The organism is Paenibacillus jamilae, from assembly GCF_050482105.1.
GTDB classification, from domain to species: domain Bacteria; phylum Bacillota; class Bacilli; order Paenibacillales; family Paenibacillaceae; genus Paenibacillus; species Paenibacillus jamilae_B.
Map to the genome: position 1 here is coordinate 1 of NZ_JBCNHI010000002.1, position 57671 is coordinate 57671.

Genomic DNA, 57671 nt, shown 5'->3' on the forward strand with positions numbered 1-57671 from the left:
AGTAGGACGTTGCCAAGCAAAAACAAAGAACACAGTCATTATGACTGTGTTCTTTTTGTATAACCGATTCATTTATTGCTCACATGAAAAGCTCATGCCATGTTTTCGGTTAAAAGGACTACGATATCCCGGTTGTCCTTTGTATAGTGCTGCCTGAAGCGTTGTTTTCAACTGAGATACAGTATGAATTGTGCAATGTTAATCTATTTCAACCTGTTCTGCCTGAAGGGCACTTAAGGCTTGAAGTTTACGGGTAATTTCCTTTTGCCACTTTGTATCTCCGACTTGTACGGCAAGATTGAGAAGATCCAAATAATCATCGATATGCAGGGAGGTTTTACTAAAAGTTTCTTTCACTGCGGTCCTGCCTCCTTTAAAGTCTATGTGTATTTATCATATCATTTAATAATGATAATCATTATCAAATAAAGATTATATTCATATTATGCCTGTCTTCTTGATAAATTGCAAGATATGATATGAATGAATTTTGAAGCACGCAAATGAGGGCTTAAAAAAACAAACCCTTCTCCTTAAGTTCACGCATTGTTCACGTCTTTTCTATGGAACATAATGAAAAGAACAAGCGGGCATTGAGTGTCCACCGACCAGGAGGATAAATTGCGCAATGCTTCAACCAGAGGAGGAAAAGGAACATGAGCAGAGCAAAAATGAAAGCGTTTGCCGTTTTGACGGCGAGCGCCTTGGCATTGACGCTGGCAGCTTGTAATAGCGGACAGAGCGCAAGTCCGGGAAATTCAGGAGGACAGAACGGAGGCAATGTAACGAAGGATGTGACGATCACCTTTCAAAACATCAATCCTGATCCGAGCACCCCTTCATACAAAATGATTAAGCAGATTGTCAGTCAATACGAGCAGGATCATCCTCATGTCAAAATTGAATTGGATTCGCTAAATACAGATCAGCAAAAGCTCAAACTGAAAACTCAAGCAGCAGCGAAGGAAGTACCGGATATCACGATTGTAAACCCGGCTGCACAGATGAAGCCATTCGTAGATGCCGGGCTACTGGCACCATTAAATGATGTAGCTGATAAAGAGGGGTTAAAGGACACGTTTCAGGATGGCCTTCTTAATTACTATAGCTTCAATGATAAGCTTTATGCTTTTCCAGATGGTAACAATATAGAAGTGGTGTTTTACAATAAAGAACTGTTCGAGCAGGCGGGAATTCAAAAGTTGCCGACCACCTTTGATGAACTGATTTCGGCGGTCAAAACGTTGAAAGCGAAGGGAATTACTCCAATTGCTATTGGGGAAAAGGATTCATGGACCGGTTCCCTCCTTTTTATGAATATTCTGTTGCGTACGAATGAAGGACCAAACTTCCTCAATGATGTGTTGGATGGCAAAAAGACGTTTAACGACCCGGCTTTTGTGGAGGCTGTGGATGCATTTCAGGAATTGGTGCAGGCTGGGGCTTTCCCGGATGGAGCCACATCGATTGACTATAACGCAGGCGGTAATATTTTTAAAACAGGAAAAGCTGCAATGTATATTATGGGCACTTGGGAAACAGGTTCTATTGACGCTTCCCCAGTAGCGGGTAAGGTAGGGGCGTTTCAATTCCCTACGGTGAATGGCAAAGGGAATGTGAATGAGTATGTCATTGCGCCAGGCAGCGCGTTTGCGGTATCTGCGAATAGTGAACATTTACAGGAAACGAAGGACTTTCTGCACTATTTCATTACAGAGATGCCCAAGATTCAGTTTGATCTGAAAAATGCAATTGGTAGCGGGCAGAAAATGAAAGGCGATCTGAAGGAAGCGGGTTATTCCGAGCTAGCGATTAGTCTCAATGAGCTGTTCAAAAATGTAAAAGGAGGAGACCTCGCTTTTGATAATACGATGAATCCGGCTATTGCGCAGGCGCATCTTAGTAGCATTCAAAATCTGTTTGTGCAACAAGAAGACTCTGCACAAGTTGCGAAGGAACATCAGAACACTTTTGAAGCGAACAAATAAGTGAGGATTTTGGAAAATTGCAATAAGCGATTTCCAATGAACAATGTATAGACCGAAATGGGGCCTAGTTCGTCCAGATATTGCACTTTGGAGCGACTGGAATGGAATTTCGCAAAATTCTGATATAGCAGACTCTAGGGGAGGAAGCGACAGTGCCCTTCCCTGATTCAGAATCACATATGGCTAATAATTTCCAGAGGATGCTCCGAATCAACACAAAGGAGATTAGAGCATGAATGTACTGAAGGTGCCGGCACGCACGATTGCCGTTTTCGTGCTACCCTGCCTGTTGCTGTATACCTGTATGGTATTTGTTCCGATTCTGGTATCTGTGTATTGCGGGTTGTTGGACTGGAACGGAATTGCTGAAGCAAAATTTGTGGGGCTGGCTAATTTTAAACGTATTTTTACAGCCGATCCAGTATTCTGGCCGTCCGTGAAGCGGACGATGATGTTCGCTGTATTTTCTATGCTGGAAATCCCGCTTTGTCTGCTGTTGGCCATTTTGCTCAATCGTTATGTGCGTAGGGCGAATACATTGGTAACGATGTATTTTTTGCCGGTCATTCTATCGGTGGTTATTATCGGACAGTTATGGAAGACGATCTATAATCCGGCCTCAATGGGTGGGATGCTGAACGGTATTTTGACGGCAGTCGGACTGGAAGGCTGGACACGCTCTTGGCTGACGGAACCGCAGATAGCGATGTATGCTCTATATTTTGTATCGTTGTGGCAATATTTTGGCTACCATTTGCTTATCCAGTTTACCGGGGTACAAAATATACCCAATGAGCTGTATGAAGCAGCTAAAATTGATGGAGCAGAAGGCTTCAAAGCTGATCGTTACATTACAATGCCGCTCATTGTGCCTATTTTCAAAATATCTATTGTATTAGCCTTCATCGGGTCCTTGCAATCGTTTGATTTGATCTGGGTGATGACGGGGGGTGGACCGGCCCATGCGACGGATACAGTATCCACATATATGTACAATATGTCCTTTTTATCTATGAAATACGGGTATGGCAGTGCATTGGCCTTGTTTCTCGTAGTAATCTGCTTGTCATTTACAATTGTGATAAATTTTGTTTTCAAACGAATCGAAAATAAGGTAAGCTAAAGGGGATGGGACTGTTGAACGCCTTGAAGAAAATGGGGGTTTTCTCCCTGTTGGCCGTCTTAGTGGTCACGCAGTTGTATCCACTTTTTTGGCTGCTGACCTATTCGTTGAAGACGAATGAAGAGATATTAAGTTCAAGCTTCTTTGCACTCCCTCAAGTGCCTCAATGGCACAACTATCAGGAAGCCTATGAATCAGGGAGCTACTTGCGTTATTTAGGAAACAGTGTGCTGGTGACTGGGGTTACGATGATTTTCGTCATTGTATTAAGCTCGATGACTGCTTATGCAATTGCACGTTTTCGCTGGCGTTTTGGGGCTGTTGTGCTGACGCTGTTTTTGGTCGGAATGATGATCCCCATGCAAGCTACACTGCTACCGCTGATGGTGATGTTTAAAAACGTCCATATTCTGAATACGTATTTCTCGCTGATTTTACCCTATATTGCTTTTCAGACACCGATTGCGGTCTTCATCCTATCCGGCTTTATGCGGTCCATTCCCCACGAAATTGAAGAATCCGCCTACATTGACGGAGCGAGCATTTATCGTATCTTCCGCAGTGTAATCTTACCCATCTCGATTCCGCCTATCATGACCGTGTGTATTTTAACCTTCATTAATATCTGGAATGAATACATTATGGCTGCCACCTTTATCTCGTCCGAAAAGCTAAAGACCCTCCCTTTCGGCGTATATACGTTCGTCAGCCAGTATTCTGTGAACTACGGCAATATTGGTGCTTTTCTAGTTATGGGAGTCTTACCAGTCATTGTTATTTATTTTGTCCTGTCCGAAAAAATCACCAAGGGCATGGTTGCGGGAGCAGTTAAAGGATAGGCGGCCGATGCGAAAGGAGCGCACGGAGGTATGATGCGCCGTTTTCAATCCATTCAATACCGCTTGTTTGTTCTGTTCCTGTTGAGCATGTCCAGCATTGTGCTGGCGGTCAGTCTGTTATTTTACAACCGTACTACGGTGCAGTTCCATGATAAGATCAGCGAGCTTGCACGTAAAAATGTATCCCAGACGGCAGGCCTGTTCGAATTGCTGCTCGACAGCTATAACAGTCTTTCCAAGTCGATCAGCAACAATATGGATTTGGTTCGTCTGCTGACGACAGATCATAGTGATTTACCTGCTGTCAATTACATCAACGAACGCACGATTACGAATATTCTTGGAGCCATCTACTATTCACGGAAGGATCTAATTGGCATTCATGTTATCACAGACACAGGCAAGGTATACAATTACGGAAATTATATGAACGTCATTGACACCCAATACGAGCATACGGAATGGTACAGGGAAATTCGAAGGTCGGCAGGCAAAATTGCATGGCTGGGTGTTTATCCTCACTCTGTCATCGATCAAGTGGAAACCAGGCCTGTGTTTGCATTTGGACGGCAGCTCTATGATCTGGATGAACACAAGCCGATCGGTATTGTTTTGTTTGAGGCTGAACCACGTTCAGTATTGTCCGCTCTCCACAATTTACGGCTGAGCACTAATAGTCAGGTCTATCTGTTGGGTCATGAAAATCGAATTGTGTCGGCTACTTCTTCTGATCCGCCGCCAGATTTGCAAAATCTAGAGCAGCAGGTCCCGGAAGAGGATGTAATTGTAGATCGGAATAATGAGAAAGTTGTAATCGCTTCCAAGCTTCCGTTTGCCGATTGGTCGGTGATTAGTGTGACACCCAGTGAGGATCTGAACGTGGAACTGGCGCAAAATCAAAGATATTTATTTATCGTGGCACCTATACTCATTATGGTGTCGGCGCTAATTGCGTCCATCGTCTCCAGGGGAATCTCTCTGCCGCTCAAACGAGTTATTCGGGAAATGAAACGGGTAGAGACAGGCAATTTCCGCCACACGGTAAACATCACATCCTATGAAGAAATCAACCAGTTGGCGACCTCTTTTAACCATATGGTAAGGCAGATTGCAGAGCTGATCGAACTGGTACGTATATCATCGGTCAGTGAAAAAAATGCAGAACTGCACGCCCTACAGACGCAGGTTAATCCACATTTTCTGTACAATACGCTGGATATGATCTACTGGATGCTGGATGAAAAGGGACAGGATCAGCTTGGTGAAGTGGTTCTCTCCTTATCTCACATGTTCCGTTACAGCAGTCACTGGGAAGAGGGGGCCGACGTAAGCCTTCGGGAAGAAGTAGAGCAGGTCGGCCATTACCTCACCATTATCCAGGCTCGGCTGGAGGGCAGGGTATCTGTTGACGTCCACATTGAAGAACGGTGGCTGGATATCCGTTTACCCAAAATGACCTTACAGCCATTGATTGAAAATGCGGTGAAACACGGACTGGAGCCTCTTCATGCAGATACAGGTGGCAAGTTGCTTGTCAGAGCAGAGGAGTATGGAGGTGTATTGAGTCTACATATTATCGACAACGGTGTAGGAATGGAGTATGAACGATGGGAGGTGGTCCAGGTCGCTTTGGCAGAACCCGGCAAACAGGCGGGCAGCGGGCAGGCGGGAGGCATCGGCCTGCAAAACCTAAATTTAAGGCTACGGCACATGTTCGGAGAAGAGTACGGCCTACGGATCTCCAGCGCACCAGGGGCCGGAACGACAGTCACTGTAAGTGTGCCTCTGCCACAGAAGGAGGAGAAACATGAATATTCTGATAGCTGACGATGAAAATATGATTCGACAGGGGATTCGGCGTACTATTGGCCAAGCTCTACCAACCTGCGGCATTCATCTCGCTGCTTCCACCGAGGAAGCAGCAGGCATTCTGGCGGAGCATCCTGTAGATATTGTGTTAACTGATATCCTGATGCCCGGTATGGATGGTCTGGAATTCATGCGTATTTCCAAGCGAAAGCATCCTCATCTGCAGTGGGTTGTCATTTCGGCCCATTCCGACTTCCAATATGCGCAAAGAGCAGTAAAGCTGGGTGCCAAAGACTACCTGTTAAAGCCAATCGGTAAAAAGAAGCTACTGGAATGCATTGAAGTGTTAGCAGCCGAAGCCCTTGTGGCCTCACAACAGGCGAACGAGGGCAGGCTTCTTAAATCCAATATGGTCTATTTGCGTGAAGCTGTTTTCCAGCGTTATGCACTTGGATTGGATACAGGTAAGCTGGATATACAGCCCTTCGTCGAAAATTATCCAGAATTCCATCTTTTTATGGTTCGCATGGAACCTGACCACAAGCAGACGCATTTGGAGCATTTTATGATTGAAAATGTGCTGTCCGAGCTTATTGAGGCTGGAGGTAGCGGCTTTGTCGTCAGTCTAGACCGCCATAGTCTGCTGGGAATAGCAAGGCTTAGGGACGAAGCAGAGGCTGCACGGCTAGAGACGCTGCTTGAATCCCATTTGAAGCGTTATGTGAAAGTACCTCTGCAAATTACACGTTCGGGTGTTCACCACAATTTTGCATCCATACCTGAAGAGGTAGCGCGATTAAGGAGAACGCCAGAGGAGATTGCAGCCGCAGCAGCGGACACAGGAGAATGTCTCCGCAGGGGCATGCATACAGTTGATGTAGCATTACAATATATTCGAGCTCACTTTACAGAGGAGCTGTCACTGGAAAAAGTGGCCTCAATCGTATTTTTAAATCCAGTGTATTTCAGTCAGTTATTCAAGCAAAAGACGGGACAAGGCTATAAGGATTACGTCATTTCCTTGCGTATGGAAGAGGCAAAGCGGCTGCTAAGTGATCCTCATTTGCGGCTGGCTGATATTTCCGAACGGATCGGCTATCAAGATATGAGGCATTTTACTCAGGTATTCCGACGCAAATGTGGAATGACTCCGACCGAATATCGGCATCAGGGAGTCAAGTGAGGTACGCAAAACCTGGATGCGGTTTACTGAGTGATACAAGACTGTTCTGGAGTAGAGCTTCTACTCTAGAGCAGTTTTTTGTGTTACTTTGAAGTCATAGACTAATATAAAGGGGATTTGGTATTTCATGCAGACGCAAAGGATCGGCCAGGAACTGTTCACGCTGCTGAACGGCCAGGGGTTAGAGCACAAGCAACATGAAGCAATGATGCTGTTGACGGTTACGGAAGATCAGTGGCCGCACATAGCGATGATTAGTGTGGGTGAGATTGTAGCGCTGGATGAGGAAAATTTGCGTCTGGCATTGTGGCCAGGTACGACCACGACAGGTAACATGATCCGTACGGGGAAGGCGACGCTCGTGGTGTTCACCGGGGGAAAGGCGCATTATGTGCGGTTGTCGCTGGAACATCTGCCCGCTTTGCGTGAAGCCAAGCATGTGCGTGAGCGATTTGCGGCGCGGGTTTTCGCAGCTAGAGAAGATTCGGCTCAATATGCGGATATCTTGACAGGTGTCACAATTCGCCTGAAGGAGCCGGAATCGGTGATCAATCGCTGGAAAGAGACGGTGGCAGAGTTGTTGGTATAAAGCTATCTAATTATGACAAATCATCTTTGTAATTGCCCAGTTTACCGTTAAAATAAATGCAAGGAAATAAGCGCTTACAAGGAATCAGGTTCAGCCTGTTGGAACAGGAATTAGAATGTAAGGGGAAGCTTGTTTCTTTTGAAGGGAAAATAGGAGGGATGAATATGTCTCGTTTTGACAAAGTAGATCAGCTATTGCAACGGTTTTTAGCGAATGGACCAGCAGGATGTGGTTGTGCCATTGCACAAAACGGTCAAGTATTGTATGAAGGGTACCATGGATATGCTGATGTGGAAACTCAGAGACCGATTACTGAAGATACCGTGTATCGCTTGTTTTCCATGACCAAGGTTATTGTATGTGCGGCTGCCCTTATGCTGTACGAACGCGGTCAATTTTTATTGAATGAGCCTTTGTATGAGTATTTACCTGAGTATCGTAATTCGTATGTATTCAAAACTGCTCCTAACGGATACACCTACGTTGATAAGGCGGATAATCCTATTTTAATTAAGCATATATTCAATATGAGTGCAGGCATTCCTTATGCTTCCGAGTTTTCAGGCACAGGAAAAGCTATGCAGAAGGTCATTGCAGCATTAAAGGAAAAGCAGGGAACGTATGACCTGCGTACGGAGATTAAGGCGCTTTCTAAAGTTCCGCTCGCATTTGAACCGGGAACACGATGGTTATATGGATATGGGCACGATCTTGTTGCGGGTCTTATTGAAGTGATTTCGGGTAAATCAGTAGGACAATTTTTGAAGGATGAAATCTTTGATCCACTTGGAATGAACAATACAGGTTATCGTTATCACGGAGATATTGAATCGCGGATGGCCTCCATGTATCGACGGACAGACGCAGGAAAACTTGAAAAAATTAAGGGTTATTTGGATGAATATCTTCAGCCAGATGCTATATATGAAGGTGGGGGCTCAGGTTTATATTCGACCGTCAAAGATTACCTCACATTTTCACAAATGCTGTCAAATGGCGGCATGGTAGACGGTGTGAGGGTATTGGGGAGAAAAACCATTGATTTAATGCGCACAAATCATCTGGATACAGCCCAGCTATCGGATTTTACCAATTCATACCATACAGGTTATGGCTATGGACTGGGTGTGCGCACGTTAATGGATAAAGCGGCTGGGCACGCCAACAGCTCGATTGGGGAGTTTGGCTGGACGGGAATGGCGGGTACTTGGGTTTCTATAGATCCGAGCGAACAGTTCTCCGTCGTATATATGCATCAGCTCGATCCCAATATGGAAGAGTATCACCATTTGAGAGTTCGTGCGGCAGCTTATAGCTGTTTGTAAAAGTACCGATTCTAGTTAATAAGGACCAAATTTCCTTTAAAGTCTAAACTATTCTTTTCCATATGACGACATAAAACGTAGGTGTAGGGATTTTGCGAAATCCTTAATTTTTAGCAATGAAATGGGAGGGAATTAGATTTTGAAGAATAGATGGTCCGGTTTTCTGGCGTTGGTCATCCTGATTTCAAGCTTTACATCATATGCAGGGTTTGCATCTGCAGCAGATGCAGTGCTTTCCAAGATTGTTCTTTCCTCTAACGAGGTAACTTTGCAGCAGGGAGATACGGCTGCATTGACGGCAACGGCTGTTTATAGCGACGGAACGACCTCAAATGTAACCGTAAGCACGGATTGGAAAAGCGATAATACAACTATCGCTACGGTGTATAACGGTACGGTTTCAGCCAAGGCTGAAGGGGAAGCAACCGTGGTAGCGACCTATAAGGAGAAAGTCCAATCGGTTCAGGTGCATGTCACGAAAAAGGTTAAGGCACTGACATCCAATGTACAAAGCCTGAATTTGCGTTCAAGCGGCACAGGACAGGTTGATTTGACAGCGACTTACAGTGATAATACAACAGCTCAGGTTTCGGGTGAGGCTACTTGGACCTCGGATAACCAAAAGGTAGCGACTGTAGTCAACGGTTTGGTTACCGCTCAGGGAGCAGGTACAGCTAATATTAAGGCCGTATATGGACAACAGACTGTTACGATTGCTGTACAGGTGGAGCAGGTTAAACGTCTCGATGTCAGCTCATCAGAGGTTTCTCTTTTGTTGAAGGATACAGAGAAGGTTAAATTGACAGCAACGTTCCCAGATGGATCGGTTCAGGATGTTACAGAGTCTGCTGAATGGAGTTCCAGCAATACAGCTGTGGCAGATGTTCTGAAAGGCACTATTACCGGCTATAGCGCAGGTAAGGCGACAATTACAGGTAAATATGGCACGATGTCCGCTACGATTGCGGTGGATGTGGATCAGACGAATAAACTGAAAGCCAGCGAATCCAATATTTTTCTCCGCTTGGATGAATCAAAAAAAATACAGGTATCTGCTGTTTACCCAGATGGAACGGTAACAGATATCACAGATAAAGCTACTTGGGCATCAAGCGATGAAAAAGTTGCAACGGTGAATAAAGGAACGATTATGGCCATCGGAGCGGGTTCGGCTACGGTGACTGCTAAGTATGGAGATAAGACAGTTTCGATCAAGACAGATGTCGAGACCTCTAGATTTCTGGATTTGAGCGAGGACAAGCTGAGCTTGAATGCTAAGGAATCCAAAAAGCTCAAGCTGACAGCAACGTACGTAACAGGGACGGAAGAAGATATCACAAGTAAGGCAGAGTGGAAGTCCAGCAATGAAGATATCGCTTTTGTCAGCGCGGGAGAAGTCACAGGTTATAAAACAGGTGAGGCTACGATCACAGCTTCTTATGGCGGCAAAACAGCTACAGCTACGGTATCCGTAAATGTGCCTGGTGATCTGTCTTTGTCTTCCAAAACTGCAACGATTGATATTAATGAGGATTATACTGCGACTCTGACGGCTACTTATGGGGATGGGCGTAAGGAAGATGTGACACAGGATGCGGAGTGGGCTTCAAGTGCGGAAGATATTGCTTCTGTGTCCAAAGGAACGATTACGGGGAAGGCAGCCGGTAAAGCGGTTATTACAGCGACCTATAATGGCAAAAAACTGACGATTAACGTGCAGGTAGGCCTTGTGGACCGTTTGGAAACAGACTCGCGTGTAATTGCCCTCGGTGCTCAGGAAACGAAGCAGTTGAAAGTATCGGGAGTTAAGAGTGGCGGTACAAAAACAGACGTAACCAAGGACGCCACTTGGACTACTAGCAATGTAAAGGTAGTTGAAGTTAGCGAAGGTTTGATTAAAGCGAATGCAAGCGGTAAGGCAACGGTCACTGCTTCATACGGCAAGCAAACCATTACGTTTACGGTAGAAGTGGACGTAGCGCAAAAGATTGAAGCGGATGCAATTGCGTTATCACTGAAATCCGGGGATCAAAAAACGATCGCAATCGTGGTTAAATCCAGTGATGGCAAAGAAAAGGATGTTACAACCCAAGCTGAATGGAAAACGTCCAACTATAAGGTAGCCACCGTCAAAAAGGGTCAGGTTACCGCGGTCAGCTACGGTAAGGCTAACATTCAGGCGAAGTTTGGCGGTAAGGTGATCAGCGTGCCTGTTGATGTTGATACGCTTAAATACCTGCAAACGGACGAAGTCGCCTTGACTTTGAAGGCAGGGCAGTTGGCTAAGGTGACAGCTACCGCCACGTATAAGGATGAGTCGGAGAAGGATGTTTCCAAGCCGGCTGTCTGGTCCTCGTCCAGAATTGTTGTTGCAACCGTCAAAGACGGCAACATTAAGGCACAGGGCAAGGGTAAAGCTGTAATCACAGTGAAATACGCAGGTAAAATGACGAAGATACAAGTAACCGTTCAGTAATCTGTAAGATTGAAAAGAAAAAGAGCAAGCATACGTCTAGGGACGACATGCTTGCTCTTTTATTTTTAAGGGGTGGACTCGCTTCTTTATACAAGGAGGTTACCGCTTGTAAATTATCACTTCCCCTTTCTGACCGATGTGTTGCGTGTAAGTGATTCGGTCAAACGCTTGCCAGTGGGTGTCTGGGCCAAGCCGCCTTTGGCGGTCTCGCGGTGCTTCGACGGCATTGCGCTGCCGACTTCAAGCATCACGTCAATGACTTCGTCAGACGGAATGGCGCTGCGCACACCCGCCAAAGCCATATCTGCTGCGGCAAGTGCGGTCACGGCTCCCAGCCCGTTGCGCACGATGCATGGAATCTCGACCAGTCCGGCGACGGGGTCGCAAATCAGACCGAGCGTGTTCTTGAGCGCTAGTCCTACGGCGTGAACGGCCTGCTCAGGTGTGCCGCCGCGTAGCTCGACCATCGCGCCAGCAGCCATCCCGATGGCTGAACCAATCTCAGCCTGACAGCCTCCTTCCGCGCCGGAAATGAAGGAATTGTTGGCGATGACGTAGCCAATGGCTCCAGCTGCGAACAAGCCGTGCACCATATGCTCATCATCCCAGCCGAACCGCTCCTGTGCACTAATGAACACGCCGGGGATGACGCCACAAGAGCCAGCAGTGGGCGTAGCCACAATACGCCCCATGGACGCATTAACCTCCGACACGGAGAGCGCATAAGCCATGGCGAGCGCGGAGGCATCGCCGGAGCAGGTTTCCCCTGCCCGCAAATACTCGGCCAGACGCTTGCCGTCCCCGCCCGTCAATCCACTGCGGGATACGGTGTCTTGCGTCTGACCACGATGAACGGCCTCCTTCATGACTTCATAATATTCAGACATTTGGCGGAAGATTTCTTCTTCCGTTGTATTCGTCTCCTGTACCTGCTCTTGAATCATCAGGCGGCCAATCGTGGTGGATTCCTTCGCGCATATGGCGCTGATTTCATGCAGATGGCTAAATCGCATCAGATTCAGCTCCTTTTTTCAAATTAATCATTTTAATTTCATACATATGTGGTAAGGATCGTAGTTTTGCGATCAGTTCAGCCGTAGGAGGACTGTCCGTTTCGATGGCGGTAAGTGCTTCACCATCTCGGCCTTTGCGATCCACATGCATATAAGCAATGTTAATGTCGGCAGCGCCGAGCGCTGAAGTCACCGCACCTAATGTGCCGGGCTTATCCGAGTGAAGAAGCACCAATGTAGACAGCTCCCCAGTAAGGTTGACTCGGAATTCGTTGAGCTGCTGGACATGGATGCTGCCGCCGCCGATGGAGGAGCCTAGTAATGTCCGCTGGTCCTCACCCTTCCACAGTTCAAAACGGACGGTATTCGGATGGGGCGCGGGTAGTCCGCTGACGGCAAATTCCACGGCCATCCCGGCCTGCTCTGCCCATTGCTCGGCATCTGGAATTCGGTGGTCGTCCGTATCGTAATTGAGCAGTCCTGCGATGAGCGCCAGGTCTGTACCGTGCCCTTTGTAGGTGTCGGCGAAGGAGCCGTACAGTGTCATGCGGGCACGGTCAGGCTGCGTCCCAAGCCAGTGCCGGGCAACGCGTGCAAGCCGCACCGCGCCGGCGGTGTGTGAGCTGGAAGGTCCGGTCATGGCCGGACCGATAATGGAAAATACATCTTTGAAACGCATGGTGTGGCCCCCTGTATGTTCTAGTACCATAGTATATGGTATTTCCGCGTTTGTGCGCGGGTATGACGGTTCCTAATGCTGACGTACAATGTGAGCACAAAAAAGGACAGGATAAGGAAGTTTCCCTTATCTCTGTCCTCGTTACCTGAGAGTTTCGTGCGGTGCCCTTACCGCCTTACCCCTTGGGTGGCTTGCGCTCTCTCCAGAGTTGCGTCAGATGACGATACATGGACCTGAGAGATTATCCGCCAGCCGGGTGCTGGCGTCTTGCTCCTTCGGTGCCGCCAGCGTGTAAATCCCTGGACAGACTCTCCCGTCATCTTCATTCGCGTATACCGTTCTACATATCTTTCTTAGCGTAATGTATGCCGTGCTCGGTGTCAATCGCAGGGTTTAATTTTTACATAAACAGGCGAGTTTCCGATAAAAAAGATTAAAATTTACATAATTATGGATGAAACCAGGAAGGAATTAGAAGATTGACAGCTAATCTGATATAGGACAAGTACATTTATGGAATTATAGGAGGGATATTGAAGTATGGTACAAGGCTTGCGGTTCACAGGTTCACGCATGAAAGGGATGCTGCATTTGGCAGCGATTGTATCGCTGCTGATTGGGATCTTCGTTCCATTCGGTCAGGTCAAAGCGGAGGGAGCATTGACAGTAGCTGAAGCACTTCAGCGCCAGGGTAGTGGAGGCACAGCGACGGTGGAAGGTTACATCGTTGGACATGCTACCGGATCGAAAACGGCTAATTTTTCTTCTCCGTTTGCAAATGATTTTAACGTACTGATTGCCGACCAGGCCAACGAACGTGGCACATCAAATCTATTGAATGTGCAGCTGACATCAGCGTACAGAGGACAATTTGGGCTAACAGGCCATCCTGAGCTGATCGGCAATAAAATTCGTGTGACAGGTACGCTTGGCGCCTACAATAATTTTGGCGGAGTAAAAAGCCCGAGCGCTGTAGAACTGGTGAGTGGAAGCGAGCCGGGGGGTCCCGTTGATCCGGGCAATCCTGATCCAGGCACCCCGGGTCAACCTGGTACGACGTTGCCGGACGGCAAAGGTAAAAAAGTGCTGTTCGATAATACGCACGCACAGACGGCTGGAGCAGCAGATTGGGTCATTGACGGCGCCTTCTCTGATTTTGCCAATGGATTGCGTAATGTAGGCTTTACTGTGGACCAATTGAATCGCCCTATTCCTTTTACGTTTGGGGAACAAGCTATAACCTATGACAAGCTGCGCCAATATGATGTGTTCATCATCGGTGAAGCGAACGTTGCCTTTAAGGCATCCGAGCAGGCTGCCCTGCTGCAATACGTCAATAACGGGGGAAGTGTCTTCTTCATCTCCGACCACTATAATGCGGACCGTAACAAAAACCGGTGGGATTCCTCTGAGGTTATGAATGGCTACCGTCGTGGAGCCTATACTAATCCGGCAAAAGGCATGACGGCAGAAGAAGCAGCATCACCAGCCATGCAAGGGCTAACTAGCTCTGATTGGCTGGCAAACAACTTTGGTGTTCGTTTCCGTTATAATGCGCTTGGCGACGTGAATGCTACGGACATTGTAGCTGCAGATCAATCCTTTGGCATTACCAAGGGGGTACGCTCGATTGCCATGCATGCGGGATCTACGCTGGCTATTATTGATCCTACCAAAGCGAAAGGAATTGCCTATATTCCGACAGGTACGAAAAAATGGGGCAATGCTGTAGACCAAGGTGTCTATAACGGCGGAGGCCGTGCGGAAGGACCGTTTGCAGCGATCTCCAAGGTAGGTCAAGGCAAGGCAGCATTTATCGGTGACTCTTCCCCTGTAGAAGATGCTACACCGAAATATGTGCGTGAGGAAAACGGACAGTCGAAGAAGACATATGATGGCTTCAAGGAAGTGGACGATGCTACCTTCCTGGTACAAACGGTTCAATGGCTTGCATGGAAGCAGGACTACACCACATTATCCGATGTGGCAGGCTTAACGCTGGATCAACCGACGAAGCTACTGCCGTTTGAGGAGCCAGCGGCTTCTACGGAACCACAACCTGAGCCTTGGTCTGCTCCAGCAGCAGGCTACAAATGGTACGATCCAAAAACGTTCAAGTCGGGCTCCTATGGAGCGGCTTCGTAATAAACGTATAAAATTCAATGTAAGCTGACGGGTACTAGTTAGCCGTTTGATCCTCTATAAGGGGGTCAAATGGCTTTTTGTGATGAAAATTAACCTGTGGTTGGTTATTTTATTACATTTCGTGCTAGGAAGGTCGCGCTACTGCTGGACCATTGATTTTTTAAATGATGTTGATAGCATAATCTTAATTGATATATCCATATACTGGTGATAGGATGTATTCAAATTATTCCGACAAAAACAGTATGTAATGTTTGTGGAAGGTTTTAACATCAAACATGGTGAGAATAAGCGGGACAAGGCCATGGAGAATGGAGGAAGTGCGCATTGAATGTCGAGCCTGTGTTGGAGATTAAAGAATTATCCGTATCTTTTCGTATCAACGATCAATACCACCCGGCAGTCGATCATCTGAATCTGACGGTCAACCCCAATGAAGTCCTGGCTGTAGTCGGAGAATCCGGTTGTGGCAAAAGCGCGCTGGCGCTTTCCATCCCGCAACTGCATGACATGGAGCGGACACGTGTCGAAGGAGAAGTTCTTTTTAAAGGCACCAATCTGATTCGTCTCTCCTCAGGGCAAATGAATAAAATCCGCGGTGCGGGCATTGGCATGATCTTTCAGGACCCGCTGACAGCACTGAACCCGTTAATGAGCATTGGTAAGCAGATCGAGGAAAATCTAGATTATCATACGTCCCTATCTACGAAACAAAAAAGGGAACGTGTACTGGAACTGCTGGAAAGCGTAGATATACCCAATCCCGTACGTGTGTATGAACAGTATCCACATGAACTTTCAGGAGGGATGCGCCAGCGTGTGATGATCGCGATTGCCATAGCTTGCCGTCCCTCTCTTATTATTGCAGATGAGCCGACTACGGCGCTCGATGTAACCATTCAATCGCAAATTCTCGACTTGCTCAAACAGCTTCAACAGGAGACCGGAAGCGGAATTATTCTGATTACACACGATCTTGGCGTTGTGGCCGAGATCGCCGACCGTGTGGTGGTCATGTATGCCGGAGAAATCGTGGAAAGCGCTGATGTTTTTGAATTATTCCGGCATCCACAGCATCCGTATACGCGCTCCTTGCTGGCCTCCATGCCGGGATCGCATACCAAGGGAGAATCGCTGCATGTCATTGGTGGCATTGTTCCCTCGTTGCAAGATATTCCCCGCCATAGCTGTCGCTTTGCTTCGCGTATTCCCTGGATTCAGCAGAGAATGCATGAAGACCATCCCCGATTAAAAGAAATTTCCCCCGGCCATTGGGTCCGTTGTACATGTTACCAGCATTTTCATTTTGAAGACGAAACCAAGGGAGAGGCTGCTCATGGCACTACTGGAGCTAAATGATTTGAAGGTGCATTACCCGGTGCGCGGTGGCTTTTTCCAACGTATCGTTGACCAGGTAAAAGCAGTAGATGGCGTGTCAATCAGCATAGAGGCAGGCCAAACATATGGGCTGGTAGGAGAATCCGGCTGCGGAAAAACGACGACAGGCAGGACGATTATCGGCCTGAATAAGCTGACGAGCGGACAGATTCTTTTTAATGGAAAGGACCTTGCGGCTTTGAGTCGGAATAACCGCCATCCGCTGCGTAGAGACATTCAGATGATTTTTCAGGACCCCTATTCTTCGCTTAACCCGCGCAAGCGTGTGTTGGATGTCATTGCTGAACCGCTGCGGAACTTTGAAAGGCTGAGTAATAAGGAAGAGCGGCGAAAAGTACAGACGCTACTGGAAAAGGTCGGCTTGAACGCTGATGCGGCCTACAAATATCCGCATGAATTTTCCGGGGGCCAGCGACAGCGGATCGGGATTGCGCGCGCGCTGACATTAAATCCAAAACTGATTATTGCTGATGAACCGGTATCGGCGCTTGACGTTTCTGTGCAGGCACAGGTGCTTAATTTTATGAAGGATGTGCAGCGAGAGTTCCAATTGACGTATTTGTTCATTAGTCATGACCTGGGGATTATCCGCCATATGTGTGACCAAATCGGCATCATGTACCGAGGTCGCTTAGTGGAACAGGGGAGCGAACAGGACATTTATGAGCGTCCACAGCATTTGTATACCCAGCGGCTTATTGCCACCATTCCTAGTATCGATCCTGCGAAGCGGCTGGAAAATACTCAAAAAAGGCAGAAGCTTTTATCCTCTTACAAGTCAGAGCTGCCAAAACATCTAGACGCGAGTGGAAAGCCGTTTGCACTAAAATCAGTAAGTCCATCCCATCAAGTCGCGCTACCCTAAGGGAGGTACAGAATATGTGGAAATTTACAATGCGCCGGCTGCTGGTTATGATTCCTCAACTTTTTGCACTGAGTGTGCTTATATTTTTCCTAGCTAAGGCTATGCCAGGGGATGCTCTGACAGGGCTCATCACTTCAACACCCAATCTGAATCCGGCTGTACTGGAAGAGCAGCGGCAAAAACTGGGACTCAATGACCCGGTGTGGGTGCAATATGGGAACTGGCTCGTCCAGCTTGCTCATGGGGATCTGGGCAAATCTTATGTACATAAAATTAGCGTTACCGATTTGATTGGCAGCCGTTTGGGGAACACATTTTTTCTGGGCGTAGTGATTCTGGTTCTGACGTATCTGATCGCTATCCCGCTGGGAGTGCTCAGCGGTCGTTATCAGCATAGTCTGCTGGATAAAACCGTGGTGGGGTACACCTATCTCAGCTTTGCGACACCTCTATTTATACTCGCGTTGTTACTGCTGTACGTGTTCGGATTCAGGCTTGGCTGGTTTCCAACCAGCGGCAGTGTAGATGTAGGTGTGGAGCCTGGCACATGGTCATATTACGTGAATAAGTCGTATCACCTCATTCTACCGGCGGTTACAGGCGCATTGCTCAGTACGACGGCTACAATTCAGTACTTGCGCAATGAGGTCATTGACACACGCCTAAAGGATTTTGTGAAAACAGCACGTTCCAAGGGGGTACCCGAAGGAAAGATCTATTCCCGCCATATTTTCAAAAACTCTTTATTACCCATTGCTGCTTTCTTGGGCTATGACCTGACGGGTGTGATTGCGGGCAACATCTTCCTGGAGTCTATTTTCGGTTATCCGGGGTTGGGCCAGTTGTTTCTTCAGTCCATCACCCAACGGGACTTTTCAGTCGTGAATGCGCTGGTTATGATCTCCGGTTTCTTGGCGTTATTAGGAACTCTTTTATCTGATGTCATCCTAAGTAAGGTCGATCCCCGCATTCGAATTGAATAGTGAACAAGTCTAGAGAAAAGGAGGGATTATGGTGTCTATGCAGGTGGAGGAGATCTTCTCGCCGGAAATCATTCGTAAATCACCATCCAGTTGGTCTGTACTGCGACGTGAGCTGGTACGTGACAAGATGGCCCTAATTTCCATTGGATTTGTGGCTCTGTTCTTGATTTTTATATATGCCTCTGTCCTGTTTGTCAATCAGGATGTAGTCACGACGGTTGATTTGGGCGCAATCCGCGAAGCTCCCGGCTCAGTGCACTGGCTGGGTACGGACCGAGCGGGTAGAGATATATTTGGTCAGCTGGTCATTGGAGCCCGCAATTCCTTTACCATTGGCTTTACGATTACTTTGTTATCCGCCGCCATTGGCTTGACGCTGGGCTTACTGGCTGGGTTTTACGGAGGAATGGTCGATAACATCATCATGCGAATCATTGACTTTATCCTGGTGCTTCCATTCTTGATGCTGGTTATCGTATTTGTCAGCATTGTGCCTAAAAGCGGTATAGGGTCTTTTATTTTCATCATGACCGCCTTTTTATGGATTGGAAAGGCGCGCCTGATCCGGGCCAAGGTGCTGTCGGAGCGGGAACTGGACTACGTACAGGCTTCCAAAACCCTTGGCACACCCAATTGGAAAATCATCTGGTTGGGTGTGCTGCCTAATCTCAGCTCTGTTGTGATTGTCAATCTGACGCTCAGTCTTGCGGGAAATATCGGGATTGAGACCGGGCTTTCTTATCTTGGTTTTGGCTTGCCGGAATCTACCCCAAGCTTGGGGACACTGGTGAGTTATGCGAATGACCCGGATGTATTGCAGAACAGCTGGTGGATGTGGCTGCCTGCCTCATTGCTTATATTAGTGCTGATGCTGGCGATTAACTTTATTGGTCAGGCACTCAAACGTGCTACCGATGCCAGACAACGATTGGGTTAAACCGAAGTACAAGGATAAGGACAACGACGAGGAGGGGTTTATCATGGTTAAAAGCTGGAAAAAAGGAATTTTGCCTGTTCTATCTGCCGTGTTGGTGCTTTCTTTGGCCGCATGCAGCGGCTCGCCTTCTGCTTCAAATGGAGGAAAATCGTCTGACGGTACAGGTGGGTCAGGGGCCGACAGTAAGCAAGTGAATACGACTGCGCTGGCAAAGGCGGTCAAGAACGATAAACCCCCGATTAAGGGCGGCATCATTAATTATGCACTCGTGTCCGATACCCCTTTTGAAGGGATTCTGAATCCTGTATTTTATGATGGAAATCCGGATTTTGAAGTCTTCCAGTTTTTCTACCCTTCCATGTTTTCGATCGATTCCAATCTGAATATTGATAATAAAGGGGCGGCGACGATTTCCTTTTCCGAAGATAATAAGGCGGTGACTGTCAAAATTGATCCCAAATTGAACTGGACAGACGGCAATCCTGTTACGGCGGAGGACTATGCCTTTTCCTATGAAGTGATCGGCCACAAAGATTATGAAGGTCCGCGTTATGATAGTTTTATGACCAATATTGTGGGGATGGAAGATTATCACGCGGGTAAGGCCAAAACGATTTCAGGCATCAAGGTACTGAATGAGAAAGAGGTTACCATTCATTTTAAGGAACCTAATCCTTCGGTTAAGTCGGGACTTTGGTCCACACCACTGGAGAAAAAGGTATTTCAAAACATTCCTGTGAAAGACATGGCTGGATCTGATCCTGTCCGTAAACATCCGATTGGCTATGGGCCGTTCAAAATTAAATCTATGGTTACAGGTGAATCTGTGGAATTCGTCAAAAATGAAGATTATTTCCGTGGTGCGCCCAAACTGGATGGCCTACATCTGAAGGTGGTGAACCCGAATGTCATTACCGAGGCGTTAAAAAGCGGAGAAATTGACTGGGCCAGCTATCCAACCACCCGTTATGATGAGGCGAGCAATCCGAAAAATGTACAGTTTCTCGGTCAGGAGGAATTGTCTTATAGCTATGTAGGCTTTAAGCTGGGCAAATTCGACCAGGCTAAGAGTCTAAATATTATGGACTCGAACGATAAGCTGGCAAACAAGTCATTGCGTCAGGCCCTTGGCTACGCGCTGAATAATGAGCAGGTTGGCAAGCAGCTCTATCATGGGCTTCGGACTCCTGCGACATCCCTGATCCCGCCAGCCTTCAAGGGATACCATGATGTGAATGCGAAGGGCATTGCGTATGATCCAGACAAGGCGAAAAAGCTGCTGAACGAGGCTGGATATGTGGATACCAATGGAGATGGATACCGTGAGGACCCTAAAGGTAAGGAACTGGTGCTCCATTACGCAGCAATGAGTGGGGATGCGACAGCCGAATCGCTGGCGAAGTTTTATTTGCAAAATTGGAAGGATGTCGGGCTTCATGTCGAGCTGGTGGACGGTCGTCTGCTTGAGTTCAATTCTTTCTATGACCGTGTGCAGAAGGATGACCCCGGTATTGATATTTTTGGTGGCGCATGGAGTACAGGTACAGATGTAGACCCTAGTGGACTGTATGGACGCGGAGCCAACTTTAACTACACGCGTTTTACGAGTGAAGAGAATGATAAGCTGTTGCAGGAAGGGGTGTCTGTGAAAGCCTTTGACGACAATTATCGTAAAGATATATACAATCAGTGGCAGGCGTATATGAGCGAGGAGGCGCCTATTGTACCGACGTTATTCCGTTATTCGCTGGAGGCTGTGAATAATCGGGTAGCCAATTACGATATTACCCGTGGCAAGGAGTACGATGCAGACACGTTTGCGAATATTACATTAACTTCGGAAAAAGCAGAAGTAGATCAATAATCTAAAAAGCGCCTTAACTTGATGAAGAATGATGAAGAAGCGCGAACCGGAATGATCCGATCTCGCGTTTCTTTTGATCTTTAATGCCAACATTTCTGGGGATGCTCGAAGGGAGAGAAGGAAGACGGAAATACGTCAGCTTCAATACTTCATAGCCGTATGCGAGGAACTGCATTTTACGAAGGCTTCGGAAAAGATCGGTATCTCTCAACCCACGCTTAGCTTGCAAATTAAGGCGCTGGAGGAGGAGCTGGGCATGATGCTTTTTGACCGCGCAGGCAAGAAAATTAAAATGACAGATGCCGGGAAACTGCTGCTGCAACACAGTGCCCATGCGCTCAAGGGATTACAGCAAGCAAAGGCTTCTATTGAGGAGTTGCGTACTGAGCAGCGCGGGAGTTTACGGATTGGTATTGCATTACCGGAGCTGGAGGAGCCATTGCAAGAGATGCTTGTCCATTTTCATCGCACATTTCCTAAAATTAGCCTGCACATCTGTCCATCATTAGATGTAACAGAACAGCTGCTGGATAACCGCGTGGACGTTGGCATTACCCTACACTCGGGCACAGATGAAAGGCTTTTCCAGCTTCCTCTTCGCACAGAGAGCTATTGCCTTGTTGTCCCCGTAAATCATGCATTTTCCAATCGTTCTTCCCTTACGTTGGACGAATTGAGGCATGTACCTTGGGCGATGCAGCCAGAGTGCCATCCCGGTAGGAGGCTGATTGAGAAATGCTTTCGTGATCGCGGGTATCCCTTTGTAACCGTGTTGGAAACAAATTCTATAGCTTCAATTTTGCGCTGGGTGCAGGAGGGACTTGCCGTAACCCTACAGACGAAGTCCCTTGCGGCAGAGCTGGATCGTTCGCATTTTTGCACGGTACCTATTTTGCGTGGTGCGCCTCAAGGTCAGCTAGAGTTGATTTATCGATCTGACCGATACCAGGGAGAAGCAGTGAAACGATTGATAGATAAAATACAAGCTGTGCTGGCTGAGCGCTCCAACTAATGGCAACCCTGATGAGTGCACAGGCTTTAATGCGTACGAACCTCCAGCCTGCGTGCAATCAGTGACATACTGTAATTAACGGCAAAGTACAGGAAAGCGGCAAACAGCAGAGCTGGAATGACAAAGGATTGATTTTGTCCACCGACGATCTGAATGTTATGCGTCAGCTCCGGCAAACTGATAATGACAGCCAGTGACGTATCCTTAAATAGGGAAATAAACTGGCTGACAATCGGAGGCACCATGCGACGAAGCGCTTGGGGCAGAATGATATGCCATAAGGTTTGAGAATAGCTAAGACCGGAGGAACGTGCGGCTTCCACCTGTCCTTTATGCACCGAATTCAGACCGCTGCGCACAATCTCGGCGATCATGGCTCCCTCGAAGATCGACAGTCCTGTAATGGCTGCCCACTTGAGAGAAATTGAAAATCCGATGGATGGTAAAACCATGCCGATGAAGAAAATAATGAGCAATAAGGGCAGATTGCGAATCAGATCAATGATAAAGGCTGCAAGCTGTGAAAGCACAGGTAAGCGGGTATAGCGCAGAATGCCGAATACGATTCCAAGAGCGAAGCTGAATAGGATAGCATAAATAGCGACTTCCAACGTGAGCAGGAAGCCCTCCAGTATAAAACGCACATTAGGCCATACAAACAATCCACTGAAATCCATGCGGGCTTCCCTCCTTAGGATGTTTTGGACAGGCGTCGTTCCATATATAGCACAAGAAAGCTGAGCGGAACCGTCAATATAAGATACAGCAATGCCGTGATCGCATAGACTGTGATGGGCAGGAAGGTATCTGAGTTAATGAGATCCGAGTAATACATGAGATCCAGTCCGGCCACAATGGCCAGCACGGAAGAGTTTTTAACCAAATTGATGAATTGGTTGCCGATTGCAGGCAGTACAATTTTGATGGCTTGCGGTAAAATAATGCTGATCATCGTCTGGTTGTAATTCAACCCGGAGGACCTTGCCGCTTCAAATTGCCCTTTGGGTACAGACTGAATGCCAGCACGTATAGCTTCTGCAATAAAGGAGGCTGTGTACACAGTCAGCCCAAGTGTTCCAGATACAAAGCCGTCCAAGGGGATGCCCAAAGTGGGAAGACCGAGGTAAAAAAACAGCACGACGATCAGCAATGGAATATTGCGGATGACCTCTACATAGACAGTACCGATCCAGTTTAGCCATCTAAAAGGCGCAATTCGGAAAATGGCAATGATAGCGCCCAGAATAAAGCTTCCGATCAACGCAATAACACTAGCCTGCACGGTATGAAGCAGGCCTTCTCTGAAACGGTCGCCATGATCAAAAAGTACGTTGATATCAAAAGTAAGCATCTACAGATATACCTCCTTATTCAGAGCTAAGAAAGGAAGGAGCACGCAATCGCGGCTCCTTCACAAGATCATTATTCGGGCTTAACCCCCAGCCATTGCTCATGCAGCTTATCGTATTCACCATTGCTTTTGAGTTCCTTAATCGTATCATTAATGGCTTGCAGCAGTTCAGTCTGGCCCTTTTTCACTGCAATGCCGTAAGGTTCCTCTGTGAAGTTCCCGCCTACTAGGGTATAATTCGGGTCTTGCTGCTGCATGCCAAGCAGAATAGAGTTATCGGTCGTTAGCGCTTGCCCTTTACCCGCCTTGAGGGCGTTGAAGGCATCTTGATAATTTTCGAACTCTAAAATTGTTGCTTTGGGTGCTTTTTCGCGGATATTTTTTGCGGAGGTAGAGCCTTTCACAGCGAGTACCTTAGTATCGGGAGTCAGGGACTCCAGACCTGTGATTGGGCTTCCCTTTTTCACAAGCAGGGATTGCCCTGCATTAAAGTAAACATCGCTGAAATCGACTTGTTTTTTGCGTTCATCCGAGATGGTCATCGTGGCGATAATAGCATCGATGTCTCCATTTTGCAGTAGGGTGATTCGTGTTTTGGACGTGACTTCCTTGAGCTCAAGCTTAGTTTCATCACCAAAAATATGCTTGGCTACAGCCTTGGCGATGTCGATATCAAAGCCCTCAACTTTACCGCTTGCCGGGTCTTTTAATCCGAATAACTTGGTGTCGTACTTCACTCCAACGACCAGTTTGCCACGCTGTTTGATGGCTTCCAGTCCGTTGGAAGCTGCTGCCTCATTTCCTGACGTTGCTGCTTCTTGTTTGCCTCCACAGCCTGCCAAGACGAGTAGACAGGATAATGCAACCAGCACCAAAGCGCTCCACTGAAATCTTTTTCTCATCCCTAACGATCCCCTTTCAATTTTTATTCCATGGGTAGTCTGTTTAATGATGAATCAGTCGGCTCAGGAACAGGCGAGCCCGTTCTTCACCTGGATTCTGAAAAAACTCGGCAGGTTGACTGTCTTCCAGGATCTGTCCTTTGTCCATAAAAATCACGCGGTCTGCCACTTCACGGGCAAAGCCCATTTCATGAGTGACGATGACCATCGTGATGCCCTGATGGGCGAGCGAGCGCATGACATCCAGCACCTCTCCGATCGTTTCGGGGTCCAGAGCTGAAGTCGGCTCGTCAAACAGCATAATTTTTGGATTCATGGCGAGTCCACGGGCGATTGCCACCCGCTGCTGCTGTCCACCGGACAATTGGGCAGGGTAGCTCTGTGCCTTTTCTTCAATTCCGACGCGTTTCAGGTAGGTGAGGGCAGTTTGAATAGCTTCTTCTTTCGGGATGCCCAGTACCTTCATCGGTGCCAGTACAATGTTCTCAATCACCTTTTTGTGGGGATACAGATTGAAATGTTGAAACACCATCCCGATATTGCGGCGGAAGGCGTTAATATCAATCTTTTTGTCATGTACAGGGACATCGTTAACGATTAGTTCCCCATCCGATATCGTTTCCAGACGATTGATACAGCGAAGCAAGGTGCTTTTACCTGAGCCGGAGGGACCGATGATGACAACGACCTCGCCCTCCTTAATCTGAAGATTGACATCTTTAAGTACATGAAAGTGACCGTAATGCTTGTTGACATTGCGAAATTGGATCAGAGAGCTCACCCCTTTTTCTTGGTTTGGATACATTCGCTCAGTAGACGGACTGACATGATTAAGATCTATCAGAATTTCAAAATTTCTCTCATGATACTATAAGCTTACAATAAAAAACAAGATTTTATGTCAATAAACTTTACGTTAATTGTGCTTTTGAATGTATTTACGCTAGTATAATGTTATTTTTATGGTGAAAATAAGAATATATAAGTAGATTTATGTTATTTAATATGACATTGTTTATTGAACTTCGACATGCCGAGTGAGAAACGTGACAAAAGCAGCGCTATGTTTTACAGTAGGGGAGAAGGAATTTAGGGTAAAGGAAGGATAGACAATGACGAAAGCTATTTCACCGCTAGTCACGGCATTGGGCATGGAGCCCCATCCAGAAGGCGGCTGGTACAAAGAGATGTGGAAGGCCAATTTTCAAATTCCGAAGCCTGTACTGCCGGATGTATATTCCGGTCCGCGCTTTGCAGCTTCGTCGACGTATTTCTTGCTGCATCCGGGCGAGTTCTCCGAGTGGCATGTGGTCCATTCAGATGAGCTGTGGCTATACCATAGCGGTAGTCCTGTAGAGTTAAAATTGGGTGGAAGCGGAGAAGAGCCTGGCGAAGAAACGGTAATTATCGTTGGTGCAGATGTGGAGGCAGGACAACATCCACAAGCACTCGTGCCAGGAACAGTATGGCAAACGGCACGTCCGTTGGGGGATGAGCCTGTGCTGGTAACCTGTGTTGTTGCACCAGGATTCCACTTTGATGATTTTAAGCTGATTGCCAAGAATTCAACTGAATCATGATGTAAACAATGGCGGGTGTATTTCTGTAAAATGAGCAGGAATGGCCCGCCTGATTTATTTTTATCTATAGAATTGAGTGCCTTAGTTAGCTTTGGGTGCTTAGTTTGGCTTGAACAATGAGACGATGAGTGGGGTTCACGAGAGGGTCGCATGTAATTAGCGTGAGCAGTTTATAGTTTTTGAAGCTTTTCAAAACAGACACGTCCGTAGGATCAACTACCTTTATGCTGTAAACTCTATACATGTACTGGTTACCCTGAGCGTGAACAACAATCGTATCTCCAATCTTCAGTTCATGAAGACGATTAAATAAACGTCCAGGAGTACGGGCTCGATGAGCAGCAATAGCAGCATTCCCCACTTGTCCCAGCTTTCCCGTTTCCGGCATATGGACTGCGGCATATTTCATATTTTTCCTCGTTGCGCCTTCCAGCACAGGGAGCTTTAAAGCAATACGACCTATGCTAATAGTGGCTATGGGAGTTTGTTCATTAGCACCGGCATTGGGAGCGGGGGAGGGAAAGGTATGTGGCCGTGCTTCGCTCACTGGAGCTTCCGCTATTCGAGTGGACAAGCGAGTATAGCTGTGCGTAAGACTAGGAGGCCATACCAAGTTGCTTTTTTCTAGTGATAACTCCGCTGCGTGTAACAGCTTGTTTTGTTCTCGATCTTCATTCCATTCGGTTGCTTTAGGAAACAAAATAAAGAGTAGTCCCAACCCAATAAACACATAGGAAAGTTTACGCAGATTCAGCAGTATCATCTCCCCTAAGCAATGTATGGATGATACATAATTTTAAAAAGTGCCCCATTCCTGTCTCGTTCCAACCGGGAGTGAGACAGGGATCAGGGCAGGCGAACGATTTTTATTTTTTGGGTATCCGTCTAAATCTCAAAAATACGCCCCATATACACATGGCTATGCCTATCCAATAAAACGGAGCGGAGCTGCTTTCACCTGTTTGAGGCAACTGATGCACCGCAGGTGGTTCCTTCGGTTCTTTCTCCGGAACGTGGAGACGGATTTTAGGTTTGGGTTTGGGTTCGTCTTTTGGCTCCACTGGAGAAGACGGATCTTGATGAGGCATGACGGCTGGTGGTTCAGGCAGTGCTTTGGGTTCCTCTCGGGCTGCTGGCGGCGGTGTGGGTGCGGGTTCCTCCCGTGGAGGGACAATGTCTTCCGAAGGCCTTGGCAGTGACGGAGGAACGGTTATAGATGGTGTCACAGGCACCTCGGGATCTTTATCATGTTTTTTCCCGGAGCCTCCCGCTGGGGGAGACGGCTCTGGGTGGGTAGGTGTGCCTGGGTCTACAGGTGTTTCGGGTTCGTTTTTCTTTTCTTTACGATTGGTGATCACAACCTTCTTTATACCAGAGCCTTGTTGGAGTGCTGCGTCTATTCTGATCTCAAGCTTACCCTCTGTGATTGCGTACCCCTCCGGTGCTGCCAATTCTTCCAAAATGTAATCGTCATGAAGCAAGGAGGAAAAGATGATTTTGCCTTCCGCATTGGTCGTTTGTATAAGCGGTGCTCTTTTTTGTCCCTTATCATAGAGCGCAAACCGGGCGCCAGGCAGTACCCTGTCGGGAGCATCCTGATCCACCTTGGTCAGTTCAAGAGTTTCGGTTACGCCCCCACCAGAACCGGAGCCAGAAGACGTCCGTACGATGATTTCCTGACTGGTTTCCCGCAGTTCTGTCGTCAAACGATCTCCTGCAAAAGCAACCTTGTTGCTCACCTTGGCTTTATCCTCGGCATGAATGAACGATTGGTATTCAAGAATAAAAGCAGTGGAAATATCCTTGGCAAAAGCAAGCTCAAAAGTTTGCTGACCTTGAGGATCTGTTTTGATATGCAGCCAGTAATCTTGGTTTTTGATTAATTCGGTACCCTTGGTGGTATTTCCATTGGCAGCCATGATTGTAGAGTATAAATGGAAGGAATCTTCAATTAAGATTTGGTTGCTGCTAGGCTGATCGACTATTTTAGCGTTGGACACATGTGATTGTCCTTCATTGATACGGATGCTCCAGTCGATCTTATTTCCATTTTGTGCACCGGCTTTAGACACATATTCTCCGCCATGAGGTACCGTGACTTGAGCTGCCCACTCGGAGACTGTCTTTTGTCCATCGAGTAGTAGGGCTTGATTATGAATTTCCTTTTGAATCAGTTCTCCTTCCAATGAGGTTTGAAAGGTAATCCAGTACGGAGTTTGGATCGGCTTCTTGAACTGGATACGCAATTCATTACCATTTTGCTCAGTGGGGAGGATCGTCATATATTGATCTGCCGGAATTTCAGCCCCTTTTTGTACACCATCCCACCATCCCAGCAAGGTCATATCGTATACTTTTACGGAGCCAGGCAGTAACCTCTGACCTTGCAATAAGACATCTCTCACTTCTGCGTGATTCAGGATCTTGCGATTATAGTTGGCTTTAATATCCCAGGTAATGAGCTTGGAGCTCGCATTATAACTTCCTTGCTTGGCCCCGTTCCGTTGTGTCATATAGTCCGGCCAGATCGGGCATTCCACCTCATGTGACGAGGTTTCACCATTTTCATACTGATAATCTATAAAGGATTTGTTGCGAAATTCGGGCTTCGTCGTATCTGTTTTCCAATCATTGTTGTAGAGGGTTGAATACTTGATCGTATAAGCCTTTTGTATCGTTTTATGAAAATGAAGCGTAAACCCTTGTTTATAGTCTGGTGATCGTGGAACTAGCTCATAATCCATGGGTGCGAATAGTTCTGTTGTACCGTCAACACTTTGAATTTTCAGGGTGTCTGGCAACAAGGCGAGACCCCCATTGGGGAACACATCCTTAATGACAATATTTTTCATGGTATATGAGTCTGTGTTAATGGTGATCACCCAAGGTATGACTTTGGTGTTGTAATTGGGCGTGTCATACACTTTAGTCATAACTCCGCTTGTGATTTCCGTCGATATGACTTTTTGAACTCCATCTGAGGTGATGATGTTTGTAATTTTTTCATCTTTATAGACGCGGCCTCTAGCCTGGGTCTGATATCGGATGGTATAGGCTGAATCTACGTCGAAGTTGAATTGAAGTTTGAACCCGTTACGGTCGGGATAATCAACCGGGATGACAGTGTACGCCCACGATGGAAGCTCCTCCAGTGTATTTCCCTTAAATACTTTCAAAGAACCTTGTAGCAAATTTTGGGTCTTGTTGAAATGATCAATTAAAAGGGCTTTGGCTTCGGGAATTTTTGTCTCACCAAAGTTATATTTTATGGCCCACGAGAGTGTTTGTGTGGCATGATCATACTTTTCAACCTTTTTGGACAAAAATTCACCATGCTCCACTTGAACCGTAGCAGTGGCAGCAACGTTATCTATCGCATCTCCTGAAAGCGTCACTGTGTTGGAAAATCGGGTTTCGGTACCAGTAATGCGCGTGGAGTATTGGACCTGATAGGCAGTGCTAATGCTATCATCTTGAAAACGAATCGCGAATCCTGCCTTGCCTGGATCTGTTTCAATGGTATATTTACTCGTATTCACCAGATCTCGAACGACGGTCGAGCCGTCGATATTGACTTGTAAATGATAGAGTCGGATAGAATCTCTCATGAGTTCCAGCCCTGAAGGAGTTGGATCGGTAATGAGGGCGTGTTTTACGTTATTTAGCTGTTTGTTCACATCAATGGCCCAGTCGATTTGGTGGGTGCCATTGATTTTTCCTTGTTTGCTTAAGGTTGGGCCTGACTGGGGTTTCACATTTACGATGACCGTTTGAACTCCGCCTTTAATTGGAATCGCAATGATGACTTCTGTGCTGCCCTTCACCGTTTCTTTTTTGAATTCGGTTTTGATTTGTAGCTTGCCGCTGACACGGGAATGATTCTCTACATATTGGCTAAAGGTCATGATAACCTTGCCCTGACGATCCACTGTAAAAAAACCCACAGTCCCGTCTGTAGTCAATAGTGGAGATGAGATATCAGTGTAGATAACAAATTGCTCTGGTAAGTGAAAGGTGAAAGTATCCCCTGCTGTATACGTATTGTCAGGAAGCTCCCATTCATAGGCAAGTTGGATGGCTGATCCGATGTCGAACTTACTGCCAGGATTATATACCGCATCAATGACACGCCCGGCTTCGTCCGTTAGGGTCAACTTTGTTAGTATATTCTGGGGAGCAGTTTCGGTTTGAGACTTTGAATAAGCTGCTCCTTGAACGGAAGAAACCGTGGTTGAAGGGACCTCCTTAGAAGGTTCAAGGTTTGGGGCCGCGTATACGGCATCCGTAACGGTATGTGTAGGATCGGATACAGCACTTTGTGGCAGTTCAGGGGCTGGAGTATCCGCGTAAGCCAGTGTGGTGCTGAAAAAACTTTGGACAATGAGCAATAAGGCAATAATCATAACTTTTATTTTTGTTCCCATGCTCCAAGTAATTCTCCTATTCATTGTAATATGGCAAGCTTCAGCGATTGTGTTATATTGTTCTCCTTCCCTCCTCCTAGTTCGAAAATAGTATATTCAGCATGCTAGGCTGACATGACTATTCCAACAGAAAAAACCTTGATCATAGTGATCAAGGTTTTTTCTTCAAGAGAGATATAGCGTTTTGTGGTGGAGCTATGTAAAAAAGACATAATAAAAAGCTCGTTCACCTGGTAACTGGCTGCCACCCGTCTAGGAAGGCCCTATAGTTTTGCGTCACTGTCTTTCGACAGTTTTGCCGTTAGCTTGAATAGCTTGTGCGTCTATCGTCTATCAAACGGAGTTCATGTAATCTCACATTTACAGTTTACGGTTTGGAACGTTTTCCCCATTTTTTGCGGAAGGAATGCGGTGTTTCCCCTATATGTTCCTTGAATAAATTAATAAAATGGCTCGTATTGGGAATCCCTACATACCTTGCAATATCCACAATGGACATGTCACTCGTTTTAAGCCATCCCTGAGCGGCTGTGATCCGAACATTAATCAGATAATCGATTGGAGAAAATCCAATCTGTTTTTTGAAATTTTTAGCAAGGTTAAATTTGTTTAAGTTGAACATGTCTGCCAGTGAGTCCAGCGTAATTCGCTCGCAGTAGGATTGGTCCAAATATTGCTGCACCCGGCGGACTTCACTGAGCGTTCCAGCATTGACATGCCGATGGTCATAGGGATGCTGCAATATGTAGGTCAGTATTTCACCAATCAGTCTGGACGTTAGCAGCTCGCCGGAAAGGCTTCGATCAGACTGACCGCAGATTAGGGCATGCAGCTTGTCCAATATAATATGCGGATTGTGCATGGATATGACCGGTTTATTATGCTTGGCAAATTGTTCGTAAAAGTGTTCGATCAGGTTGCCGTACAGGTATAAGCTGATAAACTCCCAGGCTTCATCACCGGAGCTGCAGTATTGCACATATTCCTCGCAATTAATAAAAAATAAATCATGAGGTTTTAAAATGTATTTCTTGTCCCGGTACAGTAATTCTCCCTTACCAGACAGTGTAAAAACAAGCAAAAAGGAGGCGAGCTCCTTCCTTTCCATTGTGAAATCAGAGGTTTTTTGGAAATAGCCTAATTCCTGAATATATAAAAGGGATTGCTTGGCAAAAGCGGAGGGAGTTCGTACAATTACGACAGGTTCACCGTTCCAGAGGCCCTCGTTGTTTTTTTGGTCTGTTGTCATATTCAATTCCTTTACAAAAAAGCAATTTTATCTAGCTTATCTTGGTTTGATTTACCAATATATAATGGCTGATTAAACATGATTTACTATTTATAAAAGTTTATTTTATCACATTAAATATGTCTATATATCAAATTATGTGTGTGAGTTTTATAGAAGTCTCGCTTCTTATGGATATTTATTCTAATCGTCCATGTAAAGGGTCGAATTTTGTTGAAAGAATTCTGGGGTCATCATGGATTCAAATCCTTTCTGGGGTCAAACATAGAATTAGTGCTGAAAAAAATATCTTACATGCCCATTCAACTTTTCCATTCACTTCTCCTTTCGGTTTGAGAAATTTGGGACTTGGTTCTGTTAAAATGGTTCGTAAGGCTTATTATTAAAAATGAGATTTTGGACCCAGTGTTGTGATTTGGTTCACGAACATGAATGTAAAAAAGAGAGATATATGCATGAAAAATTACGCAAAAAATGTTCTTATGTGTTGAATGAAAAGTGTTCTCAACTTTGGAAATCACACGGGCGATGATATGATGGGTAATACATGTATAGTGCACTACTTATTCGATAGTCAGTTTGGAGGATTACAGGATGGAAAAACCAAAAAATACGAAAACCGCAGCGGCTTGGTCGCTCGTTATTCTAGGGGCAGGATTTGCAGCCACGGTGCCATTTCAGCAATTTGGCTGGGCTCGTTTGTTAGCTGGAGCCTTTGAGGCCGGACTTGTTGGGGGACTGGCAGATTGGTTTGCTGTCACGGCATTATTTCGTCATCCGTTAGGCATCCCAATACCCCATACGGCGCTTCTTCCCAAAAATAGGGACAAGCTCACGAACGCATTGGTAAATACGGTGGAAAATAACTTGCTGAACAAAGACAGTATTGCTTCTAAGATTGCAGATATTCGTTTGGCGGAGCTGGTGCTGAACGGAGTAGAGAAAGGATTGCGTACCCCAGAAGCGGCAGCATCAATAGATGTGCTCGCGAAGCGGCTCGTTCAGTCGCTCCCGCTCACGGAATTGGCTCCGATTATCGTGGCTGAGATCAAGCGACAGGTGACTGACATCGATGCCGGACCGCTACTGGAGGCGCTTGCCCGCCAATCCAGTGAGAAGGGCTATGATATTCGCGCACTTGATTACACGCTGGAGCAGGCGGAATCCTGGCTTTTGCGACCGGAAACAGGCTATACACTTGGCACCTTAGGGATGCAGGCTGTTAGTGGTTTGCAAGTGAGCGGACTGATGCAATTTGCCTTGAACGCCTTCCTCGGCTATCTGAACGAAGAGCGCATGGGTGAAATGATTCGTCATTTCCTGCTGGATCAGGTAGCTGAGCTGCAAAGAGAAGAGCATCCGCGTCGTCTGGCCGTGATTGACGGTCTGAGAACACAGGTGACCCGATTGGCGACGAAGGATACAGTTCAGGAAGGGCTAAACGGCTGGAAGGATAGCCTTATTGAAGCTTGGGAAGGCGAAGCGTCAGTGCTCGATAAAATGGAAGAACTTCGTATCCGCTTATTGAACTACATGGAAGATGGAGACTATGTGCCGACCTATATTTTGCCACTACTGGATCGGATGCTGGCTGACTTAAGAGGGAATACCGAGTTGCTGGATAAAATCAATACACGAATTGTGGAAGGAATTACGAGCCTCGTGGAGGCTAACCATAGTCGGATTGGTAACCTGGTGCGCGAAAATGTAGATAAAATGGATAACAAATCCCTGATTGCACTGATGGAGGACAAACTGGGACAGGATTTGCAGTGGATACGTATTAACGGCGCAGTAACAGGCTTCCTGATCGGTATTGTACTGACAGGTATCCGTATGCTAATCCAATAATACAGAAAAAGCTACAGATAAGGTTGTGGAAGCATGAGGCTTTGGCATGAACAATTGATTGGCAAGCTGCCCCGTCCCCAACTGTTGGGACAACATCGTGAGTGTTGTGCCCTGCGGGGGAACGGGTGGGGAAAGCCACACGCCACAGTGAATTATGTGTTCGACTATCACCCCATGCTGCTGGTACGCTATCATAAGCTCATTATGGATGAAATGAAAAGCAGAGGCTACAATGTTGATCCACTATGGGAACAGCCATTGTATCGTGGTAAGCAGTGTGAACCTTGGGAAGCGGAGCTAGGCGAGGAACTGGCAGGCGCGGACGCATATGTGGAGCATGATGACGAATATATGAAGGAGTGTCTGGATAACCTGGCTTCCAAAGGAATTTTAATAGAGATTGAAGTGATCTAAAAAAGCGGGCTGCGGTGTGTTCATCATTCAGATGAAGCACCGCAAGCCCGCTTTTTAAATGCTTTAAGAGGTATGGGGACCAGGTTACAGGACCCAGCGTGTGACCTTCTCCAGGGGTTGTCTGGATTTTTCCCGCTTGGGTTCATGAGCACGATAACCGAAGGCGGCGATGACTGAGATATCCAGCAGCCCGTCCTCCAGCAGTCCTTCTTCCTCCAAAATGGCATGTACCTGTTCACGATTAAAGCCTTCTATCGGACAGGAATCAATGCCAATCTGAGCTGCTGCTGTCATCATATTGCCCAAGGCAATATAGGTTTGCTTGGAGGCCCAGTCAAATAACGTACGTTCGTTTTCCAGCAGACGTTGATTTTCACCTTGGAAAATCTTATAACGTCCCGGTAGTGAGGCAAAGTCTTCGTCAGACATCCCCTTTACCTCTTTATACATGTACTCCACGTAAGGAGAATCATAACGTACATCCTTACGTGCCAAAATCAGAACGACGTGGCTGGCCGCTGGAATCTGCTTTTGACCACCACTGGAAACCGCCGCCAGCTTTTCTCTCAATGCCTGATTTTGTACGACCACAAACTGCCACGGTTCAAATCCTACAGAGCTTGGGGAAAGTCGTCCAGTTTCGAGAATGAATTGAAAATCCTCCTCTGGTATAATGCGATTGGGATCGAATTCTTTCGTGGCATGTCTGAATAGAAAGGCATCCAGAATTTCCTGTTTTATAGCTGATGTATTGGACATGAAATGTACTCCTTTTATTATAGGTTTAGTTGGTACTCCATTGGTTTTCTGCTACTATAATGAGAGTTGATATCGAATATATAGTCATCATATAGAAAGTTTTTTGCGGCAACAAGTACGCACATATTTGTACCTTGTAGGTCTGGGGCTATTAGTCTACAACCTGTAGAAAGAAGGGGAATACATGGCACAGGAGATGGAACATACAGTTAGCGTTAATTTTGGATGTCCTGTCGCGACAACTGTTGGGATTATAGGCGGCAAATGGAAGGGAGTCATCTTGTATCATTTGACCACAGGACCACGGCGCTATAATGAAATTCGACGGACCCTCCCTAATATTACACAGCGGATGCTAACCTTACAGTTGCGCGAATTGGAGCGTGATGGCATTGTGCATCGTGAAATTTATAACGAGAACCCACCGCGTGTGGAGTACTCGCTTACCCCGTTGGGAGATACGTTAAGACCGTTGCTGGATTTTATGAGGGACTGGGGGATCTTCTACGGAGAACAGGGTTGCGAGCCTGTGGCGACAATTTCCAAGTCAGGCAAGCATTTTTGCTAAAATAAACATGAGAAAAGCCCACCGATGATTTCATGCAGACGCATGAGAATCATTAGCGGGCAGAATAAGGACGGGGTATTTCTATAAAATATAAACTTATTTAAACTCGATGGCCTCGTTCATCTGTGCCCAGGCTGTTTCTCCGATGATGCCCAGACGCCAGATAGCGATTCCTTTGAGGTCATAACGTTTGGCTAATCCGATCTTGGCGTTAACGGTGCTGTCTTTTTCGCTACCCATTGAAATACCCAAGATGAGCTTATCCCGTGAGGTTTCCTTCAACGCCAATTGTATGGCTTCGTCCACTTTATCCAATGGCTCGGGTGTAGATTTTTGTCCGTAATCATAGGCCATGATGATCAGATCGTCCGCCAGATTGCCCAGCGTTTTGTAGTCATAGCCAGCATAGGAGCTGTTCAATGGATGCAGAACGACGGTGAGCTTGAGTCCGGCTTGATGAGCTTTGGCTGATAACTTTTTAATAAAGGCGTTGTAGTCTGAACGAGCTTTAGCTTTATCGCCGCTCCAGCCTAATCCTTCAAGATCTAACGTAATGCCCTTGAATTGCTTATCGGTGGCAGTGCTGACGATTTGGGAAATGGTCTGTTCTTGAAGCTGCGCATTTTCCAAAACCTTGGTTAGCTCATGATTACCATCGACAGCATAAACCATCAGGTAAGGGGAAGTTCCCTGGCTATCTGCTTCCTGTAGAATAGACTCAGGCGTTACAGCTCCGGCAGCTTGAGGCCATTTATATTCTTTGCCAGTCGTTGTGAATTGTCCGTTCGTATCAATTCTGCTCCAGCCGAAGGCAACGGTATTAAAATTTGGTATTTTCGCTTTTTGATCAAAGGAAGACAGCGCATAGAAGCCTACAGTATACATAGCTTCACGTGGCGATGTGATAGAGACTGTCCGTGTTCCCTGATTCCAATTCACTGTGGCTCCAAACTGTTGCCCGAAAAAGCTCAGCGGGATCATCGTGCTGCCGCGCACGGTTTGCGGTGCGGCTGTTAGTTGAACGGTTTGTCCGTCTACTGTGGCATTGCGGCTCCCCATTTTGAGAACTACCTGCTTGGTTGCATTGCCTTGCGTTTTGGTAGCGGTGATGCTTTGGCTGGCTTGATCCCATTTCACAGTAATGCCCAGAGCCTCAGAAATAGCGCGAAAGGGAACCATCGTCGTGCCGTCCATCATGGCAGGCTGTACAGGGAACGGCAATGGATATCCGTCCAGCATGATGCTAATCTTACTCGCCTCCGCTTGTGCCATGGGGCTATAGATGCCCGCTGCGGTACTCAGAAGGATAACGCTAGATAACAAAGCCTTATTTACGATTTTCATCCTATGATCTCCTATGCTCAATAGATTGCAATGCTATCATGTTAGAATCGTGAGGTTTCTACCATTTTACCAAAAAAATGATAGATAGGTGAATGCGAAATGATAGGATGAGATAAATCTGAGTATGTATTTAAGCTGAATAGTATAAGAAAAACATCGTTATTTTTCATATAGAAAAAGCTGACACCTTTTAAAACGGTGTCAGCTTTTTCTTTTTAAAATGGTCTTATATTTTATTGTAACCCAGATTACTTGCGGCGTTTGAGTACAATGCCGACAGCTACGGCACCAAGAACGACTGCAATGATTGAGAGGACAAGTGCTGTGGTTTGTGTAGCAGAGCTTGCTGGAGCTGAAGCAGCAGGCGTCGTCTCAGCAGCATTGTCTGAGGTCGGTGCGGTGCTGCTGCTATCTTTAGCCTTATCTGTGCTCGCATGGCCCGCTGCGGTGCCTGTCGAGTCATGTCCGCTGTCTGCAGCAGAAGCAGGAGCCTCTGGTGTAGCATCCGCCGTGATTGTAGTAATGGAATGAGGATTGTTGCTTCCTTCATCGCCTGTCCATTCCACAATACTTCCGTCACTGTAATATTGGAAGGCGTTCCAGGCTGCTGCAGTATTCTGGTCTGCATTTTGTGCTACAAAGCTAAAGCGTTGGTACTGACCCGCTTGAATTCCGTCTTTTTCAGACGTCCAAGTGACAGTAGTTATTTTGCCGGAACTGTCTTTTTCAGTGGCTACCTTCCAATCCGGTACAGGCTCGTATTGTTTGAAAACGACCTCTTTAGGAATTTTTAAAGCGACTTTGGTAGTTGGGATGTTTTTTTCCACAGGCACTTTCAACGTGTACGTTTCCCACGCATTAGGTTGTGAAACGGAAGGCTTGACCGTCACATGCGCACTGGCCATACCTGCAAATAGCAAGGCACCAGCTGCCATTAGACCCATAGAGGTTACTAACCTGGAAAACCTGGATTTTGCTGTTTGAATCGTTGTATTCATATTCATTTCGCTCCTTTTAAGATAAAAATAATTATTTTTTACCGCCTACCTGCAGAGTGAATTCAGCATCAATCGCATCGAGTGATGCCGTCAGGGCATGTACTTTTACCGCCCATGCTCCTTCGGAGGTTATCAATTCCTGACTGCGGAAGGGCTGTTGCTGCTTCACGGGCAGAACAAATTCCTGCTGATCTTGGTCAGGATCGGCTGGGGTAAGCGTTAGTGTGACTTGTTGAATTCCTGGAACGGCATTACCCTTGCTATCCTGAACGGACACTTTAAATTCATTGTTACCCACAGTATTCGGGCTGACTGCGAGTGTAACGCTGTATCCGCCAGTAGCGCGAGTCTCCTCAAACGGTACAGCAGGTGCTTGGCCGGGCGACAGGTGAGTGAGCACCGCTGCCAGCAGCATCACAAGCAGGCCGACGGACAGCTCGGCCCGCAATCCTCCGGCGGCCCGCTTGCTCGCCACCGCTTGCCGAGCGCTACGGAACTGGCTGGCCGCGAAGACCAGCATCACTAGCAGTAGCGCTGTTTTGCCGAGCAGAACGAGTCCATAGGACGTGTTCAGCAGCATGGAGGGAGCCGGTATGTACAGCACCGCTCCATAGATACCAGTGGCGAGTAGCGCCGCTACCATAGCAATGCCCCAGCCAGCGAAGCGGCGCAGGGCGGCTTGCCGCAGAGCGGCCTGCTGGAATACAGGCAACTCCGATCCAGCAGCAGGCAGACACACCACCATAACGGCAAGTGAACCGATCCAATAGGCTGCCGCCGCCAGATGGACGAAATCTGCCACAATGGCTGGAGATGCATGGATAGCTGCTGCCGGATGCCCGACAAAGGCCTTGGACAACATAAGGCTCAGCGTTAGTAGTACGGAGCTGTAGCCCCACACTCGGCGCTGGCGATTGGAAATGCTTTGATCCACCGCATAAATTAGCGTAACGCTCAGAAGCAGCACGAGAATCATCTGGATAAACCAGATTTGCCCCGCCCCAGTAAATTGAAGAGCTTCTCCCAGAATGGGGAGTGAGAAGCCTTCCCTGATGGAAACGCCGGCATCCCAGGACGCCTGGAGCGGTAGGCTGATTAAAATGGCAGCAGACGTAATGCCGTAGCCGCTCCATAGCAGCTTACTCCAGCGAGGTAATGTGTCAGAGGGCCGCTGATGAAGTATCTGCTGTTCACTGCGATTTTTGTCTCGGTTCATGCTTGGTATGAGGAACAGTCGGAAACAAATCGCTCCAAAAAGCAACGATAGCCCTATGTAAAAGAACCAACGGACCGCGATTAAGTCGATTCGTGATGCCCCAGAGCCTTCAGAAGCGGTAGCTTGATTGTTATACGCATTGGAACCGCTGCCTACCTGAAATGGAATCACTCCATTGACTGGATGTCCGTCTGCGGACAAAGCTCTCCAAGTGATGGTGTAAATACCATTCTTCATCCCTGGAATCAATTGGATTTCCATGGTGGATGAGTGCTCTGGGTTGAGCTGTGCTTTTCCAGTGTCGACCCGCTTGCCTGTTTCATCGGTCACTTTGATGGACATGAAGGCAGATTGCAAATCTTCGTTGAAGGTGATGGTCACCTGGGAAGGAGACTTATCCAAAACCTGATTTTCGGTCGGACTGGATTCAACGACAAATGCATGAGCCCACGATGAGTGAGGAAACAGGAGCAGAAGAGGGAGACACAGCAATAAAAGACAAGCCGCACGGGCTGGTCTGGACAGGTACAACATGCCTGTGAAGTCACCTTCTCTCTATTACTTGAAGCGAGGATATCCTCATTTGTAACATTTTATACGGACAAACCAATTCCTATCTTAATCATAGTGCATATAGCGTGAATAGATGGAGCGAATTATGACATTTATATGAAATTTGAAATATTAAGCATGATGCAAAGTGCGAATCTTATGAAAAATCCCTACCGTGAATGGAATCGCCTGGATTTCATTCACGGTAGGGATAAAGAGGAAGACGTATGAGACATTAGAGACCCACTTCTATGGATTGTGTGAAAGCAGCTTGCTTATGTTGGATATATTGGATAAAAATAGCCGTTAGTTCGGGATCGAATTGGCTACCCGAACAATTTTTCAATTCTTCGATGGCTTCCTCAAATGTTTTGGTCGGTTGATAAGGACGCTCGGTGGTCATTGCATCAAAAGAGTCGATGATCGTCAGCATCCTACACAGCCGTGGGATTTGCTCGCCTTTAAAGCCAAACGGATAGCCTCCACCGTCATAACGTTCATGATGCAGCTCCACAAAAGGAACTAAATCTGTGAATCGTTCGTTGGCCTCGACAATACGTTTGCCCCACATGACATGAGCTTGTACCATCCGCCATTCCTCGCCGGACAGCTTCTCTTTTTTGTTAAGAATATTCCAGGGGATTTCTAGCTTTCCAATGTCGTGAATGAGGGCTCCCAGCAAAAAACGCCGCTTATCTTTCGGTCCGAGCTGAAGTACATCGCTCATGTCTGCTGCATATCTGAATACCCGTTTGGAATGCTTGAAGGTGTTAATATCCTTGTACAAGAATAGATTAAGCTGCTGCTCCAGATCACGAATATCCTGGCCCAGATCGACCTCGCGTTCTACTTCATTTAAACTGCCGTGGATATGAACGATGTTTTTGCCCTGTTTCTTGGCGTAGTACAGAGCTTTATCCGCCAGATCGACCAGCTGTGATTTGTCGTAGATGTCAATGCGGCTTTGTGCAATGCCTGCGGAGAAGGACAGACAGCCGTGTGGGAAAATTTCGACTCCCTCGTAACGGGAATCATTCAGTCTTTTTCGAATAGCATTGACCTTTTCATAAGCTTGTTCAGCAGTATGATCGGGCATAAGCAGGGTGAATTCTTCACCACCATAGCGAGATACAGTGATGTGAGTACCGAACGTTTCCTTTTTAAGGAACCCTCCGAGGAACCCCAGTAGCTGATCGCCCTTAAGATGGCCGAAATGATCATTATATTTTTTGAAATCATCAATATCAATCAGCGCCAGACTTAGGGGAGTATTCTGCGATCTGGATATATTCAATTCAGCCTCAAGCGTGTTTTCAAAGTAGCTGTGATTGTACAGTCCTGTTCTGCGATCCGTATTGGCTTTTTCTTCAATCTCCCGATACATCGTGAACATTTGCTTGAAAGCGTGGGATAAGAGCATGCTTAGCCCCAGGAACAGCAAAAGTCCTAAAATGCCATTGTAATAAATCAGCGTGGTCAGCACCAAAGACAGGATGAGTGTACATAAGTATACAAGCAGGGATTCAGCCAAAAAAGCCTGTTTCAGCTCATTGAACGACCCTTTATATGCGATATAAAAATAAAGGCCTAGGGTGATTATATTTACTATAAAGTAGCAGATTAATGCGAGCAGGTAGGAAGCAAAATGGTCCTCGTTTAAGGCTCCTTGCGTTCCGCCGCTTAGTTCGAATACGGTTGACGACAGGAAAATGGAAAGTGCGTAAATGGAAAAATTGACGGCATGCTTCCACCAGGACAGCTCTGTGTGTCGAAACGCTGCGATGATTACATTAAACAACAAAATCAAAATGGCAATTTCAGTGCCATGCACAAAAATACAAGCGAGGTACACGGAGGAATCCATGGACTGCTTGTTACTGGCTGGTGGCAGTTGGAATGTAAAATGCTCCAAAATCAGAACTGCTCCCAATAGGGAATAGATCGTGACCCACTCTGTCGTCGAATAGTGCAAAAAGGACCAATGGTTCGTATACAAGAGGACGATCAGGCCTATCATACACATGAAAAATACGTATATTCCCGTCGTGGTAACCTGTTCTTGCAGCTTTTTTAATATACTCATCATTTTTTCTCCTGCCTTGTCGTATCTTGATGTCAAAGCTACCAGGGGTGAATGGGATAATTTACAATTTTGTAATCGAAAATTTCACATGAAAAAACAGGCCGGAATCCAGCCTGTTTTGTTAAGCCTGTGCTTCCTTTTTTTCTTTATCGGTGACTAGCCTCCAATTTTGTAACCGGAAGTCAACGCGATTACAACAGAAGCAACGATAATAGCATTGATAATCACACGGGAGTATTTCAAGTTTTTCATACGGTTCCCTCCCTTCCTTGGAATAAGGCCTGAACTAGGCATGGCGGGGGTTGGCTTCTTGCTGATTATCCTTATTTTTTTTCACGACCATTACATTTTGAATAAACAGGAACATCCCGAAGTTCATGACGACATCTCCAATACTGATCACCTGCGTGCGGGGATAGGGCTTGGAAAGGGGAATGATGTCACCAAGCAATGATAAACGTGTGCTCGCATCCATCATGTAATGTTTCGAGATGACACTTCCGGATTTAAGCATATCTGTATAGTAGGGACCCAGTACTTCTGAAGCGCTCAACGAGACCGGCATTCTTCCGCCATTCACTGCCATAACGATAAAATTCATCAAAACGCCGATTAAAATAAGCTTGAATCCCTTGTGATGTCTATTCAACCAGAGAAATATCAAGCCGATTACGTAAACTCCCATAAATAGATACCCATTAATGGCTGCCAGCCAAGCCCACTTTTCCTGAGCATAATAAATAATGAATTGAACCACCAGCAGCAGGGGGAACATCCAACCGGCTATAAGGCGAATATGACTGAACCGAACCAGACCTTGCCGCCAGCCTCCTCTGAACAGACCTACAATGAGACCCAGCAGCACTCCATCATAGACCATTATCATTCTCCAGATTCTACAATTTTTTTGTTTTGGTTACCGTGTAATTCGACCTGAAATTGGTAAATTCCTGCCTGATTTATAGCAATTTTGAAAAAAAATCGCGGATTAGCGTGTAATTATTCGAAGCTAGACGAAATGAATGATATCATAATATATCGAAGTTATTATTTATATTTTGGTGAAAAGGATGATTATTATCATGAATCGGTTATCCAATACGGTAATGGTTGCCGCAGATATGACCAAATCACGAATATTATGGATTGCCTTTGTTCTGGGTGCACTAAGTGCCTTCGGACCATTGTCCATAGATATGTATTTGCCGTCACTGCCTACATTAGCCGACAATTTGCATACGACTACTTCGCTGGCACAGCTTAGTCTGACAGCCTGTCTGTTGGGGCTGGCCGTTGGCCAGATCGTTGCCGGTCCGCTTAGCGATGTGAGGGGGCGCAGAGGACCGCTGGTGATCTCGCTTATTCTGTACGCTGCGGCATCGTTGCTATGTGTGTTTGCGCCGAATATCGCTGTACTCATTGCGCTTCGCTTTATTCAAGGGCTTACGGGATCGGCGGGGATTGTGATTTCCAGAGCCGTGGCCCGTGATCTGTACTCGGGCAAAGAACTGACACGTTTTTTCTCACTGCTCATGCTGGTGAACGGCGTGGCTCCCATTGCTGCACCTGTGCTGGGCGGTGTCATTTTAAATTTTGTTTCCTGGCGCGGTGTATTCATGGTGCTATGTGTAGTGGGTGTGGCTATGCTGATTGCCGTCGTATTGGGTCTGCCAGAAACGTTGCCAGCGAACCGCCGTTCATCCGGTGGCTTGAAGCAGACGTTAGGAACACTCGGTCATCTGTTTACGGATCGGCGCTTTATGGGCTATGCCCTCTCGCAGGCACTGATTACAGGGGCGATGTTCGCCTACATCGCTGGCTCGCCTTTCGTACTTCAGGATATTTTCGGGGTTTCTCCTCAGACATATAGCATCATTTTTGCAGTGAATGGTTTGGGTATTGTGCTGTTTTCCCAGTTGACGGGTAGACTCGTGGGTCGATTTAGCGAACGACAGTTGCTCTTGTCGGGTCTGGTGATTGCGGCTGTAGCCGGGATCAGCTTGCTTACCGTAGCTTTTACTGGAGGCCAACTGTTAGCCGTATTGATTCCGATGTTTTTTGTCGTATCCTGCGTAGGTATTGTGAGTACAACGACGACTTCACTGGCCATGCAAAGTCAGCAGCGTTCCGCAGGCAGTGCGTCCGCCATGCTTGGCTTGCTGCCTCTATTGCTGGGCTCCATCGCTTCACCGTTGGTAGGCTTGGGGAGTGGAACAACTCCCGTACCGATGGCGGTTGTTATTGCTATAGCTGAGCTTGGCGCGTTGTTAAGCTTTGCTGTACTTGCCAAGGAAGTACGCTCAAAAGTGTAAAACAAGGCAAAATGGTGACATTTTTCAGGGATGTTGACATACCCCATGGGGGTATATTATGATGGAGATATATTAAATGCATGAGTGCATTACACCACACAGGAGGCTGATGTATGGCTGAGGAGCAACCTGTTTCCCACACTGAAGTCCACGGGACTCATTGTGGAACAGATGGGGAGAAGACAGTTAGAAAAAGTCATCATTCGGCGGAATTCAAGAACAGCCTTGTCTCCCGGTTAAACCGTATTGAAGGCCAGGTACGCGGGATTAAGGGCTTGATTGAGAAGGACACTTACTGTGACGATGTGCTGAACCAGATTGCAGCTGTTCAGTCGGCCCTGAATGGTGTCGGCAAGCTACTGCTGGAAGGGCATATGAAGAGTTGTGTCATTGAGCGCATGCAGGCAGGAGAGCAAGAAGTGATTGATGAGCTGCTGGTTACGGTTAAGAAGCTAATCCGTTAAAAGTAGCAGATATACACATTATGGGTATGGACGTACCCTTGAGGAGGAAATGAAAATGGCACAAGTTACATTGAACGTAGAGGGCATGAGCTGCAATCATTGCGTGAAAGCAGTAGAAGGAGCTTTGGAAAAAGTAGGCGCTACCGGCAAGGTCAGCCTCGAAACAAAACAAGTAAGTGTAGAATATGACGAATCCAAGCTGAATGTTGAAGCGCTGAAAACGGCTATTGAAGACCAAGGCTATGATGTTGTTTAAGATTAAGATGCTTTATGCGTGAACAGATTTGTTCGAAGGAGAAGCTTCCATACTAGGAGCTTTTTCTTTTTGGATATAATATACCCCACTGGGGTATGTAGAAGGAGGGCTACTATGGAAAACCGTGCGACCGACGGTGATAAGCATACAACGCTTCATATTACGGGGATGTCCTGTGCAGCCTGCGCAAGCCGCATTGAAAAAGGTTTGAATCGAATAGACGGCGTAGCGCACGCTAATGTGAATTTGGCTTTGGAGCAGGCATCCATATCCTATGATCCCAAGCAGGTGGAAATCCCTGAATTCCGCGATAAAATTGCTTCTCTTGGTTTTGGAACTGTGAGTGAAGAAGCCAATTTAAATGTAACGGGCATGACTTGTGCAGCCTGCGCAGCTCGAATTGAAAAAGGATTAAACCGGATACCAGGTGTAACAGGTGCTACGGTAAACTTGGCGATGGAAACAGCTCATGTGGAATATGCTGCTGGGAGTACGACGGTTAGTGATCTGGTAAGCAAGATTGAACAGCTGGGCTACGGAGCGATCCCGCAGAGCGCTGAGGACAATATTACGGAGGTTCGCAGTAAGGACATCCAACGTAAAAAATGGAAGTGGATAATATCGGCAGTGTTGTCGCTTCCGTTGTTGTGGGCGATGGTAGCTCATTTTTCCTTTACCTCATGGATTTATGTACCGCAACTGTTCTTGAATCCATGGTTCCAGCTTGTATTGACAACACCAATTCAGTTCATTATTGGATGGCAGTTTTATGTGGGCGCGTACAAAGCGCTTCGCAACGGCAGTTCGAATATGGATGTATTAGTTGCACTGGGTACGTCTGCGGCTTATTTTTACAGCTTGTACCTTACCCTGCATCCGTCTGATGCCATGGAGGGAATGACGGGAATGCCTGTTATGACCATGCCAGAGTTGTATTACGAGACTAGCGCGGTACTCATTACGCTTATACTGGTCGGTAAATGGTTCGAGGCGGTAGCCAAAGGGCGCTCGTCTGAGGCGATCAAAAGCTTGATGAACCTACAGGCGACAACGGCACGTGTGGTACGTGATGGACAAGAGCTGGATATACCTTTTGAACAGGTGCGTGTAAAGGATATCTTTATTGTGCGTCCAGGAGAGAAAATTCCCGTCGATGGTGTGGTCGTGGACGGACGTTCGGCAGTGGATGAATCCATGTTAAGTGGTGAAAGTCTTCCGGTTGAAAAAGGAGCGGGTTCTCCAGTCACAGGAGCTACACTCAATAAAAACGGTGTACTTCGTATCCAGGCTGAGCGTGTGGGTGGTGATACGGCGTTGGCCCGCATTATTAAGGTCGTGGAGGATGCGCAAAACTCCAAGGCCCCGATTCAGCGGATTGCGGATCAAATTTCAGGTATCTTTGTCCCTATCGTAGTTGCTGTAGCCGTGATAACATTTCTCGTCTGGTTTTTCCTTGTCACACCGTCTGATTTTGCAGGATCATTGGAGAAAATGATTGCAGTTCTCGTCATTGCTTGTCCTTGCGCGCTTGGATTGGCTACCCCAACGTCCATTATGGCAGGATCGGGACGTGCTGCTGAATACGGTATTTTGTTCAAGGGCGGTGAGCATTTGGAAATGACCCGTTCCGTCAACGCAGTGATTTTGGATAAGACGGGTACGGTTACGAACGGCAAGCCAGAGCTGACAGATATTATGGTTGGAGCAAGCAGCCTGGCTGAAACAGATTTGCTGCGATTGCTCGGTGCGGCAGAAAAAAGCTCGGAGCATCCACTGGCGGAAGCCATTGTAAAAGGGATTGCTGATCGAGGCATTGAGTTGGTGGAACCGACGGATTTTGAAAATATCCCGGGCTACGGTGTGAAGGCCTCTGTGGAAGGCAAGCAGGTATTGGTGGGCACACGCCGATTAATGAGCAGAGAAGGCATCGCGATGGATGACTCAACCGAGCAGCAAATGAATGAACTGGAAGGCGCAGGGAAAACGGCGATGCTTGTCGCTGTAGATGGTTCCTACGCCGGATTAGTGGCCGTCGCGGATACAATTAAGGAAACATCACGGGAAGCCGTTGCCCGTCTGCGGGCGATGAACATTGAGGTCATCATGATTACGGGTGACAATGAAAGGACGGCACAGGCCGTTGCCGCCGAGGCGGGAATTGAACGGGTACTGGCCGAAGTGTTGCCTGAAGGAAAGGCCGAGGAAGTGAAGCGGCTTCAGGAACAGGGCAAGATCGTAGCCATGGTCGGGGACGGTATTAACGATGCGCCAGCGCTGGCTACAGCTCATATAGGAATGGCAATGGGCACGGGTACGGATGTGGCCATGGAGGCTGCCGATATTACTCTCATGCGTGGTAACCTAAACAGCATTCCTGATGCGATCGAAATGAGCCGCCGAACCATGACGAATATACGGCAAAATCTGTTTTGGGCGCTCGGTTACAACGTGATCGGCATTCCGATTGCTGCTTTGGGCTTTCTTGCTCCATGGTTGGCGGGAGCCGCCATGGCATTCAGCTCTGTTTCGGTTGTACTGAATGCGCTGCGTCTTCAACGGGTGAAGCTGTAAGTGTAGTGATGTATTAGGCAGGTACGCACAATTTTGGCTTTTGTGCGTGCTTGCTTTTTTGTTGTCTTTTTATTTTATGTATTTCATGATGTCGTCCTTCATTGCGTCAGGTTGCTTATCATTCGCGAAAGTTTCATAATATTTGTAGGAGTGCCATGCAAGCATGCAAGAACCTTTTCGTGTACTCACAGCTTGAAGCAGATAAAGAGCTTATATTATGGATTAGGAGTGAAGCCGTCATGAATGATACGATTTCCTTGTTGATGAACCACCGGTCTGTGCGAAAATTCAAGTCAGACCCCATTACCGACGAGCAGCTCGCAGCTATTGTGGCAGCTGGCCAAATGGCATCCTCGTCCAGCAATGTGCAGGCATATACTGCTATTGCCGTTACCGAGCCTTCTTTAAAAACAAAACTGGCCGAGTTGGCAGGGGGGCAGGCTTACGTTGAGCAATGTCCGACATTTCTGGTATGGTGCGCAGACCTGTATCGTTTGAAGCAGGCGACGATTCATCATCAGCCAGGCCAGCCTTCCTATGAAGGGTCCGTTGAAAATTATACGGTTGCAACCATCGATGCCGCGTTAGCTGCACAAAATGCAGCAGTGGCCGCTGAATCACTCGGCTTGGGCATCGTTTACATTGGGGGCATTCGTACTAAAATAGCAGAGGTATCCGAGTTGTTGGGATTGCCAGAGCTGGTATATCCAGTGTTCGGTATGTGCATTGGTGTACCGGATCAGGAAACGGGCTTGCGCCCGCGTCTTCCATTGTCCGGTGTGCTGCATATGAACGGTTACGACAAAAATCAAACGATGAAAGCTGTAGAGGTGTACGACCACACATCAGCCGAATATTTGAAGGAGCGTACGGGCGGTCAACGCTCTACACCTTGGTCTGAGCAAATGGCGGCGAGATTGACCGAGCCAGCGCGCTTGCAGTTGAAGCCATTTTTGGAACAAAAGGGCTTCTTGAAGCAATAAAGCGGAGCATTGACAAAAAACGCTGCAATGTATGTGCGGCATTTGAGCAACATGTGTATGTAAAATTACAAAAACCTCCTTAATTACGCAGGATAAAGTTTCGCGTACATAAGGAGGTTCTTTGCTTTGACTACAAGTTGTGATTGTGAGCCTTTAGTAAATAGCTGATATGTCTTTATGAGTTAGACAGGGAGTAGAAGCGGCTTGTATTATCATAAAATAATTGACGGACAGCAGCTTCATCTTGACAGGTCAGCTTGCTATACGCGCGAATGACCTCGGCAGCCATCCGTGGATGCGTTTGCCGTCCGGTAAAAGGGCCCTCAAACGGCCATGGACCGTCTGTCTCTGCCATAACCTGTTCAGACGGATACTGTCTTGCCAAACTGCGGATCTCTTCTTCGTACAGGAGATCCGGTGTGAAGGAGATATAATAGCCGTTTCCGGCCATGCGTTCGATCGTGGCGGCTGAGCCCTTGAACCAGTGAAAATGCGCCTGCGTAACGCTATGGCGTTCCAATAGGTCACAGGCGATGTCTGCGTCTTCATAAACGGCGTGCAGCACGATAGGCTTGTTATGCTTGCTTGCAAACTGGATAAATCGCTCCAGTAGTGCTATATAGGGAGCGAGGTCAAAAGCATCTCCGCTGCGTGAGGCTTCCAGCCGATTGTAATAGGGCAGGCCGACTTCACCTACCGCAATCATTTGTTGTACATGTTCGTCCATCCAGTCAAACAACAAGTCAAGCTCGGCTTGTGGTGGCAGAGCCTGTTCTGGATGAAAGCCGAAGGCTGGACGTACTAGCCCGGGCCAACGCTCAGCCAGGCGCAGGTTGGCTTGATTGGAGGCGAGATGCATGGACACGGCTATAATGGCTTCTACATGGTTGTCGGCAAGCGAAGCGAGCAATAGCTCCTGTTGCTCAGGCGGGTAGCTGTCTACATGAATGTGCGCGTCGATTAAGGGAGCAGTTGCTGCTGCGTTCAATCTGAATGCAGAGTGCAGGTTCCAATCATTCATAAGAAATTTGCCTCATCGTTCAGGGTGTTTTTACGAGCACTTTCAGCGGTGTCCATATCGCCATCCAGTTTGTATTTTTCCTCGCGCATCCAGCCAGTCATTGTCCGCTTCCATTCCATAAAGCGTGGATCGAGGGTGATTTCTTCCCTACGCGGGCGGGGAAAAGGAACGTCTACGACATGCATTATAGAAGCAGGTCGCGCCGACAGCACATAAATGCGGTCGGAGAGCAGCAGCGCTTCTTCAATGCTGTGGGTGATGAACAGCACAGAACGGCGGTTCTTCTCCCACATTCGCAATAACCATTGCTGCATGTCTGCACGTGTCAGCGCATCGAGTGCGCTGAACGGCTCATCCAGCAGCATTAATTCCTGTGGGCTGAGCAGGGCGCGAAGAAAGGCCACACGCTGCTGCATACCACCAGATAGCGTATGCGGATACGCTTTCGCGAACTTGCCCAGCCCAACCTGCTCAAGCCATTGCAAGGCTACTTTGCGACGTTCACGTTCGCTGACGTATCGGGAGTTCGCTGCTGCATCCTTTCGTGGTGCATTTTCTTGGCCGAGCAGTATGTTGTCCAGCGTGGTGCGCCACGGGAAAAGGGCAGGCTGCTGAGGCATATAGCTAATATGACCGCGTTCACCAGTCACGTCCTGTCCATGCATACGAATACGTCCCTGATGCGGCTTGAGCAGCCCGCCGATGATGTGAAACAGCGTGCTTTTGCCACTGCCCGACGGACCGACGAGGGAGACGAATTCTCCCGGCTTGACGGTGAGGGACACATTCTGCAGTACAGGCAGTGTGCTTCGTTTTTTCTGGAAGGCGAGGCTGATCCCGTCCAATTCCAAAGCAGGAGGAGCAGGCGTCATTACCTGCGGATCCCCGGCTTGTTGCTGCTCATGAGCCATGTGTGGTGATGTCAAGTCAGTCGGATGCAGACTCATAGGTGCCACGTCCTTTCATTGATGCTTTAATTCAATATGGAGGCTATTCTTGATCGGGTTTCCAGCGGACCAGCCACTTCTCCAGCAGTAAAATAGCCACAAACATCAGTAAGCTGAGTGCAACAATAATACCGATAGCGGCAAAAATGAGATCCGTACGATAGGCAGATTTTTGCAGCAGCATATAATATCCGATTCCTTCACTGGCCCCAATCCATTCGGCAATGATCGCGCCCATCACACTGTAGGTGGCAGCAATTTTAATGCCGGAGAAGACTTGTGGCAGGGAGTGTGGCAGCTCTAGCTTTATAAAAATAGCCCTGCGGCTTGCGCCCGACATCCGCATGTAGTTCATCATCATACGGTCTGTCCGTGTCAGCCCGTCCATGGCCGCTACAGCCACGGGAAAAAAACATACTAATGTAATGACCATAAGCTTGGGCAACACGCCAAAACCGAACCATACCATGAGCAACGGACCGAGGGCAATGATCGGAATGTTTTGGCTAAGGATCAGGAGCGGGTACAGAGCAGATTTGAGAAAAGGAATCGTATGAAGAATGATGGCGATCAGCAATCCCGTTGCTGTCCCTATAGCAAATCCCGCAAGCGTCAGGCGAATCGTAGCCCATGTATGGGCACCAAGCAACGCCGACTGCGCTATACCCTCTTGAACAATTAGGGATGGAGCTGGCAGCAGCCAGGATTCAATATGTAAATAGGAAACCGCCCCCTGCCAAGCCGCTAAAAAGAAGAGGACCGCCACAAGGGGCGGCCATACGCTTTTCCACCAGGATGCGTTCTTGCCTTTCGGATTCATGGGCGAAACTTCTCGGTCAGCTTGTTCATGCTGATGCCCTGTGGGTTATGTGCGATTTTGATCTGTGAAATGACGCTGGGACTTCCGGCTTCCGTCAAGGCCTCATGCATGTCTTTGACGATTTTCAACAATTCGTCCAATTCGCCCTCCATCGTCGTATCCAGTGGGTTCACCTGATGCTTGACGCCAGAACGCTGTATGACCTCAATCGCCTTGTCTACATAGGGATAAGAATCTTCGTTATTAGGAGTTTTAGGGATTACTTGAATGCTAAGCAGTGTGTTAGCCATGCGAATTTCACCTGTCCTTTATTTGGAGTAGTATTGGGAAATAAATTGGTTTAAGGCGGGGAGACCGCTTCGCGTTTCATTTGATCTTACGATCGCTGTTGCCGTGGGATTCTTTGAATTAACTTTAAAGGTAAGAATCCAACAGCAAAGGCGACCACTTCGTTTCTTCAGATTCAAATGAACCGCTCCGCTGCCAACCGCCTTAAAAAGCACTTTAGTTTTTTGGTAGATTGGGTGGCATTTTTACACACAAGCGCATCTGTTTTGCGCTTTAGATAAGATGAAAATAAAGAATAAAACCAAGTGGAGCGAGAACGAAGCATCATCCGTCTGCGTAGTGGCGCTTCGTTCACTTCTCTGGTTCAGTCTTATTTAGCGTTTTTACTAAATCAACGCTTGGGCAAGAAGTCGTTTGTGAAGGCTTTATCGACTTCCAAAGGTTTGCTGAGCAGCTTGCGTTCATACATCCAGTCAGAATAGTTTTTCCATACCTCCGCTTTTTGTACGCCCCACTGCGCGGCATCGTCCTGATAACGCGGACTTAGCCATTTTTGGCTAGCGAGTACCAGCTTTTTGTCCAGCTCCGGCACAGCTTTACTTAAGATATCCGCCGCTTCTTCAGGATGAGCAATAGTGTATTCATAGCCTTGGGCAGTAGCATCCATGAACGCTTTGACCAGGTCAGGGTCATTTTTTATCGTCTGTTCATTGCTCACAATTACAGGTGTATAGTAATCGAGACTTTTGGAATAATTTTTTACATACAACATATCCAAGGGCTCACCTCGAAGCTCGGCCTCAATCCCGGTCCATGCGTAGAAAATCCAGGCAAAGTCAATATCCCGCTTTACGGCTGTAAAATAGTCTGCATTGCCCATATTGACGATTTTCACCTTGCTTACATCACCTTGGTCTGCATCCATGATGGATTTCATGACTGCTTCTTCTACAGGTGAACCCCAGCCGCCGTAGCTTTTACCCTCAAAATCTTTCGGGCTTTTAATTCCGCGGTCTACTGGGGCTGCGAAGCCAGAGGTATTATGCTGAATCACCGCAGCAATGGATACGAGCGGCACGCCTTGGATGCGAGCCTGAGTGACGCCTTCTTGATAGCTGATACCAAAGGGTGCAGCATTCGAAGCGACCATCTGATCGGCTCCGCCTGAGCCTGGTTGAACAATTTGGACATTCAAGCCCGCTTTTTCGTAAAATCCTTTGTCCTTGGCGACATAAAGTCCCGTGTGATTCGTATTGGGTGTCCAATCGAGCACGACTTTAACATCTTTGAGCCCCTTTGCCGAGGTAGACGTTGAAGTGCCGGCAGCAGGAGCCTCCTTTTGAGATGTAGGGGGATTGCCGCCGCAAGCGGTCAGAGTCAGAGCCATGAGCCACAGACTGATCAGACCCAGGCTTAACATTTTCATGCGCTTCATCGTTGTGTTCTCTCCTTTTTAATTACCCGTTATCCGTCCAATCAGACAGCTTATGTTCCCCATTTTCACAAAAATCACATCTGCCGGAATGCAATCTTTCCAACAACTTCATCTTCAACAAAAAAAGCGTCCCGGGATTCCGGGACGCTTGCGCTTGTATATACCAAAGTAAGGGATGTCCTGTGATAACAAAAGGCACATCTTGCTTAAGCATTCCTACGCTGGCATTACCCAGATCAGGTTGTAAGGGTCAGTGTCTTGGGACACACTCTCAGCCGGCCGATTCCAGCACCCCTGGCATTGTATGGTTTAATGGGTTTGTTTATTCGGGTTTACTACGACGATTATATGCCTTGAAGGCGTGTCTGTCCACCCTTGAGGAAGGGCTTACGGTTCATTTGCCGAACGACAGGGTACACTTTTACTGTGAGCTTCGATCTGAAAATGAACATGAATCGTTCAGATCTGTTCCAGTCATGTTATTTTCAGAACAGCTACACTGTATGTTTAGGAGAGCTGGTGCCAAGTGGCATAGCCCTATAGAATTCTAATTCGTAAAAAGGAGTTGTTGTACTGTGGGTAAAACGGAGACACTGGATCGCAGTCAGCTGGAACAAGCCATTGTGAAGGCTTTGGATAACAACAAATTTTGCTCGTTAGGTACGGTTGAGGGCGGAAAACCGAAAGTACGCTATATGGCCCTTTTTAACGATGGAATGAACATTCATTTGGCGACGGATCGCAAAACACATAAAGTGGATGAGCTAAGAGACAATCCGAATGCTTATCTGCTGTTAGGCTATGAAGTGGGTGGCACGAAGGAAGTCTTGGAAGTGGAGGCTACCGTTCAGGTTACAGCTGATGAGGGGCTGCGCAAACAAGTGTGGAATGATTCGCTGAAAAAATGGTTTTCAGGACCGGATGACCCCGATTATGTTATTTTAGACGTGAACCCCACTCGTATTGAATATGTGGGTCAACAAATGGAGCGCCAGGTGTGGACGAAATAGCAAGAATGTAAACGGACAAGCCAGTAAATTTCCAACTTTTTCAGGAGATTTACTGGCTTTTATTTTATGCGAAAACTAATTATTTTTTCATAAATATTTTAAGCAAATGACTACTCTTTTGTCCTACGTTGGATTAAAATAGGAATGGTGGGTTCGGAGCTTACATATATGTGCAAATGTATGTATATGAGGCATACACCTTAATGAGGAGGGGTATATTTTGTTATTTCGTAAAAATTGGGTTAAAGGATTTACTGCAGCAGTTGTAGCTTGCAGTCTGTTGGTGTTTTCAGCCGCTCCATCCTGGGCAGCTAGCGATTCTCGCGATAGCGCTACGGTGAATTTGCGGATCATGGAAACAACGGATATTCATGGGGCGCTGATGAATTATGATTATTATTCGGACAAAGAAACTAATGAATATGGCTTGGTTAGCACAGCAAACTTGATCCAACAAGCGCGTAGTGAAACAAGAAACAGCATGCTGTTTGATAACGGTGATTTGCTGCAGGGCAACCCATTAGGCGATTATATGGCCCGCAACAAAACCTTTGAGAAAGAAGGCGGGATCCATCCGGTTTATAAGATGATGAACCTGATGGATTATGATGCGGCTACTGTCGGGAACCACGAATTCAATTATGGTCTCGACTTCCTGGACAAATCGCTCAAGGGCGCTGACTTTCCTTACGTAAATGCGAACGTTTATGTTGATAGCCAGGGTCAAGCTACTAAAAATTATTTTACACCTTATGAGATTCTTGATAAAAAAGTAACGGATGAGAAGGGCGAAGAGCATACGCTTAAGGTCGGGGTAATCGGTCTAGTAACCCCCCAAATTATGCAGTGGGATGAAGCTAATTTGAAGGATAAGGTCGTTACGAAGGATATTGTGGAAACAGCCAAAAAGTTTATTCCGCAAATGAAAACAGAAGGAGCTGACGTTATTGTCGTACTTGCACACACAGGCTATGAGGATGTGCCGCAAACGCCAATGATGGAAAATGCCGTTAAATATCTAAGCCAGGTAGATGGTATTAATGCGATTTTGTTTGGGCATGCTCACAAATCTTTCCCAGGCCCTGATTTTAAAGATATGAGCGGGGTAGATTTGGATAAAGGAACTATTAATGGTGTACCAGCAGTAGAAGCTTCTTCGTGGGGGAAGGATCTGGGCATTATTGATCTGAGTCTGGAAAAGAGAAATCGCGAGTGGCACGTAATCAACTCTCAGTCCCAAGTGCGTCCGGTTGTAAGTACTACCAATCAGGCTGTAAAGTTTACTCCTGAATTTAAACTGATTGACGCGATCAATGTAGAGCATCAAGGAACGCTGGATTATATTCGTCAACCTGTCGGTACAACGACTGCACCAATTACCAGCTATTTTGCATTAGTGCAGGATGACCCGTCTATCCAAATTGTAACGAATGCACAGAAATGGTATGTTCAAAATCATCTTAAAGGAACAGAATACGAAAATCTCCCCGTATTGTCGGCAGGCGCTCCATTTAAGGCCGGTGGCCGCAACGGTGCCGAGTACTATACCAACATTCCTGAAGGTACAATAGCGATTAAAAACGTGTCCGATCTGTACGTGTACCCGAACACGGTTCATGCCGTAGAAGTGACTGGTGCTGAAATTCAGGAGTGGCTGGAGTGGTCTGCGGGTCAGTTTAACCGCATTGATCCTAGCAAAACAGAGGAACAATCACTGATCAACAAAGATTTCCCAACCTACAATTTTGATGTTATTGACGGTGTGAATTATCAGATTGATGTAACTCAACCTGCACGATATGATGCCAAGGGAACTATTATTGATTCTTCAGCCCATCGGATCAAGGATCTGCAATACAATGGGAAAGCTATTGATCCTGCACAAAAGTTTATCGTTGCGACCAATAACTATCGTGCTTCCTCTTCCAAACTGGCCAACCCAGATGGCAAACGAATTGTGATGGCAGCACCGGATGAAAGTCGCCAAGTCATTATTGATTATATCCGTACGAACGGAACGATTAACCCGTCAGCGGACGGCAACTGGTCTATTGCTCCTTTCGGTCAGGCCAAGGTTACCTTTGAGTCCTCTCCTGATGCCAAAGATGTGCTGGCCGGAAATCAACAAATTGCATACTTGAGCAACGCGGCAGATGGGTTTGCCAAATACAGCTTGAAAGCTGGTGCGAAGCCTAGTGCAGCAACGACTTCTGTGAAGGAAGCTGCTACACCTGCTGCAAAGGCAACCGCGAAGCCAGCTGTTAAGAAGACCACACCTGCGGCTGCAAAACCAGCTAAAACAACGAAGCCAAAGACGTCCAAGTAACTTCGGGATTTAACTTCCACTGAACACCAAAAATGAAGCAGCAATCTCTTAAACCAAGAGATTTGCTGCTTTTTTGATGCAAAGACAACACAGTCTGAATTTATTATGAGTGCAAAAAAAAAGGTGTAGTCTTTGTCGAATATGCACTTAAGTCCTAAGTTGTTTGTCAAGAATAAGCTGTTTTTTTGTAAAAACACGTAATTATATAGTACTTTTGTTCTAATTGTTTGTGATATAATGGTGAAAAAACCGGGAAATTGTTCCGAGGAGGACCATTATGACTTGCAGCAATTGCAGCATCATATTACCTATTAAGGATCAAGGATTGCTGAAAATTAGGCATTCTAGGGTGTCGCTCACTCCAGCATTAGATGGCTTGGGTATGCTATCGGAACAAATGAAACAAGAACAATGGGGTGGGGATACCATTGTGTTTCGCTATGACAGCCATTCAGAGCTGGAACGGCTGGTTAACGGACTGGCTCGTCTGCCGCAGGAGTGCTTGAACCGATTGCAAGTGATGGTGATTGGCTTAAATCATGTTGAAGGATTTGAGGACTGGCTTTTATTTAGTCAACTGCAAGCCCGACTGCAACATCCGGATCTGGTGAGTATTATTAAGAATCAAAGCTTTACCAGCCATATGCAGCCTATTGTTGACGACAAGCTGAATATTATCGGGTTTGAGTTTTTGCTGCGTCCGTCACAGCCAGATAGGCCTTTTCAGCCTTTCCGACTGTTTGAAGTCGCCCGTGAAGCTGGTTTGCATGCTCATCTGGATCGCTCGGCTCGTATTTCCGCCATTGAAAAAAGTGCAACATGCCTTCCGGCGGGAATTAAACGATTTATTAACTTTCTCCCTTCAACCATTTATAATCCGGCTTATTGCTTGAATCATACCTTTGAGACGATTGATCGGTTATCTATGAATACGGAGGATTTTGTGTTTGAGGTCGTAGAGACGGAAGAAATAGACGACCTGAATTCATTACATCAAATCTTTGAACAATATCGCAAACGTGGAGTTTCAGTGGCACTGGACGATGTAGGAGCAGGCTATTCTACGACAGAGCTTATGAATTGCCTTCAGCCCGATTATGTTAAAATTGACCGCAGTATAATTGATGGTTGTCATAGTAACAGTGATCAAAAACGCCAAATTACAGGGATTGTGGAATCCGCTTTTCGTTTTGGAGGTCAGGTGTTGGCTGAAGGCGTAGAAAAAATGGAGGATTTTGAGTTTTGTCGTGATGCAGGTGTGTCACTAGCTCAGGGCTATTTGTTTGGCAAGCCAGAGCCTGCTCCGCCTTCCAACTTTATACTGAGCAGAGTAGTGTAATCTGAAAATAGCGTATTCTATAAAAATGAACATAAATAACCCGATGATCCTATGATCACCGGGTTATTTAATTTTTTGAAATAATCATATTTTAATTGTGTCCGGCTAATGTGATTACGATTATAACGTGATGACGTATAACCCAAGAGGAGTGGTTGCGCTACCTGCAACCATGAAGCTAAGAGAATAGCTCGACTTGCCGGGAGGGACACTAATGTCAGCCAGTCGGCATACCTTGGTATTATTTTGTAGCAAGGGGATACCATATACACGACCGTCTATACGTACAGATCCGGCGAACGCGCCTCCACGTGGATTGGCGTAAATTCGTACGGTACGTACCTCGCTACTGTGATTAACGATAGGAATGGTTGCGTTAT

The 57671-nt window shown here is 46.9% G+C and carries 49 protein-coding genes and 3 riboswitches (1 of these 52 running past the window's edge); of the genes, 27 read left to right on the forward strand and 22 right to left on the reverse strand.

Going from position 1 to position 57671, the window contains the following annotated elements; all coding sequences use genetic code 11:
- Positions 1-198 precede the first annotated feature (198 nt).
- On the reverse strand, positions 199-357 hold the full coding sequence (locus ABEW32_RS00860) for a hypothetical protein (RefSeq protein WP_430183814.1): 159 nt from the start codon (positions 355-357) through the stop codon (positions 199-201).
- A 299-nt stretch (positions 358-656) separates the two neighbouring features.
- On the opposite strand from ABEW32_RS00860, the gene ABEW32_RS00865 reads away from it, so the two are divergent.
- The 8 genes from ABEW32_RS00865 to ABEW32_RS00900 all read left to right on the forward strand — a co-directional run bounded on the left by ABEW32_RS00865 (position 657) and on the right by ABEW32_RS00900 (position 11332).
- Positions 657-1988: an extracellular solute-binding protein gene (locus ABEW32_RS00865; protein WP_430183816.1), complete on the forward strand. Its 1332-nt coding sequence runs from the start codon at positions 657-659 to the stop codon at positions 1986-1988.
- Between the two features lie 232 nt (positions 1989-2220).
- The gene (locus ABEW32_RS00870) at positions 2221-3111 is read left to right on the forward strand and encodes a carbohydrate ABC transporter permease (protein WP_430183818.1); all 891 of its coding nucleotides are present in this window, start codon (positions 2221-2223) and stop codon (positions 3109-3111) included.
- A gap of 5 nt (positions 3112-3116) precedes the next feature.
- The gene (locus ABEW32_RS00875; RefSeq protein WP_430183820.1) at positions 3117-3950 is read left to right on the forward strand and encodes a carbohydrate ABC transporter permease; all 834 of its coding nucleotides are present in this window, start codon (positions 3117-3119) and stop codon (positions 3948-3950) included.
- A 30-nt stretch (positions 3951-3980) separates the two neighbouring features.
- A complete protein-coding gene (locus tag ABEW32_RS00880; RefSeq protein WP_430183822.1) occupies positions 3981-5777 on the forward strand; it encodes a sensor histidine kinase in 1797 nt (598 codons plus the stop codon).
- Positions 5758-6942 (forward strand): response regulator, encoded by a 1185-nt coding sequence (locus ABEW32_RS00885; protein ID WP_430183824.1) that lies wholly within the window; start codon positions 5758-5760, stop codon positions 6940-6942. The genes ABEW32_RS00880 and ABEW32_RS00885 overlap by 20 nt, the downstream gene beginning before the upstream one ends.
- 127 nt (positions 6943-7069) lie before the next feature.
- Positions 7070-7531 (forward strand): pyridoxamine 5'-phosphate oxidase family protein, encoded by a 462-nt coding sequence (locus tag ABEW32_RS00890; RefSeq protein WP_430183826.1) that lies wholly within the window; start codon positions 7070-7072, stop codon positions 7529-7531.
- A gap of 164 nt (positions 7532-7695) precedes the next feature.
- Positions 7696-8856 carry a serine hydrolase domain-containing protein gene (locus ABEW32_RS00895; RefSeq protein WP_430183828.1) on the forward strand — a complete coding sequence of 387 codons (1161 nt, stop codon included), beginning with the start codon at positions 7696-7698 and terminating at the stop codon, positions 8854-8856.
- Between the two features lie 139 nt (positions 8857-8995).
- On the forward strand, positions 8996-11332 hold the full coding sequence (locus tag ABEW32_RS00900; RefSeq protein ID WP_430183830.1) for an Ig-like domain-containing protein: 2337 nt from the start codon (positions 8996-8998) through the stop codon (positions 11330-11332).
- Positions 11333-11448: 116 nt separating this feature from the next.
- Here ABEW32_RS00900 and sdaAA read toward each other — a convergent pair whose 3' ends face one another.
- Together sdaAA and sdaAB are read right to left on the reverse strand one after the other, a co-directional pair.
- Positions 11449-12345: an L-serine ammonia-lyase, iron-sulfur-dependent, subunit alpha gene (gene sdaAA / locus ABEW32_RS00905; RefSeq protein WP_430183832.1), complete on the reverse strand. Its 897-nt coding sequence runs from the start codon at positions 12343-12345 to the stop codon at positions 11449-11451.
- Entirely contained in the window at positions 12335-13024 is a 690-nt protein-coding gene (gene sdaAB, locus ABEW32_RS00910; RefSeq protein WP_430183940.1) for an L-serine ammonia-lyase, iron-sulfur-dependent subunit beta, read from the reverse strand. Before sdaAB ends, sdaAA begins: the two co-directional genes overlap by 11 nt.
- A gap of 211 nt (positions 13025-13235) precedes the next feature.
- A riboswitch (glycine riboswitch) is annotated at positions 13236-13350 on the reverse strand.
- Between the two features lie 214 nt (positions 13351-13564).
- On the opposite strand from sdaAB, the gene ABEW32_RS00915 reads away from it, so the two are divergent.
- From ABEW32_RS00915 to ABEW32_RS00945, 7 genes are all read left to right on the forward strand, one after another.
- Positions 13565-15169 (forward strand): DUF6359 domain-containing protein, encoded by a 1605-nt coding sequence (locus ABEW32_RS00915; RefSeq protein ID WP_430183834.1) that lies wholly within the window; start codon positions 13565-13567, stop codon positions 15167-15169.
- Positions 15170-15496: 327 nt separating this feature from the next.
- Positions 15497-16528, forward strand: coding sequence for an ABC transporter ATP-binding protein (locus ABEW32_RS00920; protein ID WP_430183836.1), 1032 nt, complete (start codon positions 15497-15499; stop codon positions 16526-16528).
- On the forward strand, positions 16506-17432 hold the full coding sequence (locus ABEW32_RS00925) for an ABC transporter ATP-binding protein (RefSeq protein WP_430183838.1): 927 nt from the start codon (positions 16506-16508) through the stop codon (positions 17430-17432). The genes ABEW32_RS00920 and ABEW32_RS00925 overlap by 23 nt, the downstream gene beginning before the upstream one ends.
- 14 nt (positions 17433-17446) lie before the next feature.
- Entirely contained in the window at positions 17447-18415 is a 969-nt protein-coding gene (gene opp4B / locus ABEW32_RS00930) for an oligopeptide ABC transporter permease (protein ID WP_430183840.1), read from the forward strand.
- Between the two features lie 37 nt (positions 18416-18452).
- Positions 18453-19352: an ABC transporter permease gene (locus ABEW32_RS00935; RefSeq protein ID WP_430183942.1), complete on the forward strand. Its 900-nt coding sequence runs from the start codon at positions 18453-18455 to the stop codon at positions 19350-19352.
- Positions 19353-19395: 43 nt separating this feature from the next.
- Complete coding sequence (opp4A, locus tag ABEW32_RS00940) at positions 19396-21216, forward strand: oligopeptide ABC transporter substrate-binding protein (RefSeq protein ID WP_430183842.1); 1821 nt, start codon at positions 19396-19398, stop codon at positions 21214-21216.
- Between the two features lie 73 nt (positions 21217-21289).
- Positions 21290-22228, forward strand: coding sequence for a LysR family transcriptional regulator (locus ABEW32_RS00945; RefSeq protein WP_430183844.1), 939 nt, complete (start codon positions 21290-21292; stop codon positions 22226-22228).
- Positions 22229-22254: 26 nt separating this feature from the next.
- Here the strand turns inward: ABEW32_RS00945 and ABEW32_RS00950 are convergent, their stop codons facing one another.
- From ABEW32_RS00950 to ABEW32_RS00965, 4 genes are all read right to left on the reverse strand, one after another.
- A complete protein-coding gene (locus ABEW32_RS00950) occupies positions 22255-22905 on the reverse strand; it encodes an amino acid ABC transporter permease (RefSeq protein WP_430183846.1) in 651 nt (216 codons plus the stop codon).
- Between the two features lie 14 nt (positions 22906-22919).
- Entirely contained in the window at positions 22920-23579 is a 660-nt protein-coding gene (locus tag ABEW32_RS00955; RefSeq protein ID WP_430183848.1) for an amino acid ABC transporter permease, read from the reverse strand.
- A 71-nt stretch (positions 23580-23650) separates the two neighbouring features.
- The gene (locus ABEW32_RS00960) at positions 23651-24481 is read right to left on the reverse strand and encodes a transporter substrate-binding domain-containing protein (protein WP_430183850.1); all 831 of its coding nucleotides are present in this window, start codon (positions 24479-24481) and stop codon (positions 23651-23653) included.
- A gap of 43 nt (positions 24482-24524) precedes the next feature.
- The gene (locus ABEW32_RS00965) at positions 24525-25262 is read right to left on the reverse strand and encodes an amino acid ABC transporter ATP-binding protein (protein ID WP_430183852.1); all 738 of its coding nucleotides are present in this window, start codon (positions 25260-25262) and stop codon (positions 24525-24527) included.
- A gap of 331 nt (positions 25263-25593) precedes the next feature.
- Between ABEW32_RS00965 and ABEW32_RS00970 the strand changes: the two genes are divergently transcribed.
- On the forward strand, positions 25594-26061 hold the full coding sequence (locus tag ABEW32_RS00970; RefSeq protein ID WP_430183854.1) for a cupin domain-containing protein: 468 nt from the start codon (positions 25594-25596) through the stop codon (positions 26059-26061).
- Between the two features lie 85 nt (positions 26062-26146).
- On the opposite strand, the gene ABEW32_RS00975 is transcribed toward ABEW32_RS00970, so the two are convergent.
- From ABEW32_RS00975 to ABEW32_RS00985, 3 genes are all read right to left on the reverse strand, one after another.
- Positions 26147-26818: a class D sortase gene (locus tag ABEW32_RS00975; RefSeq protein WP_430183944.1), complete on the reverse strand. Its 672-nt coding sequence runs from the start codon at positions 26816-26818 to the stop codon at positions 26147-26149.
- A gap of 109 nt (positions 26819-26927) precedes the next feature.
- Positions 26928-30485, reverse strand: a complete 3558-nt coding sequence (locus tag ABEW32_RS00980; protein WP_430183856.1) for a collagen binding domain-containing protein — start codon at positions 30483-30485, stop codon at positions 26928-26930.
- Positions 30486-30714: 229 nt separating this feature from the next.
- A riboswitch (cyclic di-GMP riboswitch) is annotated at positions 30715-30795 on the reverse strand.
- 57 nt (positions 30796-30852) lie between these two features.
- A complete protein-coding gene (locus ABEW32_RS00985; RefSeq protein ID WP_430183858.1) occupies positions 30853-31734 on the reverse strand; it encodes an AraC family transcriptional regulator in 882 nt (293 codons plus the stop codon).
- A 594-nt stretch (positions 31735-32328) separates the two neighbouring features.
- Between ABEW32_RS00985 and ABEW32_RS00990 the strand changes: the two genes are divergently transcribed.
- Both ABEW32_RS00990 and ABEW32_RS00995 read left to right on the forward strand, forming a co-directional pair.
- The gene (locus tag ABEW32_RS00990) at positions 32329-33585 is read left to right on the forward strand and encodes a DUF445 domain-containing protein (RefSeq protein WP_430183860.1); all 1257 of its coding nucleotides are present in this window, start codon (positions 32329-32331) and stop codon (positions 33583-33585) included.
- Between the two features lie 33 nt (positions 33586-33618).
- Positions 33619-33999 (forward strand): TIGR02328 family protein, encoded by a 381-nt coding sequence (locus ABEW32_RS00995; RefSeq protein WP_016818852.1) that lies wholly within the window; start codon positions 33619-33621, stop codon positions 33997-33999.
- 84 nt (positions 34000-34083) lie between these two features.
- Here the strand turns inward: ABEW32_RS00995 and ABEW32_RS01000 are convergent, their stop codons facing one another.
- Positions 34084-34758 carry an NAD(P)H-dependent oxidoreductase gene (locus ABEW32_RS01000; protein WP_430183862.1) on the reverse strand — a complete coding sequence of 225 codons (675 nt, stop codon included), beginning with the start codon at positions 34756-34758 and terminating at the stop codon, positions 34084-34086.
- 184 nt (positions 34759-34942) lie between these two features.
- Between ABEW32_RS01000 and ABEW32_RS01005 the strand changes: the two genes are divergently transcribed.
- The gene (locus ABEW32_RS01005; protein WP_430183864.1) at positions 34943-35326 is read left to right on the forward strand and encodes a winged helix-turn-helix transcriptional regulator; all 384 of its coding nucleotides are present in this window, start codon (positions 34943-34945) and stop codon (positions 35324-35326) included.
- 96 nt (positions 35327-35422) lie between these two features.
- On the opposite strand, the gene ABEW32_RS01010 is transcribed toward ABEW32_RS01005, so the two are convergent.
- From ABEW32_RS01010 to ABEW32_RS01030, 5 genes are all read right to left on the reverse strand, one after another.
- Positions 35423-36670, reverse strand: coding sequence for a stalk domain-containing protein (locus ABEW32_RS01010; protein ID WP_430183866.1), 1248 nt, complete (start codon positions 36668-36670; stop codon positions 35423-35425).
- Positions 36671-36918: 248 nt separating this feature from the next.
- Positions 36919-37668, reverse strand: coding sequence for a YcnI family copper-binding membrane protein (locus ABEW32_RS01015; protein WP_430183868.1), 750 nt, complete (start codon positions 37666-37668; stop codon positions 36919-36921).
- A 31-nt stretch (positions 37669-37699) separates the two neighbouring features.
- Complete coding sequence (locus tag ABEW32_RS01020; protein ID WP_430183870.1) at positions 37700-39418, reverse strand: copper resistance protein CopC; 1719 nt, start codon at positions 39416-39418, stop codon at positions 37700-37702.
- 253 nt (positions 39419-39671) lie between these two features.
- The gene (locus ABEW32_RS01025; protein WP_430183872.1) at positions 39672-41522 is read right to left on the reverse strand and encodes a bifunctional diguanylate cyclase/phosphohydrolase; all 1851 of its coding nucleotides are present in this window, start codon (positions 41520-41522) and stop codon (positions 39672-39674) included.
- Between the two features lie 283 nt (positions 41523-41805).
- Positions 41806-42399 (reverse strand): DUF5317 domain-containing protein, encoded by a 594-nt coding sequence (locus ABEW32_RS01030; protein ID WP_430183874.1) that lies wholly within the window; start codon positions 42397-42399, stop codon positions 41806-41808.
- Between the two features lie 202 nt (positions 42400-42601).
- Here ABEW32_RS01030 and ABEW32_RS01035 point away from each other — a divergent pair, with 202 nt between their 5' ends.
- From ABEW32_RS01035 to nfsA, 5 genes are all read left to right on the forward strand, one after another.
- Positions 42602-43831: a multidrug effflux MFS transporter gene (locus tag ABEW32_RS01035; protein ID WP_430183876.1), complete on the forward strand. Its 1230-nt coding sequence runs from the start codon at positions 42602-42604 to the stop codon at positions 43829-43831.
- 113 nt (positions 43832-43944) lie between these two features.
- Positions 43945-44295, forward strand: coding sequence for a metal-sensitive transcriptional regulator (locus ABEW32_RS01040; protein ID WP_016818842.1), 351 nt, complete (start codon positions 43945-43947; stop codon positions 44293-44295).
- Positions 44296-44350: 55 nt separating this feature from the next.
- Positions 44351-44551, forward strand: coding sequence for a copper ion binding protein (locus ABEW32_RS01045; RefSeq protein WP_430183878.1), 201 nt, complete (start codon positions 44351-44353; stop codon positions 44549-44551).
- A 114-nt stretch (positions 44552-44665) separates the two neighbouring features.
- Positions 44666-47122: a heavy metal translocating P-type ATPase gene (locus ABEW32_RS01050; protein ID WP_430183880.1), complete on the forward strand. Its 2457-nt coding sequence runs from the start codon at positions 44666-44668 to the stop codon at positions 47120-47122.
- Positions 47123-47361: 239 nt separating this feature from the next.
- Positions 47362-48105 carry an oxygen-insensitive NADPH nitroreductase gene (gene nfsA, locus ABEW32_RS01055; RefSeq protein ID WP_430183882.1) on the forward strand — a complete coding sequence of 248 codons (744 nt, stop codon included), beginning with the start codon at positions 47362-47364 and terminating at the stop codon, positions 48103-48105.
- Positions 48106-48280: 175 nt separating this feature from the next.
- Here nfsA and ABEW32_RS01060 read toward each other — a convergent pair whose 3' ends face one another.
- From ABEW32_RS01060 to ABEW32_RS01080, 5 genes are all read right to left on the reverse strand, one after another.
- The gene (locus ABEW32_RS01060; RefSeq protein ID WP_430183884.1) at positions 48281-49126 is read right to left on the reverse strand and encodes a TatD family hydrolase; all 846 of its coding nucleotides are present in this window, start codon (positions 49124-49126) and stop codon (positions 48281-48283) included.
- Positions 49123-50073: an ABC transporter ATP-binding protein gene (locus ABEW32_RS01065; RefSeq protein WP_430183886.1), complete on the reverse strand. Its 951-nt coding sequence runs from the start codon at positions 50071-50073 to the stop codon at positions 49123-49125. Before ABEW32_RS01065 ends, ABEW32_RS01060 begins: the two co-directional genes overlap by 4 nt.
- Before the next feature lie 43 nt (positions 50074-50116).
- Positions 50117-50893: an ABC transporter permease gene (locus ABEW32_RS01070; RefSeq protein ID WP_430183888.1), complete on the reverse strand. Its 777-nt coding sequence runs from the start codon at positions 50891-50893 to the stop codon at positions 50117-50119.
- A complete protein-coding gene (locus ABEW32_RS01075; RefSeq protein ID WP_430183890.1) occupies positions 50890-51183 on the reverse strand; it encodes an MTH1187 family thiamine-binding protein in 294 nt (97 codons plus the stop codon). Before ABEW32_RS01075 ends, ABEW32_RS01070 begins: the two co-directional genes overlap by 4 nt.
- Positions 51184-51572: 389 nt before the next feature.
- On the reverse strand, positions 51573-52616 hold the full coding sequence (locus tag ABEW32_RS01080; RefSeq protein ID WP_430183892.1) for an ABC transporter substrate-binding protein: 1044 nt from the start codon (positions 52614-52616) through the stop codon (positions 51573-51575).
- A 196-nt stretch (positions 52617-52812) separates the two neighbouring features.
- A riboswitch (TPP riboswitch) is annotated at positions 52813-52922 on the reverse strand.
- A gap of 269 nt (positions 52923-53191) precedes the next feature.
- Here ABEW32_RS01080 and ABEW32_RS01085 point away from each other — a divergent pair.
- The 3 genes from ABEW32_RS01085 to ABEW32_RS01095 all read left to right on the forward strand — a co-directional run bounded on the left by ABEW32_RS01085 (position 53192) and on the right by ABEW32_RS01095 (position 57291).
- Complete coding sequence (locus ABEW32_RS01085) at positions 53192-53626, forward strand: pyridoxamine 5'-phosphate oxidase family protein (protein ID WP_430183894.1); 435 nt, start codon at positions 53192-53194, stop codon at positions 53624-53626.
- 220 nt (positions 53627-53846) lie between these two features.
- Positions 53847-55952 carry a bifunctional 2',3'-cyclic-nucleotide 2'-phosphodiesterase/3'-nucleotidase gene (locus tag ABEW32_RS01090; RefSeq protein WP_430183896.1) on the forward strand — a complete coding sequence of 702 codons (2106 nt, stop codon included), beginning with the start codon at positions 53847-53849 and terminating at the stop codon, positions 55950-55952.
- Between the two features lie 277 nt (positions 55953-56229).
- Positions 56230-57291: an EAL domain-containing protein gene (locus ABEW32_RS01095; RefSeq protein ID WP_430183898.1), complete on the forward strand. Its 1062-nt coding sequence runs from the start codon at positions 56230-56232 to the stop codon at positions 57289-57291.
- Between the two features lie 120 nt (positions 57292-57411).
- Here ABEW32_RS01095 and ABEW32_RS01100 read toward each other — a convergent pair whose 3' ends face one another.
- Positions 57412-57671, reverse strand: partial view of a hypothetical protein gene (locus tag ABEW32_RS01100; RefSeq protein WP_430183900.1) — the end only. The gene runs 832 nt beyond the window's last position; the window shows 260 of its 1092 coding nt (coding positions 833-1092); its start codon lies beyond the right edge, outside the window; it ends in the stop codon at positions 57412-57414.

What these genes read in the sequence shown, in the direction of transcription:
- ABEW32_RS00995 (WP_016818852.1), top strand. Translation starts at nt 33,619, where the DNA reads ATGAGGCTTTGGCATGAACAATTGATTGGCAAGCTGCCCCGTCCCCAA.
- ABEW32_RS01070 (WP_430183888.1), bottom strand. Translation starts at nt 50,893, where the DNA reads ATGAATCCGAAAGGCAAGAACGCATCCTGGTGGAAAAGCGTATGGCCG.
- ABEW32_RS01040 (WP_016818842.1), top strand. Translation starts at nt 43,945, where the DNA reads ATGGCTGAGGAGCAACCTGTTTCCCACACTGAAGTCCACGGGACTCAT.
- ABEW32_RS00915 (WP_430183834.1), top strand. Translation starts at nt 13,565, where the DNA reads ATGGTACAAGGCTTGCGGTTCACAGGTTCACGCATGAAAGGGATGCTG.
- ABEW32_RS01030 (WP_430183874.1), bottom strand. Translation starts at nt 42,399, where the DNA reads ATGGTCTATGATGGAGTGCTGCTGGGTCTCATTGTAGGTCTGTTCAGA.
- ABEW32_RS00970 (WP_430183854.1), top strand. Translation starts at nt 25,594, where the DNA reads ATGACGAAAGCTATTTCACCGCTAGTCACGGCATTGGGCATGGAGCCC.
- ABEW32_RS01060 (WP_430183884.1), bottom strand. Translation starts at nt 49,126, where the DNA reads ATGAATGATTGGAACCTGCACTCTGCATTCAGATTGAACGCAGCAGCA.
- ABEW32_RS01005 (WP_430183864.1), top strand. Translation starts at nt 34,943, where the DNA reads ATGGCACAGGAGATGGAACATACAGTTAGCGTTAATTTTGGATGTCCT.
- ABEW32_RS00925 (WP_430183838.1), top strand. Translation starts at nt 16,506, where the DNA reads ATGGCACTACTGGAGCTAAATGATTTGAAGGTGCATTACCCGGTGCGC.
- ABEW32_RS01045 (WP_430183878.1), top strand. Translation starts at nt 44,351, where the DNA reads ATGGCACAAGTTACATTGAACGTAGAGGGCATGAGCTGCAATCATTGC.
- ABEW32_RS00980 (WP_430183856.1), bottom strand. Translation starts at nt 30,485, where the DNA reads ATGGGAACAAAAATAAAAGTTATGATTATTGCCTTATTGCTCATTGTC.
- ABEW32_RS00865 (WP_430183816.1), top strand. Translation starts at nt 657, where the DNA reads ATGAGCAGAGCAAAAATGAAAGCGTTTGCCGTTTTGACGGCGAGCGCC.
- ABEW32_RS00955 (WP_430183848.1), bottom strand. Translation starts at nt 23,579, where the DNA reads ATGCTTACTTTTGATATCAACGTACTTTTTGATCATGGCGACCGTTTC.
- ABEW32_RS00870 (WP_430183818.1), top strand. Translation starts at nt 2,221, where the DNA reads ATGAATGTACTGAAGGTGCCGGCACGCACGATTGCCGTTTTCGTGCTA.
- ABEW32_RS01050 (WP_430183880.1), top strand. Translation starts at nt 44,666, where the DNA reads ATGGAAAACCGTGCGACCGACGGTGATAAGCATACAACGCTTCATATT.
- ABEW32_RS00895 (WP_430183828.1), top strand. Translation starts at nt 7,696, where the DNA reads ATGTCTCGTTTTGACAAAGTAGATCAGCTATTGCAACGGTTTTTAGCG.
- sdaAA (WP_430183832.1), bottom strand. Translation starts at nt 12,345, where the DNA reads ATGCGATTTAGCCATCTGCATGAAATCAGCGCCATATGCGCGAAGGAA.
- opp4B (WP_430183840.1), top strand. Translation starts at nt 17,447, where the DNA reads ATGTGGAAATTTACAATGCGCCGGCTGCTGGTTATGATTCCTCAACTT.
- ABEW32_RS01035 (WP_430183876.1), top strand. Translation starts at nt 42,602, where the DNA reads ATGAATCGGTTATCCAATACGGTAATGGTTGCCGCAGATATGACCAAA.
- ABEW32_RS00885 (WP_430183824.1), top strand. Translation starts at nt 5,758, where the DNA reads ATGAATATTCTGATAGCTGACGATGAAAATATGATTCGACAGGGGATT.
- ABEW32_RS01015 (WP_430183868.1), bottom strand. Translation starts at nt 37,668, where the DNA reads ATGAATACAACGATTCAAACAGCAAAATCCAGGTTTTCCAGGTTAGTA.
- ABEW32_RS01020 (WP_430183870.1), bottom strand. Translation starts at nt 39,418, where the DNA reads ATGTTGTACCTGTCCAGACCAGCCCGTGCGGCTTGTCTTTTATTGCTG.
- ABEW32_RS01010 (WP_430183866.1), bottom strand. Translation starts at nt 36,670, where the DNA reads ATGAAAATCGTAAATAAGGCTTTGTTATCTAGCGTTATCCTTCTGAGT.
- sdaAB (WP_430183940.1), bottom strand. Translation starts at nt 13,024, where the DNA reads ATGCGTTTCAAAGATGTATTTTCCATTATCGGTCCGGCCATGACCGGA.
- ABEW32_RS00960 (WP_430183850.1), bottom strand. Translation starts at nt 24,481, where the DNA reads ATGAGAAAAAGATTTCAGTGGAGCGCTTTGGTGCTGGTTGCATTATCC.
- ABEW32_RS01080 (WP_430183892.1), bottom strand. Translation starts at nt 52,616, where the DNA reads ATGAAGCGCATGAAAATGTTAAGCCTGGGTCTGATCAGTCTGTGGCTC.
- ABEW32_RS00990 (WP_430183860.1), top strand. Translation starts at nt 32,329, where the DNA reads ATGGAAAAACCAAAAAATACGAAAACCGCAGCGGCTTGGTCGCTCGTT.
- ABEW32_RS00880 (WP_430183822.1), top strand. Translation starts at nt 3,981, where the DNA reads ATGATGCGCCGTTTTCAATCCATTCAATACCGCTTGTTTGTTCTGTTC.
- ABEW32_RS01095 (WP_430183898.1), top strand. Translation starts at nt 56,230, where the DNA reads ATGACTTGCAGCAATTGCAGCATCATATTACCTATTAAGGATCAAGGA.
- ABEW32_RS01065 (WP_430183886.1), bottom strand. Translation starts at nt 50,073, where the DNA reads ATGAGTCTGCATCCGACTGACTTGACATCACCACACATGGCTCATGAG.
- ABEW32_RS01075 (WP_430183890.1), bottom strand. Translation starts at nt 51,183, where the DNA reads ATGGCTAACACACTGCTTAGCATTCAAGTAATCCCTAAAACTCCTAAT.
- ABEW32_RS00935 (WP_430183942.1), top strand. Translation starts at nt 18,453, where the DNA reads ATGCAGGTGGAGGAGATCTTCTCGCCGGAAATCATTCGTAAATCACCA.
- ABEW32_RS01025 (WP_430183872.1), bottom strand. Translation starts at nt 41,522, where the DNA reads ATGATGAGTATATTAAAAAAGCTGCAAGAACAGGTTACCACGACGGGA.
- opp4A (WP_430183842.1), top strand. Translation starts at nt 19,396, where the DNA reads ATGGTTAAAAGCTGGAAAAAAGGAATTTTGCCTGTTCTATCTGCCGTG.
- ABEW32_RS00950 (WP_430183846.1), bottom strand. Translation starts at nt 22,905, where the DNA reads ATGGATTTCAGTGGATTGTTTGTATGGCCTAATGTGCGTTTTATACTG.
- ABEW32_RS00985 (WP_430183858.1), bottom strand. Translation starts at nt 31,734, where the DNA reads ATGACAACAGACCAAAAAAACAACGAGGGCCTCTGGAACGGTGAACCT.
- ABEW32_RS01000 (WP_430183862.1), bottom strand. Translation starts at nt 34,758, where the DNA reads ATGTCCAATACATCAGCTATAAAACAGGAAATTCTGGATGCCTTTCTA.
- nfsA (WP_430183882.1), top strand. Translation starts at nt 47,362, where the DNA reads ATGAATGATACGATTTCCTTGTTGATGAACCACCGGTCTGTGCGAAAA.
- ABEW32_RS00890 (WP_430183826.1), top strand. Translation starts at nt 7,070, where the DNA reads ATGCAGACGCAAAGGATCGGCCAGGAACTGTTCACGCTGCTGAACGGC.
- ABEW32_RS00875 (WP_430183820.1), top strand. Translation starts at nt 3,117, where the DNA reads ATGGGACTGTTGAACGCCTTGAAGAAAATGGGGGTTTTCTCCCTGTTG.